We start from the raw sequence: 56,176 nt of genomic DNA, 5'->3' as shown, positions 1-56,176 counted from the left end.
ACTTCCTCGACCTCCCCGCCGGCACCTGGACCCAGGCGCTCGTGCTCAGCCCGCAGGGGCACGTGGAGCACGCCTTCGAGGGGTACGACGACGGCTCGGCGTTCACCGCCCACACCGAGCCGGGCGCCGGCGCGGCGCTCGTGGGGTGGTTGGAGCGGATGAAGTTCATGACCCGCGTCGAGGTGTCGCTGATGACCGACCTCGCCGCGACGTGGCGCTCGTCCTCGACCCGCGGCGGGTACGAGCTCGTCCCGCGCGACCGGCTCGCTGCCTACGCCGCGGCGGCCGGCCCGGCGTGCGGGCTGTGGGCGTTCGAAGCGCTGCGCATCGCCCGCGGCGAGCCCCGGCTCGGCCTGGACACCGACCACCGCACGATCCCCAACGAGGTCGGCTGGATCGGCCCGGCGGTGCACCTGGACAAGGGCTGCTACCGCGGCCAGGAGACCGTCGCGCGGGTCCACACCCTCGGCCGCCCGCCGCGCCGCCTGACCCTGCTGCACCTCGACGGCAGCGAGAACCGGCTCCCCACCCACGGCGCCGAGGTGCTGCTCGGCGAGAAGTCCGTCGGCTTCGTGGGCACCTCCGCGCGCCACCACGAGCTCGGCCCGATCGCCCTGGCGCTGCTGAAGCGGAACGTCGCCACCGACGCCGAGCTCCTCGTCGACGGGATCGCGGCCGCCCAGGAGGTCGTCGTCGACCCCGAGGTCGGCCTGCACGTCCGCCCGTTGCGCTAGCCGCCCCCGCCCCGACGTTTGCCGGGCCGACCTGCGGAAACCGGCTCGACATGTCCCGCCACACGAGCGCCTCCCCCAGCGCAGACCGCAGCTCAGGTCGCAGCACCGATCCCAAGGACCACCCGGCCAAGCCGGACTCTCCCGACGACCTGACCAAGCGGTCGTGGCTCTACGTCGCGCGCAAGACGGCCCGGGAGTTCTCCAAGGACCAGTGCACCGACGTCGCGGCGGCGCTGACGTACTACGCCGTCCTCGCGCTCTTCCCCGCCCTGATCGCGCTCACCTCGATCGTCGGGCTGGTCTCCAACCCGCAGAAGACCGTCGACCAGATCCTCCAGGTGATGCGCGACATCGGTGCCGGCTCCCAGGCCGACACCCTCGAGCCGACGATCAACCAGCTCGCGTCGTCCCAGGGCGCGGGGCTCGCGCTGATCATCGGTCTGCTCACCGCGCTGTGGTCGGCGAGCGGGTACGTCGGGGCGTTCGGCCGGGCGATGAACCGGATCTACGAGATCCGCGAGGGCCGGCCCTTCTGGAAGCTCCGCCCGGTCATGCTGCTGCTCACCCTCGTGCTGGTGGCACTCGTCGCGATCGTGCTGCTCGGGCTCGTGGTCTCCGGCCCCGCCGCGGACGCGGTCGGCAAGCAGCTCGGCCTCGGCTCGACCGTCATCACGGTCTTCAACATCGCCAAGTGGCCGGTCCTGCTGCTGATGGTCGTGATCATCGTGGCGCTGCTCTACTACGTCACCCCGAACATCAAGCAGCCGAAGTTCCGCTGGATCTCCGTCGGCGCCCTGCTCGCGATCGTGGTGTGGGTGCTGGCCTCGGTGGCGTTCGGGTTCTACGTCGCGAACTTCTCCTCCTACTCCAAGACCTACGGCTCGCTGGCCGGCGTCATCGTCTTCCTGCTGTGGCTGTGGATCACCAACCTCGCGCTGCTGTTCGGCGCCGAGCTCGACTCCGAGCTCGAGCGGGGCCGCGAGCTCCAGGCCGGCATGCCGGCCGAGGAGCAGGTCCAGCTCCCGCCGCGCGACGACCGCAACATCAAGAAGGCCGACGAGAAGCACGCCGAGGACGTCGCCAAGGGCCGGGAGATCCGCGAGACCCACGGGCGGTCCGACGACCCGGGGTCCGGCTCGCGCTGACCCGTTGCTGATCCCGCGGCCGACCCGGCTGCGCCGACACCGACACGATCCGTGGTGCACCAATTGTTGGTGCACCACGGAACCGTGCCAGACTGCGCCGCATGGACGCGCCCCTCGAGATCCCGCTCGACGACCGGCTGTGCCTCGCGCTGCACGCTGCGTCGCGAAGCATGGACGCGGTGTACCGCTCGCTGCTCGCCGACGTCGGGCTCACCTACACCCAGTACCTCGCCATGTCGGCGCTCTGGGAGGAGGGGCCGCTCACCGTCGGCGCCCTCGCCAGCCGGCTGCACCTCGACCCCAGCACGGTCTCGCCGCTGGTGCTGCGCCTGCAGTCCCGAGGCCTGCTGAGCCGCGAGCGGGACGCCGACGACGAGCGCCGGGTGACCGTCGTGCTCACCGCCGCCGGCGAGCAGATGCGCGCCGACACCGCCGCCGTGCCGCGGGGCGTCTGCGACGCGATCGGCCTCCCGGTCGACGAGCAGGCGGACCTGGTGGCCCAGCTGAAGGCGCTCGCCACCGCGCTCGGGGCGGAGCGGTGAGACCGGCGCGCGCCTCGGCGCACGCGACGGGGGAGTGAGGTCGCCGTGCCGGTCTTCGAGCTGAACGGCACGCGCCGCGGTCGTGTGCGTGCCTTCTCCCGTGCGCAGCTGCCGCTCGCGGCGGGTGCCTTCTTCGTGACCCTCGAGGGAGTCGTCGCGATGCCCGACGCGGTCGGCTCCACGTCGGCGGTGCTGGGCGCCGCGCTCGTCGGCGTGGCGAGCGTCCTCTTCCTGGCCCTGCCCTGGGAGCGGTGGCCGGTGTGGTGGCTGCTGTCGATCGCCCTGGCCGACGTGGTCGCCGTGGCGTTCCTCCGGCTGGCGTACGTGGAGCAACTGCCGACGGTCGGCCTGCTCGCGATCTTCCCGGTGGTGTGGCTGGCCTACGCGTTCGGCCGGTGGGCCATCCTGCTCGCCGTCGGCTCGGCGTTCCTCATCAGCTCGATGCCCGCCATCGCGGCCGGGGAGCCGCCGACCACGGCGATCGAGGTGGTCCGGATCGTCACGCTGCCGGTGATCGTCACCGGGCTCGCCGTCGCCGTCGGTGAGGCCGCCCGGCAGCTGGCGTCCAGCCAGCAGCGGACCCGCCTGGCCAACCGCGAGCTGCAGGAGTCGCTGCGGCGCGCCGAGGACAGCGCCCACCTCTCCCGCACGATCTTCGACACCGTCCCGGTCGCGCTGGCGTTCTACGACACCGACCAGCGCCTGGTGATGGCCAACTCCCTCGCCGAGCAGGCGGTCACGCTCGCCGGGTTCCGGCTCGACCGCCCGCCGCACGCAGGCGCGGAGGTACGGCGCGCCGACAACCGGACGCTCATCCCGTTCGAGGACCAGATCGTCCCGCGGGCGCTCCGCGGCGACCTGGTCGACCACGAGATGGAGTGGATCGGGCCGGTCGGTCACCAGATCGCGATCGTGGCGACCGCGCAGACCGTGCGTCGTACCGACGGCAGCACGTGGGGGACGCTGATCGCCGCCCACGACGTCACCGACCTGGCCCGGTCGCTGCGGGTCAAGGAGGACTTCATCGCGACCGTCTCCCACGAGCTGCGCACGCCCCTGACCTCGATCATCGGGTACCTCGAGGTGCTCGACGGGGAGGTCGACCGCGGCTCCCCGCTGCTGGTCAAGGCGCTGGACACGATCGCGCGGAACGCCGCGAACCTCGAGGAGCGGATCACCCAGCTCCTCGACACCGCCGACCAGCGGCGCAGCCTGGTGCTGCGGCCGACGGACCTCACCGAGCTGGTGACCCGCAGCGGGGCGCCGTTCCTCGCCCAGGCCGCCGGCGCCGGCCTCGAGCTGCGCGTCGACGCGCCCGAGCCGCAGTGGGCCGCCCTGGACGCCGAGAAGGTGGAGCAGGTGGTCGAGAACCTCTTGTCCAACGCGGTGAAGTACACGCCGCCCGGCGGCCGGATCGACCTCCGGGTCGCCGGCGACGACGACCGCGTCCGCCTCTCCGTGCGGGACAGCGGGATCGGGATGAGCCCCGACGAGGTGGCCCAGGCGTTCGACAAGTTCTGGCGCGCCGACTCCGCCCGCCACGAGGCGGTGCAGGGCATCGGCATCGGTCTCGGCCTGGTGCGCGACATCGTCGGCGCCCACCGCGGCACCATCGACATCGACAGCACCCCCGGCACCGGCACGACGGTCACCGTCACGCTGCCCCGGCACGCCTGAGCACTCAGGGCGATACCGTCGGCGCGTGCCGTCCCGCTTCCTCGCCGTCGTCCTGGCCGGGGTGGTCACGGCGCTCGCCGGATTCTCGGTCGCCGGCGTCGGGCCCTACAGCGGGCCGCAGATCGCCAGCCTGTCCACGAACCACGGCGTGCACCTCGGCGACGTGCCGGTGTTCCTCCTCTGGCTCAGCGGGATCCTGTGCTGCGCCGTGCTTGCGCGCCGGCGCTGAGGCACGGCTGCGAGAACCGCGGAGGTCGTCGTCGGCGTACGTCGGGAGTCGCTCGTTCGTTTCCGGGGCAGTTGTTTCGGGCGGGTTGCGTCGATGGACCCTGCCGCCGCGGGGCGGGCCCGTCTGGTTGTGTAGGTCCGTGCCGGCACCACGTGTAGCGATCGCACATGACTACCTCACCCAACGCGGGGGCGCGGAGCGGGTCGTCCTGGCACTCGCCCGCGCCTTCCCCGGTGCACCGGTCTACACCACGCTGTACGACCCGGACGGCACGTACCCGGAGTTCGGGGAGCTGGACGTCAGACCGTCCCGTCTGAACGCTGTGCGCCTCCTGCGGCGCGAGCACCGGGCGGCCTTGCCCTTCCTCCCCTGGGCGGCCGGGTCACTGCGCATCGATGCAGACGTCGTGATCGCGAGCAGCAGTGGCTGGGCCCACGGCTTCCCCACCCGAGGCAAGAAGCTCGTCTACTGCTACTCACCCGCCAGGTGGTTGTACGAGCCGCGCCGCTACCTCGGCGATGAGCCGAACCCCGGCGTCGCTGCGGCGCTGCGGATGATGACGCCCGGCCTTCGGCGCTGGGATCGCCGAGCAGCGGCGACCGCTGACCGCTACCTCGCCATCTCGTCGGTCACCCAGGACCGCATCCGCCGGACGTACGGCCGCGACGCCTCGATCGTCCCTGCTCCACACAGCGTTGCTGCAGGTACGACCGGCACCACCTCGCGCGGCAGGCTCCCCGAGCCCGGCTACTTCCTGGTGGTCTCCCGGCTCCTGCCCTACAAGAACGTCATGCCGATCATCCAGGCGTTCTCCGGGCGGCCGGACCGGCGGTTGGTGGTCGTCGGCGCCGGGCCCGAGAAGTCGGACCTCGTCGCGGCGGCTCCGCCGAACGTCGCGTTCCTCGAGGGCCTCACCGACGCGGAGATGGCGACGGCCTACGCGGACTGTGCCGCCCTCGTCGCCGCGAGCCACGAGGACTTCGGTCTGACGCCGCTCGAGGCGGCTGCGTACGGAAAGCCGTCAGCTGTGCTCCGGTGGGGCGGGTTTCTCGATACGGTTCTGGAGGGGGAGACGGGCGTGTTCTTCGATGCACCCGAGCCGGTCGCGATCTCGGCAGCGCTGGACCTGGTGACCGCTACGCAGTGGGAGCCGGACCGGTTGTTGCGCCGGGCGGACGAGTTCAGCGAGTCGCGCTTCATCGAACGCATCCGCCACCACGTCGACGACCTGTGGTCAACTGAGAAGGAGTCCCTGTGACGGAGAAGCGCAGAGCACTTATCACTGGAATCACGGGGCAGGACGGCGGCCACCTCACCGAGCTCCTGCACGGCAAGGGCTACGAGGTCTTCGGCCTCATCCGCGGACAGCGGAACGCCCGCAAGGAGGCGTTGGAGCGCGAGTTCCCCTACGTGCACATCATCGAGGCCGACCTCACCGACCAGACCTCGCTGATCAATGCGCTGAGCACGTCGCACCCGCACGAGGTCTACAACCTCGGTGCGATCAGCCACGTCGGCTACTCGTTCCGCAACCCTCAGCTCACGAGCGACATCACGGCCAAGGGTGTGCTCAACCTGCTCGAGGCCATCCGGGTCACCGGACAGCAGGAGACGACACGCTTCTACCAGGCGTCGACCTCGGAGATGTTCGGCGGCCTCGACTACAACCGCCCCGGCACCGGGTACAGCGAGGACTCGTTGTTCCACCCGCGCAGCCCGTACGGCGTCGCCAAGCTCTACGCGCACTGGATCGCACGCAACTACCGCGAGAGCTACGGGATGTTCGTGTCGACGGGAATCCTCTTCAACCACGAGGGCGAGCGCCGGGGGCTGGAGTTCGTCACGAGGAAGATCACCAACGCGGTGGCAGGTATCCACCTCGGGCTGCAGGACCACCTCGTGCTCGGTGACCTCTGGCCCAAGCGCGACTGGGGCTACGCCGGCGACTACGTGCGTGGCATGTGGCAGATGCTGCAGCACGCCGAGCCCGACGACTTCGTGCTGGCCACCGGCGAGACCCACTCGATCGAGGAGTTCCTGACCCGCGCCTTTGCCGAGATCGGCGTGGAGGACTGGCGGCCCTACGTCCGCCAGGACCCCCAGTTCATGCGACCGGCCGAGGTCGACATCCTGCTCGGCGACCCGAGCAAGGCCGAGCGGGTCCTGGGGTGGAAGCGCGAGGTGGACTTTCCTGGCCTCGTGCGGCTCATGGTGGAGCACGACATCGCGCTCCGCTCGGGCGACCTGCCGCCCAGCACCGCCGAGCGGTGACCAGAGCCATGCGCGTCCTGGTCAGCGGGGTGAACGGCTTCGTCGGAGGCCACCTGGTCCGTGAGCTGCGGGACGCGGGTCACGACGTGCTCGGGGTCGGGAACGGGAGCCCCGATGGGGCGACCACGGCGCTGTTGGACGACTACGTCGCAGCGGACCTCACGGTCGGGTGGCCAGCCACCCCGCCGGTCGACGCGATCGTCCATCTCGCCGCGCTGTCGGCCGTCGGGCCGTCCTTCGCCCGACCGCAGGACTACCTCGAGACCAACAGTGCGATGGTCACGCACCTGGGCGAGTCCCTGCTCCGTCGGGACGAGCGTCCCCGTGTCCTGCTGGTGAGCAGCGGTGCGGTCTACGACTCCGGTCAGCCGCTGCCCATCGGCGAGGACGGGCTCCTCGCGTTCAGCTCCCCGTACGCCGTGAGCAAGGTGCTGACCGAGCACCAGGCGGCGTACTACGCCACTCGTGACCTCGACTGGATCGTCGCGAGGCCCTTCAACCACGTCGGACCCGGTCAGGGGACCGGTTTCCTCCTCCCCGACCTGTACGACCAGCTGACCCGTCCCACACCCGGCGCGAGGAAGCTGGTGGTCGGCGACCTGAGCACCGAGCGTGACTACACCGATGTCCGTGACGTCGTGCGTGCCTACCGGCTCCTGCTGGAGGCCGACGACCCGGGTGCCCGGGTCTTCAACGTCTGCTCGGGGGCGGCGGTGTCGGGCAACGAGCTCCTCGCCCACCTCCTGGCGGCGACCGGCACGCATGACGTCCCTACCGAGGTGGATCCGTCCCGGCTCCGGCCGGGCGACCCTCGTCGCATCGTCGGTGACTCAGGACTCCTGCGACGCGCGGTGGGCTGGACGCCCCGCTACGACCTGGCGCAGACGGTCGGCGACTTCGTCGCCTCCCAAGCGGAGCGGAGCCGCTAGGCCCGCCGGTACTGCACGTGCGTGTCGCGGGCGGCGTGCTCGAACCCCAGCCCGCCGTACACCGCGACCGCAGGCGCGTTGTCCGACTCGACGTACAGCAGCACCTCGTCGACGCCCTTGCCGGCGAGGTGGTGCAGGCCGGCGAGGGTGAGCAGCTTGCCGAGCCCCCGGCCCTGGGCGGCGGGGGAGATGCCGACGACGTAGACCTCGCCGAGGGCGGGGGAGTGCTGCTTGGTCCAGTGGAAGCCGAGCAGCTCGCCCGTGGCGTCGTCGACGGCGACCAGCAGGCCGGCCGGGTCGAACCACGGCTCGGCCATCCGCTCGGCCAGGTTCGCGGCGTCCATGGCGCCCTGCTCGGGGTGGGCGGCGAACGCCGCGGCGTTGACGCGCACGACGTCCTCGGCGTCGGTCGCGAGGTAGCCGCGGACCGTGACGCCCTCCCGCACGGGAAGCCCGGGCAGCGGGAGCGACGCCGGCCGGCGCATCACCCACAGCTCACGTGCCCGCTCGAGACCGTGCCGGGCGGCGATCCTGCCGGCGGCCGGGTGGTCGCCGTGCGACCACGCCTCGACCGGGCCGGAGGAAGGGACGGCGTCGGCAGCCAGCGCCGTGCCGACGCCGCGACCACGGGCGGACGGGTGCACGACGAGGGTCAGGTCCGCACCGACCAGCAGGGCGACCCCGTCGTCCCGCGCCCACGACCGCACCGTCTCCGGTCGGTTCCGCAGCGCCAGCCAGGTGGCCTCGTCGAGCGGCGCGGCGCCGTCGGCCTCCTCGGCGGCGTCGGCGATGCGGCGTACCAGCTCCAGGTCGATGCTCACCCCTGGAGTCTGTCAGGCGTCCTGCCGACGCTCCTCGACCGTGCGGGCGTCGTCGGAGGCGGCCTTCTCCTTGGACGGGACCACGAACCGGTAGCCGACGTTGCGGACGGTGCCGATCAGGGTCTCGTTCTCGGGGCCGAGCTTGGCGCGCAGCCGCCGCACGTGCACGTCGACGGTGCGCGTGCCACCGAAGTAGTCGTAGCCCCACACCTCCTGCAGCAGCTGCTGGCGGCTGAAGACGCGGCCGGGGTGCTGGGCGAGGAACTTGAGGAGCTCGAACTCCTTGAACGTCAGGTCGAGCGTGCGGCCGCCGATCTTCGCGGTGTACGTCGCGTCGTCGACGACCACCTCGCCGGAGCGGATCACGTGCGCGTCGGGGTCGGCGGCGTCGCGCTGGGCGTTGAGCCGGCCGATCGCGAGCTTGATCCGTGCCTCGAGCTCGGCCGGTCCGCAGGTGTGGAGCACGACGTCGTCCATGCCCCAGTCGTGGTTGACGACGGCGAGCCCGCCCTCGGTCACGATGAGCAGGACGGGCACGTCGGTGCCGGTCGTGCGGATCAGGCGACACAGGTCGCGGGCGTGCGCGAGGTCCTGGCGGCCGTCGACGAGGAGGAGGTCGGAGTCGGGCGCCTCGAGCAGCGCGCTGCCCTCGGCGGGCAGGATGCGAACCTGGTGACCGAGCAGTGCCAGACCGGGCAGGACCTCGGCTGACGGTTGCAGGGCGCTGGTCAGCAACAACAACGTGCTCACAATGGTCTCCTCCCGAAGGCGGGCGGGGACCGGGACGCAACACTGGGCCTCGGTCGTGAAGTTCCGGGAAGGATAGCGAAACGTGGCGGACACAGTGGATCGATCCAAGGGAAATGAGACCGACACCATCCGGGTGCGCTACTGGGCTGCGGCCAAGGCTGCGGCCGGCACGTCGGAGGACGTGCTGCCGGTCGACGGTCCGTTGACCCTCGCCCAGGTCCGCGACCGCGCCCTCGACCTGCACCCGGGGGCCGACCGCCTCGCCGACATCCTGCGCACCTGCTCGACCCTCGTCGGTGACCGCCCGACCGCCTCCGAGGACCCTGACACCGTGCAGGTCGCGGTCGGCTCGAGCGTGGAGTTCCTCCCGCCGTTCGCCGGGGGCTGACTCTCGTCGGCCACAGGCTCCCCAAAGTGGGGTATGCCGGCTGTCCGCATCGGGTCGAGGATGGACGGATGCTGCTCCTCCGTCGCGTCCAACCGCTCGGTGCGGCGAGATGTGCCGTGTGCGGTCACCAGGTCACGAAGTGGGCGGCGGTCACTGGGCACGTGCGTTGCCGTGCCTGGGTGAGAGACGGCCTCATCGACGAAGACCGCTGCGGGTGCGCAGCTCAGGTGCACGGAAGGAATCGGCGCGGTAGGCCCCGCCGATCCGCATGTTGAGATAGCAGTCCGCTATCTGGACCCTACGGGCGAGGGGCCGACGGGCGTCGCCTACTCTTGCCGTGTGTCCACGACCATGCTCACCCGCCGACGCGCAGTCGACCACTGCCGCGTCCGCTCGTCGCTCTGTCGTACCTCCTGACGTTCCTGCCTGCTCGGCTCCGCCGACCCCGGGAACGGTCCATCCGTCCCGTCAGGTCAGCAGGAGAGACATGTCCGTCAGCACCGAACCCGGCGTGCGCGCGCCGAGCGGCCTCGACCCGCGCGGCCCGCAGTTCACCGCCGCTGTCACCGCGGTCGTGCTCGCAGTGGCGCTGCTCGTCCCGCCGGCTGCGGCGACCCTGATCCTCGGCGTCCAGGCCGTGCTGTTCGCGGTCGGCGCCCTGGGCGGGGTGCAGCGCACGCCGCACGCGTGGGTGTTCCGCCGGGTCGTCCGGCCGCGTCTGTCCCCGCCGAGCGAGCTCGAGGACCCGCGTCCGCCGCAGTTCGCGCAAGGGGTGGGCCTCGCCTTCACCGCGGTCGCGTTCGTCGGCTTCCTGCTCGGCGCGACGGTCGTCGGCCAGGTCGCGGCCGGCCTCGCCCTCGTCGCCGCCCTGCTGAACGCGGTCTTCCGCTTCTGCCTCGGCTGCGAGCTCTACCTCGTCCTGCGCCGCCTGGCGCCAGCCGCTGGTCGAGCAGCGAGCGTCAGCAGAACCGCTGGTTGAGCAGCGAGCGCCAGCGAGCGTCGTCGAAACCCCCGCAAGCCACGTACAGCCCGCACCACCACCCTGACCCGAAGAAGAAAGCAAGGAGCAGCAATGAGCCGCGAGAACTCCCTCGTCTCCACCCAGTGGGTGGAGGACCACCTCGACGACCCGAAGGTCGTCGTCATCGAGGTCGACGAGGACACGACGTCGTACGACAAGGGCCACATCCGTGGTGCCATCAAGCTCGACTGGACGACCGACCTCCAGGACCAGGTCCGCCGCGACTTCGTGAACCGCGACCGCTTCTCCGAACTCCTCTCCGAGCGCGGCGTCTCCAACGACGACACCGTCGTGCTCTACGGCGGCAACAACAACTGGTTCGCGGCGTACGCCTACTGGTACTTCAAGCTCTACGGCCACCAGGACGTCAAGCTCATGGACGGCGGCCGCAAGAAGTGGGAGCTCGACTCCCGCGAGCTCACCGACGAGGTCCCCACCCGCGAGGCGGCGACCTACACCGCGCAGGACCCCGACCTCTCGATCCGTGCGTTCCGCGACGAGACCGTCGACGCGATCGGCGTCAAGAACCTCATCGACGTCCGCAGCCCCGACGAGTACGCCGGCCGCCTCCTCGCCCCGGCCCACCTCCCGCAGGAGCAGGCCCAGCGCGCCGGTCACATCCCGACCTCGCTGAACGTGCCGTGGAGCAAGAACTGCAACGACGACGGCACCTTCAAGTCCGATGAGGACCTCAAGGCGCTCTACGCCGAGGTCGGCATCGACGACTCCAAGGACACCATCGCGCTCTGCCGCATCGGTGAGCGCTCCTCGCTGACCTGGTTCGTCCTCAAGGAGCTGCTCGGCCACCAGAACGTCAAGAACTACGACGGCTCCTGGACCGAGTACGGCTCCCTCGTGGGCGTCCCCGTCGCCCTCGGCGACGAGCCCGGCAACGCCTGAGCGAGCGCCAGCATCCCCGCTGGTCGAGCAGCGAGCGCCGGCACCATCGCTGGTTGAGCAGCGAGCGCCAGCGAGCGTCGTCGAAACCCAGTGACTGAAGGCAGGGCCTGACCCACGACCGGTCAGGCCCTGCCGCCCACACGAACAAACGAACGAAGGAAGTAAGAACATGTGCGGTGCCACCGAGGGCGGTCTCCCGCTCGACGGCGTGAACGTCGCGAAGGAAGCCATCGTCCAGGGCCAGGTGCTCCGCGCCGGCGAGCCGGTCGGCAACGCCTACGTGCGTTTGCTCGACCGGTCGGGCGAGTTCACCGCCGAGGTCCCCACCTCAGCGAGCGGTCACTTCCGCTTCTTCGCGGGCGACGGCGAGTGGACGCTGCGCACGCTTGCTCCGAAGGCAGACCCGGTCGACAAGAAGGTCGTCGCATCGGTCGGCTCCGTCGCCGAGGTCATCGTCGCCATCTGAGGATCCCGCCGGCACCGTCGTTGCGTGGAGCGAGGCGGCCGGCGGCCGCGTGACCGATCGCTACGATGCACCGGACATCGACCGGGTCGTCTGGGGGCTCATTCATGACGCTGCGCGTGCACATGACGGGATCGGAATGGTTCGAGGAACGTGCGGGCGGTCTGAACCGGTACTTCCAGGACCTCTTCGAGGAGTCCCAGCGGGCCGCGCAGTTCGAGGTGACGGCCAGTGCGTTCGGCCGGGCCCCGAGCGGTGGTGACTCGTGGGGTCCGGTGGGTGCGAGCCTTGCGGAACGTGTCCGCAAGTCGCGCGAGTCCGTCGCAGGTCCGCTGGACGTGCTCGATCGGCACTTCGTCCCGTACGGCCCGTCGAGGCGGCGGTCGGGTGCCCACGCGGTCGTCACGCACTTCCAAGGACCGTGGTTCGCCGAGAGTCGGCTGGCGGGTCAGTCGAGGTGGCGTACCGACCTGAAGCGGATCTGGGAGGCTCGGCGCCATCACGAGGCGGATCGGGCGGTCGTCTTGTGCGCCGAGTTCGGCCGCATCCTGTCGCGGGAGCTGGCCTTCCCCGAGGAGAACGTTCGCGTGATTCCTCCAGGGGTCAATCTCGACCGCTTCGCCTATCGGGAGCCAGCGGCTCTCGATCGTCCACTCGTGCTCTGCGTGCGGCGTCTCGAGCGCCGGATGGGCATAGACGTGCTCATCACTGCGTGGGCTGAGGTGCTCGACCGGTTCCCCGATGCTGTGCTCGCGATCGTCGGCGGGGGGAGCGAGGAGGCGGTCCTGCGGGCGCAGGTCGACGGTCTGGGCCTTGGTGGATCGGTGCGGATGCATGGGCGCATCGATGACGAATCGTTGCTCGGTCTGTACCGGGATGCCGCTCTGACGGTCGTCCCGACCCGCGACCTGGAGGGTTTCGGTCTGATAGCCCTCGAGTCCCTCGCCGTTGGTCGGCCCGTGATCGTGACGCGCGTCGGCGGCTTGCCCGACGCCGTCGCAGGACTGGACGAGTCGCTCATCGTCGAGCCGGAGGATCCGTCCGCACTGGCCGAGCGTGTGGCACAGGCGCTGGGCGGCCAGGTGCCGAGTGCTGCCGCCTGCAGGGCCCACGCAGAACGGTTCTCCTGGGCGGCCGCCGTGGGAGCTCATGCGGCGCTCTACCGCGAACTCGTGTCGTGACCCGGGTCTGCTTCCTGACGCACTCGGCTGCGCCCGCAGGTGCGGAGCTCTCCTTGCTGAACCTGCTGGTCGCCCGGCCTGACGGCTATGACGTGTCGGTGATCTTCGCGGAGAGCGGGCCCATGGTGGCCCGGTTCGAGGAGCACGGCATCCCGGTACGGGTCCTTCCCATGGACGAGCTCGCAGTCAGCGCTCGACGCGGCGGGAGTGGCGTCCTCCTCCGCCTCAAGGAGCTGCGGTCCCTCGTGCGCTACGCCGGGCGCCTTCGTGGAGCGCTGTCGGCCGACGAGTGCGACGTGGTGGTCGGGCGCAGCCTCAAGGCGGCGCTGTACGGCTCGCTCGCCTCGCTCGGCCGGCGGAACACGTTCGTGTGGTGCTTGCACGACCGCTTGTCGCAGGAATACCTGGGTCGCACCGCGGTCTTCTGGTCGGTCGTGCTGCCCCGGTTCGTGGATGGGGTCGTCGCCAACAGTCGAAGCACTCTCGAGACAGTCAGGCCCGGTGGCCGACCCCACTTGGTCCTGCCACCCGTCGGGACCCCCGTCTCGCGTTCCGCGACACACGCGGGTGGGCCTCTGCGCGTCCTGAGCCTTGCACGGCTCGCGCCGTGGAAGGGGCAGGACGTCCTGCTGCGCGCCTTCGCCACCCAGCTCAAGGGAGGCAGTGCGAGGCTCACGATCGCTGGAGCCGCACTGTTCGGTGAGCAGGACTTCGAGGCGGCGCTGCGGGTGCTGGCCGCCGAGCTGGGCGTCGAGGACCAGGTGACGTTCGTGGGTCAGGTCGACGACGTGGAGGAACTGCTCGTCACGCACGACGTCGTGGTCCACTCGTCGGTCATCCCGGAGCCCTTCGGTCTCGTGGTGACCGAGGGCATGGCCGCGGGCTGTGTCGTCGTGGCGACCTCCCCGGGCGGCCCTGCTGAGGTGATCACGCATGGTGTGACCGGTCTGCTGGTCCCTGGCGGCGACGTCGACGCCATGGCCGGGGCGTTGCGCCGGGTCGAGGCGATGTCGCCTGCTGAGCGTCAGCAGATGGGACGAGCTGCTCGTGAGGTGGTACGGCGCGCGTACGCTCCCGACGCTCTCGCCGGTCGGTACCTGGCGTGGCTCGCCTCGGTGCCCCGGCTCCGTGCCGGTCGAGGGAGGTCCCGCAGATGCGCGTGACGTGGTTGAGCCTCGAGTGGCCGCGGGAGGGCGAGCATGTCGGCGGCGTTGGTCGCTACGTCCACCGGCTTGCCTCGGCCGTTCGTGACGACGTCGACCTGACGGTGGTCACCTACGGTGACGCGAAGCCGCTGGCAGGTGTGCAGATCGTGCGGCTGCGTGAACCGCGGGGGCGGGTCGATCGGTTCTACGGCCTGCCCTGGGCTGCCAGGCGAGTCGTCTCCGCGACCGAGCCAGACCTCGTCCATTCGCACGGTGACGACTTCCTCCTCGCCGGCGGCGTCCCGCTGATCCGCTCGTTCTACGGATCGGCGCGCGGTGAGGCTCGTTCCTCCTCCGGACTCCGTCGCGCCAACCACCACCTGTTGTCACTGACCGAGCATCTCTCCGCTCGGCGGGCCTCCCTGAAGATCGGGATCGCGCCCGAGTCGATCGAGGCGTTCTCCTGCGACGAGGTCGCGCCGCCGTACTTCAGGCCGTCGGCCGGCCTGCCCACGCGTCGTCCCGCAGCTGAGCCGCTGGTCGTCTTCATCGGGAGTCATCAGGGCCGGAAGAGGGGTCATCTCGTCGAGTCGACGCTGCGCGAGGTTCGCCGAGTCCTGCCCGAGGCACGTCTCAGTGTCGTGGGTCCCGCGTCCGACGCCGGCTCGTGGGAGCCCTGGGTCGAGCACCATGCAGGATTGGCCGACGCGGAGGTCGCTGAGCTGGTCGCTGAGGCATGGTTGCTGGTCGCGCCCTCGTTGTACGAGGGCTTCGGCATCCCGGCCATCGAGGCGCTGGCGTCTGGAGTCCCCGTCCTCGTGTCGCCGAACCCGGGAACGGAGTACCTCGTGTCCCTCGCACGTGACCCGGCGCTCCCGCTCCGGCTGGTGGGCGACGACGGTCTCCCGGCGGAGGTGGAGCAACGCCTGGCGCGTGGGCCGTGGGTGACGGAGGGTGAACGAGCGGCTGCGGACGACCTGGTGCAGAAGGTGGCTCACCTCGGTTCACCCGAGCGCCTCGTCTCGCTCTACCGAGCCGCTCTCGAGAGGTCGCAGAGGTGAGTCGCGTCGGGGGGAGGAACGCCGGGGGCGGTGCGGCGTCCGGAGCTGGTGAAGCCGCTGTCCCCCGAGTCGCTTTCCTGACCCACTCCGGTGCGTCGGCCGGCGCCGAGCTCTCTCTCGTTCGCACTCTCGAGGAGTGGCCGTCGACACCACGACCCGTCGTCATCTTCGCGGAGGACGGACCGGTCGTCGCGATGGCACGGGCCACGGGCGCGCAGGTGCTCGTCCTGAAGATGGATGAGGAGCCGCCCGCGAGCCGACGGAGCCGGCCCGGGTGGGGATCGTGGGAATCCTTGCTGGCCCTGGCGCGCTACTCGCGCCGCCTGAGGCGCACGCTGCAGAGCGTGCAGCCCGAGGTCGTGATCGGTCGAAGCCTGCGAGCAGCGATATACGGACGGCTTGCCTGCGTCGGCCTACGGGTGCCGTTCGTCTGGAGCGTGCACGATCGCCTCACTCGCGAGTACCTGGGCCCCTCGGCTCCGCTCTTCTCGACACTCCTCCCGCGCTTGGTGGACGGGATCATCGCGAACAGCGTGAGCACTGCCACCACGCTTCGCTCACCGCGGAGGCCGCTGCTCGTGCTGCCCCCGAGCGCCAGGCGTTCGGAGGTGGGTCGCCTGCACCGGCCCAGGGACGAACAGGACTCGTCGCCAAGGATCGTCGTGCTCGGTCGCCTCGCGGAGTGGAAGGGCCAGGATCTGGCGGTCCGAGCCTTCGAAGCCGTTGCTGAGCAGTTCGACGCGGTGCTCGACATCGCCGGTGCAGCCTTGTTCGACGAGGGGTCCTTCGAGGAGCGACTGCGCAGGCAGGTCGCCGACTCGACGATGCCGGCTCGGATCCGCCTGCTCGGACACGTCGACGACCCCATGGCGCTGCTCGCAGAGGCCGACGTGCTCCTCCACTGCTCGCGCCTGCCAGAACCGTTCGGGGCCGTCGTGCTGGAGGGCATGAGGGCAGAGGTCGTCGTGGTGGCGACCGAGCCCGGCGGTCCCTCGGAGGTGATCGACCACGGTGTCACGGGTTGGCTGGCGACGGCAGGCGACGTCGGCGCGCTCGAGGACGCGCTGCGGAGCGCGCTCTCGATGCCGCGCGATGACAGGGCGGCCATGGTGGCCGAGGCAGCCGCCCTGGCGGATCGATTCGACTCGAGCGTCCTCACGCCCCGACTCATCGACTGGCTCGGCCTCCTGGTCGAGGGACGTGCCCCTCGGATGACGCACGCCGTCGCTGGGATGAGCGGCGACGGCGACGGCGCCTGACCTCGGCCGAGACCCGGTGGACGACGAAGGGCCCGGCGAGCATCGCTCGCCGGGCCCTTCGTGCGTCACGGCTCAGGAGCCGCTGTTGATCATGCCCGCTCCGACGGTCACGCCGGTCGCCTCGTCGATGAGGATGAACGACCCGGTCGTCCGGTTCTGCGAGTAGGGGTCGCACAGCAGCGGCACCGTGGTGCGCAGCTGGACGCGACCGATCTCGTTGACGCCGAGCTCCTTGGTCTCCTGGTCGCGGTGCAGCGAGTTGACGTCCAGGCGGTACTGGATGTCCTTGACCAGCGCGCGAGCCGTGCGGGTGGTGTGCTTGATGGCCAGCTTCTGCCGCGGCTTGAGCGGGGTGGTGGTCATCCAGCAGACCATTGCGTCGATGTCCTGGCTGGGCTGGGGTGCGTTCTTGACGCGGGCGATCATGTCGCCGCGCGAGACGTCGACGTCGTCCTCGAGGCGGACCGTCACCGACATGGGCGGGAACGCCTCGGTGATCTCCCGGTCGAACAGGTCGATGCCGGCGATCTTGGAGGTCATCCCGCTCGGGAGGACGACGACCTCGTCACCCGGCTTCAGGACGCCGCCGGCCACCATGCCGCCGTACCCGCGGTAGTCGTGGTGCTCGTCGGACTTGGGGCGGATGACGTACTGCACGGGGAAGCGCGCGTCGATGAGGTCCCGGTCGGAGGCGACGTGGACGTTCTCGAGGTGGTGCATGAGCGTGGGACCGGAGTACCAGTCCATGTTCTCGGAGCGGTTGACGACGTTGTCGCCAGCCAGCGCCGAGATCGGGATGACCTCGAGGTCCGGGATGTTGAGCTTGGTCGCGAACGCGGTGAACTCGGCGTGGATCTTGTCGTAGACCTCCTGGGAGAAGTCGACGAGGTCCATCTTGTTCACGGCGAGCACGAGGTGGGGGACCCGCAGAAGCGAGAGGATCACCGCGTGGCGTCGGGACTGCTCGGTGAGGCCCTGGCGGGCGTCGACGAGCACGAGGCCGAGGTCGGCGGTGGAGGCGCCGGTGACCATGTTGCGCGTGTACTGCACGTGGCCCGGGGTGTCCGCGATGATGAACTTGCGGTTCGGCGTCGCGAAGTAGCGGTACGCCACGTCGATGGTGATGCCCTGCTCGCGCTCCGAGCGGAGGCCGTCGGTCAACAGTGCGAGGTCGGTGTAGTCGTACCCCTTGGACTTCGAGGTCGACTCGACGGCCTCGAGCTGGTCGGCGAAGATCGACTTCGAGTCGAGGAGCAGCCGCCCGATGAGGGTGGACTTGCCGTCGTCGACGGAGCCCGCGGTGGCGAAGCGGAGCAGGTCCATCTGGATGCTCTTGACGGTGCTCATCAGAAGTAGCCTTCCTTCTTCCGGTCCTCCATGGCTGCCTCGGAGAACCGGTCGTCGCCACGGGTGGCGCCTCGTTCGGTGAGCGTCGCGATCGAGATCTCGTCGATGATCTCGTCGACGGTGGACGCGGTGGACTCCACGCACCCGGTGAGCGTGATGTCGCCGCAGGTGCGGAACCGCACGGTGCGCTCCTCGACGACCTCGCCGGGCCGCGTGGGGTTGAGCGGGGTCTCGCTCATCAGCATGCCGTCGCGCTCGAAGACGCGGCGCTGGTGGGAGAAGTAGATCTGCGGGATCTCGATGCCCTCGCGGCCGATGTAGTCCCAGATGTCCAGCTCGGTCCAGTTGGAGATCGGGAAGATCCGCATGTGCTCGCCGGCGTGCAGGCGCCCGTTGTAGAGGCTCCAGAGCTCGGGGCGCTGGTTCTTGGGGTCCCACTGGCCGAACTCGTCGCGGTGGGAGTAGACGCGCTCCTTGGCGCGGGCCTTCTCCTCGTCGCGGCGGCCGCCACCGAAGGCGGCGGTGAAGCCGTTCTCCTCGATGGCGTTGAGCAGGGTGCCGATCTGCAGCCGGTTGCGGCTCGTCTTGCCGTCGTCGACGACGACGCCGCTGGCGATCGCGTCGTCGATGCTCGCAACGACGAGGTTCACGCCGAGGCGGTTGACCCAGTTGTCGCGGGTGGCGAGCACCTCGGGGAAGTCCAGACCCGTGTCGACCTGGAGCACGGGGAAGGGGATCTTGGCCGGGTAGAACGCCTTCTCGGCCAGCCGGAGCATGACGATGGAGTCCTTGCCGCCCGAGAACATCAGGACGGGCTTCTCGAACTCCGCAGCCACCTCGCGGAAGATGTGGATCGACTCGGCCTCCAGCTGGTCGAGCTGGCTCAGCCGGTAGTCGGCGTGGGTGTCGGTCATGACGTGCAGGGGACCTCTCGTCGGGACAGCAGCCGTCATCGTAGCCATCGCGAGCGGCAGGGGGCGAAGCCGTGCCGCATGATGGGTGAGGCACGCCATACGGCCGTCGACGCAGCGTCGGCCGCTCGTCGCCTGGCGATCACGCGGCAGCGGCCCGGTGCCCCCTCCGGCCCCCTAGGCTTCGACCGTGAAGATCGCGGTCGTGGGGCTCGGGTACGTCGGACTGTCGAACGCCGTCGTCCTGGCGCAGCGGCACGAGGTCCGTGCCCTCGACCTGAGCGCGACGAGGGTCGCGACGGTCAACCGGGGCCAGTCCCCGGTCGAGGACGCCGAGGTCGAGGAGTACCTGAGGGAGCGGCCCCTCGACCTCGTCGCGACGGTGGACAAGCGCGCGGCCTACGACGGGGTCGAGCTGGTGGTGGTCGCCACGCCGACCGACTACGACGAGCGGACCAACTACTTCAACACGCGCTCGGTCGAGTCCGTCGTGGCGGACGCCCTCGAGGCGGCGCCGGGCGCGACCGTCGTCATCAAGTCCACGGTGCCCGTGGGCTTCACCGCCGGGCTGCGCGAACGGCACCCGGGCGCGGCGATCATCTTCAGCCCGGAGTTCCTCCGGGAGGGGCGGGCCCTGCACGACAACCTGCACCCCTCGCGGATCGTCGTCGGCGACCGCGGCGAGCACGGACGGCTGTTCGCCGGCCTGATGGTCGAGGGGGCCGAGGCCCGCGACGTCCCTGTGCTCCTGACCGGGTCCACCGAGGCGGAGGCGATCAAGCTCTTCGCCAACACCTACCTGGCGTTGCGCGTCGCCTACTTCAACGAGCTGGACACCTACGCGGTGACACGTGGCCTCGACAGCGCACAGATCATCGAAGGAGTGGGCCTCGACCCGCGGATCGGGGACCACTACAACAACCCGAGCTTCGGGTACGGCGGGTACTGCCTGCCCAAGGACACCAAGCAGCTCCAGGCCAACTACAGCGACGTGCCGCAGAACCTCATCAGCGCGATCGTCGAGGCGAACACCACGCGCAAGGACTTCATCGCCGATGACATCCTCCGCCGCAGCCCGCGGACGGTCGGGATCTACCGGCTGATCATGAAGGCGGGGTCGGACAACTTCCGCATGTCGTCGATCCAGGGCGTCATGAAGCGGCTCAAGGCGAAGGGCGTGGAGGTGCTGGTCTACGAGCCCGCGCTCGAGGAGGACCTGTTCTTCAACTCGGAGGTCATCCGGGACCTGGACGAGTTCAAGAAGCGCTCGGACGTGATCGTGGCGAACCGGCGCACCGACGTGCTGGCGGACGTCGCGGACCGGGTCTACACGCGGGACATCTACGGGCGGGACTGAGCCCGGGTGGGTCTCTGAGTGGTCGTCGCCCTGCGTCGGTGCGGGCGTCTCGACGACGGCTCGCCGGCGCTCGCCTGCTCGACGAGCAGTAGGGCGGTGCGGGCGTCTCGACGTCGGCTCGCCGGCGCTCGCCTGCTCGACGGACGGTAGGGCGGTGCGAGCGTCTCGACGACGGCTCGCTGGCGCCCGCCTGCTCGACGAGCAGCGGGGCGTCAGGTGTCCTGCCGCTGCCGCTCGTGGTTCCACGCAGCGGCGTTGTTGTCGAACGCCGGCAGGCCGCGGGTCTGGCGCACGAAGCCCCAGGCGAGCGGGCCGAGGAGCAGCATGCCGGCGCCGATGATGCCGACCGCCTCGGGCGGGACGCCGAGCATCTTCAGGCCGGTCAGGCTGAGCACGATGACGATGCCGCGGCGGATGACGGACTGGCTGACCCAGCTGGCCATCCGGGCGCCGAGGAAGGTGCCGGGGGTGCCGCCCAGGATCAGCGGGATCAGCACCTCCCAGTCCACGCCGCTGGTGACGACGTGGCCGATCGCCGCGGCCAGCACGAGCGGGACCGCCTGCACCAGGTCGGTGCCGACCAGCTTGAGCGCGGAGAGGGTCGGGTAGAGCAGCAGCAGCGCGACCATGATGAGCGAGCCGGAGCCGACCGAGGTGATGCCGACGAGCAGGCCGCCCACGGCCCCGACGAGGAGGGTGGGGATCGGCCGGATGTTCGGCTCGCCGGTCGGCGCCTCGTTGCCGGAGGTGACCAGGCGCAGCTGGAGGTACATCCGCAGCGCGTAGCTCGCGGCGGCGAAGAGCAGGGCGATGCCGATGGCTGTCACGAGGAAGTCCTCGGCGTTCTCGCCCCCGATCTCCTGCACGATGAAGCCGCCGGCCAGCGCGAACGGCACCGAGCCGACGATGAGGTACGTCGCCAGCCGGAGGTTGGGGGAGCCCTTCCGCCAGTGCACCGAGGCGCCGACCGTCTTGTTGACGGAGGCAGCCACGAGGTCGTTGGCGACGGCGGCGGTCGGCGAGATCCCGAGGAAGATCAGCGCCGGCGTCATCAGGGCGCCACCGCCCATGCCGGTCAGGCCGACGACGATGCCGACGCCGAAGCTCACGGCCAGGACGGCGAGGGCAGCAGTGGTGAAGAGGTCGTCCACGGGGTGAAAGCCTAGTGCTGCCATCGTGAAAGGCAGGATTTGTCACCGGGCGCGCCGCGGGACCGTGGAAGACTGCCGGACGTGACGAAGCGGGCGTTGATCACGGGGGTGACGGGCCAGGACGGGTCCTACCTCGCCGAGCTGCTGCTGGCCAAGGGCTACCAGGTCCACGGGCTCGCGCGGCGTACCTCCAGCGTCAACACCTCCCGGGTCGCCCACCTCGTCGAGGACACCCACCACCCGGACTGCCGCTTCTTCCTCCACCGCGGCGACCTCTCCGACGGTGGCCGGCTGCTGGCGCTGATGCAGCAGGTGCAGCCCGACGAGGTCTACAACCTGGCTGCGGAGTCCTACGTCGGGGCCAGCTTCGACGAGCCCGAGCACGCCGGCGAGGCGGCCGGCATCGGCGCGGTGCGGCTGCTCGAGGCGCTGCGCATGTCGGGGGTGGGAGCGCGCTTCTACCAGGCCGGCAGCTCGGAGATGTACGGCGCGGAGCCGCCGCCGCAGCGCGAGGAGACCCCGCTGCGGCCGCGCTCGCCGTACGGCGCGGCGAAGGCGTACGCGCACTGGCTGACCACGACGTACCGCGAGAGCTACGACCTGTACGCCGTCAACGGGATCCTCTTCAACCACGAGTCGCCCCGCCGCGGCGAGGTGTTCGTGACCCGCAAGATCACCCGCGCGGTCGCGCGGATCCAGGCGGGCCTGGACGACTTCGTCTACCTCGGCAACCTCGACGCGGTGCGCGACTGGGGCTACGCCCCGGAGTACGTCGAGGGCATGTGGCGGATGCTGCAGGCCGACGAGCCGGAGGACCTCGTGCTCGCGACGGGGGAGAGCGCGACGGTGCGCGACTTCGTCGAGGCGGCCTTCGACCACGCCGGGCTGGACTGGGAGAAGCACGTGCGCTTCGACGAGCGGTACGTGCGTCCGGTCGAGGTCGACGCGCTGGTCGGCGACGCCAGCCGGGCGGAGCAGCGGATCGGCTGGAAGCCGAGCGTCCGCTTCCCCGAGCTGGTCCGGATCATGGTCGACGCCGACATGGAGGCCCTGCAGCACGAGGGGCGCCATTGGATCGACCGGCCGGCGCTGCCCGCCTGGCAGGGCTGAACCCTCCCGGAGCCGCGAGTCAGACCTGGACGCCGCCGATCGCGACGCGGCCGTGCCCGTCGATGCGGACCGGGCCGTCGGCGTCACCGACGAACACCGTCTGGCCGCGCGAGGCGGTCAGCGTCTCGTGCCCGGTCAGCAGGTCCACCTCGCCGTCGAGCACCACGATCGTCCGCGGGCCCGACGCCGGCGCGGTCACGCCGGGGACGTCGCCGACCGTGAGCGCGAAGTCCGGCACCGGCGGCTCGAGGTGGCAGTGGTGGCTGGCGTTGACCGACGGCAGCCACTGCGGGCCGGGCATCGGCGTGAAGTTGGTGACCGACAGCAGCTCGGGCACGTCCAGGTGCTTCGGCGTCAGCCCCGCCCGCAGCACGTTGTCCGAGGACGCCATGATCTCGACACCGAGCCCGCTGACGTAGGCGTGGATGACGCCGGCGTCGAGGAACATCGCCTCGCCGGGCGCGAGCACCACGTGGTTGAGCAGCAGCGTGACCAGCACACCGGGGTCGGACGGGTACTGCGCGATCAGCTTGCCGACCATCGCGAAGACCCGGGTGGCCTCGCGGTTGATCCGCGCGGGGTCGACCCGCACCGGGTTCGCCCGCATCTCCTCCCGGTGGCCGCGCTCCTCGGCGTGCCGTGCGGCCTCGCGGATGTCCGAGAGCAGCGACTCGAGGTCGGGGCCGGTGTGCGCCAGCATCTCGGTCACGATCGCGCGCAGCGTCTGGAACGCCGGGCCCGACTCCAGCCGGTGCGCGACGTCGTCGGCCCACGGCAGGTCGAGCATCCGCAGGATCTGCGCCGACTTCTCGGTGTCGCGGAAGCCGGCCATGCCTTCGAACCGGGTCAGCGCGTAGATCATCTCCGGCTTGTGCGAGGTGTCCTTGTAGCTGCGGTGCGGGGCGTCGAGCGGCACGCCGGCGGCGTCCTCGCGCGCGAATCCGATCCGCGCGCGCGAGCTGCTCGGGTGCACCTGCAGCGAGAGCGGCTCGGCGACCGCCAGCACCTTCATGAGGTACGGCAGGCGCGCGCCGAAGGTGTCGCACACGGCCTGGCCGAGCAGCTCGTGGGGTGCGGCGGCGATGACGTCGTTGAGCGCGCGGCCGTCCGGGAGGTACGACGGGTCGCCGTCGTGGGCGCCGATCCACAGCTCCGCCTGCGGGTCACCGGTCGGCTCGGTCCCGAGGAAGCGCGGCAGGTGGGTGCTCGATCCCCAGGCGTACTCACGGATCGGGTTTCTCAGGACGAACATCAGTGGTTCCCGGGTGCCCCGGTCAGCCGCGGCACGACCACCCGCAGCAGCTCCTCGATCCCGGCCGCGGCCGTCTCGGCCGCCTCGGGACCGCGACGGTAGGGGTCGGCGACGTCGAGCGCGGGGTCGGCCGTCCCGCGTCGCTGCCCGACGGCCTGCACCAGCTCCCGGCCCTGGAGGCCGCCGCCCGCGGTGCGGACCGCCTCGGCGAACTGCCCCAGCGTGAAGACCTTGCGGAACGCCGCCGGCTGCTCGTCGAGGATGAACGTGCGGTGCGCCGCCTCCGCGGTCAGCACCAGGTCGGCCTCGTCGACCAGCTGACGGGTCACCGCGCGGCTGGCGAAGTCGCCCACCTCGGCGCCACGGGTGGCCAGCGTCCCGCTCATGACCTCGTCCATCGGGTGGTCCTTGAAGCCGTGCGTCCCGGCGCTGGCGAAGGTGACCGTCGCGTCCGGGCCGGCCAGCCGGCGGGCGACGAGCTCCATGAACGGGGACCGGCAGATGTTGGCGGTGCAGACGAAGAGGACGTGCAGGGGGCGCTCGGGGCTCCCGGGTGCCGGGGTCTCGACGACGCCCGCCTGCACCGGCTGGTCGACCAGCGGGTCCTCGACCCCGGACGACAGGTCCAGGTGGCCGGACTCGCGCAGCGCCTCCACGACGTCGCCGAGCGCGTCGTCGATGGTGCGGCCGGTCGTGTCGACCCGGACGTCGGCGTCGGCCGGCTCCTCGTACGGCGAGGAGATGCCGGTGAACTCGGGGATCTCACCGCGGCGCGCCTTGGCGTAGAGGCCCTTGCGGTCGCGGCGCTCGCACTCCTCCAGCGGAGTGGCGACGTGGACGAGGAAGAACGCCCCGCCGGCGTCCTCCACCATCGCGCGGACCTGCTGACGCGTCTCGTCGAACGGCGCGATCGGGCTGCACACCGCGACGCCGCCGTGCCGGGAGATCTCGGCCGCGACCCAGCCGATCCGGCGGATGTTGGTCTCCCGGTCGGCCTTGGAGAAGGTGAGGCCGGCCGACAGGTTCCGGCGGACGACGTCGCCGTCGAGGCTGGTCACCGTGCGGGTGCCCTGCTCGAGCAGCCGGTCCATCAGGGCGCGGGCGAGCGTCGACTTGCCGCTGCCCGAGAGGCCGGTGAAGAACAGGACGAGCCCCTGGTCGGCAGGGTCCGGGCGGTCGAAGGCGACGACCGCCTCAACCGACGGCGGGTACGGGTCGTCGTCGGCCGGCGCCGGGAGGGCGTGGACCGGGTCGCCGGCGGCGTACGTCCGCGCCACCTGGACGCCGAGCTCGTGGTCGACCTCGGGGTCGCCGTGCGAGGCGAGGGGCGCGGCGACGACGGCCGCGTCGGGCAGCAGCGCGGCCGCCGCGAGGCACGCGCGCACCAGCCCGACCGGCGACAGGTCGGGCGTGCCGGCGCCGACGTACGCCAGCAGCACGACCGGTCCGAGCGCGCGGACCTCCTCGAGCTGGGCCTCGGTGAGCGCGTCGGTGACCGGCACGACGGTGCGGCCGGCGTACGCCTCGCGCACCTGGGCGGGGGAGAGGTAGTGGCGGCGGAACGGGCCGTACTGCACGTGGGTCAGCGCCTCGACCGCGCCGTCCGGGACGGAGACGCGCGCGAGCGGCAGGCCCTCGGGGTCGACGAGCTCGACCGCGCCCGCCTCGGCCGCGGCGGTGGAGACGTCGGCCGGCAGCGTGAGCGTCACCGGGCTGCCCGGCTCGTCGAACCGGCTGAGCGGGGCGAGGGCGCCGGTGACCAGCAGCTCAAGGTCGTCGAGCTCGCGCTGGGTGGGGCAGTACTGCGGCGGGTTCGGCACGGCCTCATCCTTGCAAACCGGCGTCGTTAGGGTGCCGGCATGCCGTCTCCCGTGGTCCTGGCCGAGGTCGTCCGCTCCGGTTTCGTCGAGGGTCGCCACCACGGGTCCGTGGTCGCCCTCGCCGCCGACGGGGGTGTCGAGTGGTCCGTGGGGGACGTGACGTCGCCGGTGCTGCCGCGGTCGTGCAACAAGCCGGTGCAGGCGCTGGCCATGGTCCGCAACGGCCTCGACCTGCCGCCGGACCTGCTGGCCCTGGCGTGCGGGTCGCACTCCGGCGAGCAGCTCCACGTCGACGGCGTACGCCGCATCCTCGCGGTCGCGGGCCTCGGCGAGGACGCGCTGCAGACGCCGCTGGACTGGCCGCTCGACGAGGAGACCAAGCTCGCCCACGCCGCCGCGGGCGGCGTGAAGGAGCAGGTCCTGATGAACTGCTCGGGCAAGCACGCCGCGATGCTGCTGACCTGCGTCGTCAACGGCTGGGACACCGCCACCTACCTCGCGCCCGACCACCCGCTGCAGCGGGCGGTCGTCTCGACGTTCGAGGAGCTGACCGGCGAGCCGATCGAGGTGTTCGCGACCGACGGCTGCGGTGCGCCGCTGCTCTCGACGTCGCTGACCGGCCTGGCGCGGGCGTTCCGCACGCTCGCCGTCGCCGCCGACGGGCCGGAGGAGCGCATCGCCGACGCGATCCGCCGGCACCCCGAGATGGTCTCCGGCACCACCCGCGACGAGCGCGACCTCCTCGTCGCGGTCCCCGGCGCGATCGGCAAGATGGGCGCCGAGGCGCTGCACGCGGTGGCCCTGCCGGACGGCCGTGCCTTCGCCCTCAAGATCGAGGACGGCGCCGACCGGGCCCGCCGGGTGGTCATGGCCGAGGTGTTGCGGCGAGCCGGCTTCGAGGACGACGCCGTGCACCGTACAGGCCTGGTCGAGCTGCACGGGGGCGGCCGCGTCGTGGGAGCGGTCCGGGCGACGCTCGACCACCGGGTGTCGTAGGACTGGCGGGAGCGTCCGGAGCCGGATCGGGCGGCGGGCTCTGTGACAGGGTGTCCGTCATGACCGGCGGCGGACCAGAGGGCGATGCGCTCGCGACCTTCCGAGAGCGCATGTATCGCTCGTACACCACCACCCACGCCGGTGTGCAGGACGGGCGTGTCGAGGGGTACGCGGTCCGCAAGCGGATCGTCCCCATGCTGCCGCGGGATCTCGGGGCGCAGATCGTCGACATCGGTTGCGGGCAAGGGAACACCGTGCGTGCGCTGCACGAAGCCGGGTACGCGAACGCCTGCGGCGTCGACATCAGCCCGGAGCAGGTCGCACGTGCGCATGCGATGGGTGTGCGGAACGTGATCTGCCAGGACTTCACGTCCTACCTCGCCGAGCGTGCCGGGCGCCTCGATGCCGTCCTCGCCACCGACGTGCTCGAGCACTGCACGAAGCTCGAGGTGCTCGAGCTGTTCGGCGCTGTGCGCGAGGCCCTCCGCCCCGGGGGTGTGTTCATCGCGCGGATCCCCAACGGAGCGAGCCCGTTCGTCGGGCGGATCCAGTTCGGTGACTTCACGCACGAGACGTCGTTCACCTCGCGCAGCCTGGGGCAGATCAGCAAGGTGACCGGTTTCGCGGAGTCGACGTGCGTCGACACGGGTCCGGTGCCGCACGGGCTCCTCAGCGGGGTGCGCTTCCTCCTGTGGAAGCTGGTGGCTCTCGGCCTGAAGGCGGCCCTCGTGGTCGAGACGGGCGAGCCCCGCGGCCACCTGGTGGGACAGACCGTCATCCTGCGTGCGGTGCGCTGACTCCGGGCCGCTCGCCGGTGCCTGCCGCGACCGAGGCGGGAGTGGGCGGCACCTCTAGGCAGTGACCGTGGACCGTTCAGCTGCTCGGCGGATGGGGACCCACAGGAGCACGCTGGTCAGCACCTGGGTGCCGACCGCTGCGGCAACTGCCCCCCAGACGCCGAGAACACCGATCAGCACGAAGCTGCCGGCGGTCCCGGCGATCCCCGCCCCGATCGAGACGGCCATCAACCAGTTCGTGTTGCCGACCGCGATCGCCGACACGTCGCTACCGAGGTAGTTGAGGCTCTGGAAGAACAGGCCGACGGAGAGGACGGCCGACAGAGCGGCCACGCCCTCGTAGTCAGCGGCCAGTCCCAGCTGCACGAACACAGCGGCGATCCCTGCAACTGCGCCTGCGGCGAGGAGGGAGAAGGCCAGGTGCCGTGGGAGGACGGTCCGCAGGAGCTCGGCCAGGGCGCCCTGGTGGCGACTGATCTGTGGCTGGAGGAACCGCGCCAGCTCGATGGCCACGACGTTCCCGATGGTCACCAGCTGCGCTGCGATGAGGTATCCCGCGGCCGAGGTCGGCGGCACCAAGACGACGATCCAGATCCTGTCGGAGAACCCAGCAGCCCACCTGGCGAACTGGCTGATCGAGACCGGGACGCCGAGCCGCAGGACCCGACGGACCGACGCGGAGGTCGTGTCGGACCTGACCCGGCGCAGCGTCGAGGCCAGGGTGGTCGCCGTGCACGCCAAGAGCGCTGTCGCGCCCAGGAGGTCCGCCGCTGCCCAACCGAGGACGCCGGCATCGAGCGCCACGACGAACAGCACCTTGGCGGCGGCGACCAGCACCGAGTACAGGACGGCCAGGCCGAAGAACGGACCCAGGTGTCCGTCGTTCCTGTAGAGCGCGGCCGGGTACTGCCACGCGATGCAGTAGACAGCCGCGCTGAACAGGGTGACCGTCACCGCCGCGCGCGACGTCCCGCCGAGGTCGAGTCCCGTCACGAGCAGGAGTCCGGTCGTCAAGGCTGCCAGGCCCAGAGGGGCTGCCGTCTGCACCAACGCGGCCGAGGTCACGGTGCGGCGCCCGTCCTGCGGGTCGTTGAGGTACCGGTAGGCGACGAGCTCCTGCCCGAGGCCGAAGGTCATGGACCCGAGGGTCATCGTCGCCGCGAGGACAGCCACGTGCCCGTACTCGGTCGGGGTAAGGACTCGGACGAAGAGCGGGAGGAGGAGGAAGGGGATGCCGCGCTGGACCGCTGCCACGGCGAGGAACGCAGGTCGACCACGGAGCACTCTGCCGACCATGATCGGCAATGGTAGGGGCCTGTCGTCCGTGGGCCCGTGCTCTGCGCCAGCGGTGCGGCCCCGTCCGGACGGCGCCTCGTCCTGGGCTGTCCGGTGGACCCGACGGGCATGCCTCGGGAGCCGTCGCGCCGCGACGCCGGCCATGGTCGTCGCATCAGCTCGCAGACACCCCCGACGCTAGCGGCGCTAGCGCTGCTAGCGGCCGCTTTCGTTGGTTGTGAAGGGTCTCACGTGCTAGCCGCTTGCAAGCGCTAGCGGCAGCAAGCACACTGGAGGCATGAGCAAGGGCAAGGTCGGGACCGCAGTCGGGTCCCTCGGGGACTACCTGCGGGAGCAGCGCACCGCCGCGTCGCTCTCGCTCCGGCAGCTTGCCGAGCAGGCCGGGGTCTCCAACCCCTACCTCAGCCAGATCGAGCGCGGCCTGCGCCGACCCTCGGCCGAGGTGCTGCAGCAGATCGCCAAGGCGCTGCGGATCTCCGCGGAGCAGCTGTACGTGCGCGCCGGGATCGTCAGCCCCGACGACGGCGTCGGCGGCTCCGTCGAGCTCGCGGTCCTCAACGACAGTGCGCTCACCGAGCGCCAGAAGCAGTCCCTGCTCGACATCTACGCCTCGTTCCTGGCCCTCAACGTCGGGCAGCCCGAGGCTCCATCCCAGGACTGACCCACACAGAAGAGGAGACGGACATGGCGAAGACCACGTTCGACATCAAGATCGACAAGCTCGAGCTCCCCGAGGTCGCCAAGCGGCCGCTCTACGCCGGTGTCGGCGCGACCGACCTCGTCGTCGGCTACGTCCGCGGCTACGCCGCCGACGTGCAGAAGCGCCTCACCCAGACCCAGCAGGACGTGCAGAAGCGCGTCGCCGACATCGACCTCGAGCCCAAGGCCCTGCGCGACCAGGCGCTCGTCGCGGTGAACGCCCGCTTCGAGGCGCTGTCCAAGGACGCCAAGGCCCGCCGCGAGGCCGTCGAGTCCCGCGTCGCCGAGCTGCAGGGCGAGGCCCGCGCGCTGCCCACCCGCGTGCAGGCGACCGTGAACGAGAACGTCGTCATCGTGAGCGACACCTACGCCGACCTCGCCAAGCGCGGCGAGCAGCTCGTCGCCCGGATCCGCCGCCAGGAGGAGACCAAGGCGACCGCCGCGGCGGCCCAGACGACCGTCAGCAAGGCGAAGACCACGCAGACCCAGACCACCAAGGCTGCGAAGTCGACCGCTCGCAAGACCACCAACACCGCCAAGCGGACGGTCAAGAAGACCACGGCCGCCCCGAAGAGCAGCGCCAAGGGCACCGCCACCGCCGCCAAGAAGACCGCCACCTCGGCCACCAAGGCGACGACCGCCGCGGCCAAGAAGGTCGGCGACTGAAGAGCACCCGAACAGCTGCGCCTGTTCTGAGCGAGGCCCCCGGACCGTTGCGGTCCGGGGGCCTTCGTCGTCCGCTGGTCGAGCAGGCGAGCCCTGGCGAGCCGTCGTCGAGGCCCGGGGAGCGTGGTTGCGGCCCTGCGCCTGTCACGGGGTTTCGACACGGTCGGCGCTGGGGCGCCTTCCTGCTCAACCAGCGGGGGCCCGGGGGAGCCGTCGTCGAGGCCCGGGGAGCGTGGTTGCGGCCCTGCGCCTGTCACGGGGTTTCGACACGGTCGGCGCTGGGGCGCCTCCCTGCTCAACCAGCGGGGGCCCGGGGGAGCCGTCGTCGAGACCCGGTGAGCGTGGTTGCGGCCCTGTGCCTCTCACGGGGTTTCGACACGGTCGGCGCTGGGGCGCCTCCCTGTTGCTCAACCAGCGGGGGCCAGGGGGAGCCGTCGTCGAGGCCCGGTGAGCGTGGTTGCGGCCCTGCGCGTCTCACGGGGTTTCGACACGGTCGGCGCTGGGGCGCCTCCCTGCTCAACCAGCGGAGGGCTGCTGGTCGAGCAGGCGAGCCCTGGCGAGCCGTCGTCGAGACCCGGTGAGCGTGGTTGCGGCCCTGCGCGTCTCACGGGGTTTCGACACGGTCGGCGCTGGGGCGCCTCCCTGCTCAACCAGCGGGGGGCCTCGCCGGTCGAGCAGGCGAGCGTTGAGGCGGGCGGGGCCCGCCGGTCGAGCAGGCGAGCCCTGGCGAGCCGTCGTCGAGACCCGGTGAGCGTGGTTGCGGCCCTGCCCCTGTCACCGGGTTTCGACACGGTCGGCGCCGGGGCGCCTTCCTGCTCAACCAGCAGGCGAGACCCGGTGACCTCGCCTCCGGCGCCTTCCTGCTCGACCAGCGAGTGTGGGGCTGCGGCAGGCTGGGACCGTGCGAGCCGTCGTCCAGCGCGTCCTGTCCGCCAGCGTCACCGTGGACGGGGAGACGGTCGGGTCGATCGATGGGCCGGGGCTGCTGGTGTACCTCGGAGTGACCCACGGCGACGGCACGGCCGAGATCGGCTGGACCGCCCGCAAGATCTGGGACCTGCGGCTGCTGCGCGAGGAGCGGTCGGCCAGCGACGTCGGCGCCCCGGTGCTGGTGGTCAGCCAGTTCACGCTGTACGGCGACGCGCGGAAGGGTCGGCGCCCCACCTGGCAGGCCGCCGCGCCCGGGCCGGTGAGCGAGCCGGCGTACGAGGCGGTGTGCGCGGAGCTGGAGCGGCTCGGCGCGCACGTCGAACGCGGGCGGTTCGGGGCCGACATGCGGGTCCAGTCGGTCAACGACGGGCCGATCACGCTGATCCTGGACACGGCCGACCGGGGCTGAGGCCCTGCTGCGGTGCGCGGGTCTCGACGACGCTCGGCGCTGGCGCGCCTCGCTGCTCGACCAGCGGTAGGCGCCGGCGCGCCCCCTGCTCGCCGGGCGGCCGATAGGCTGGTGCGGTGACCAACGTCTTCGCCGTCGAGGGCTACCTCATGCTGCTCGTGACGTTCGTGCTGCTCGCGGTGAAGATCTTCGCCTTCGTCAACGCGCTGCTGCACAGCGCCGAGGAGTACGAGGCGGCCGGCAAGCTGACCAAGCCGGCCTGGTGCCTGATCCTCGGCCTCGGCGTGGTGCTCGAGGTGGTGCCCGTCGGGCTCCTCCTGATCAGCATCGCGTTCACGATCGCGGCGTTCGTCTACCTCGCGGACGTGCGGCCGGCCCTGATGAGCCTGCGCCGACGCTGACCGGGCCAGACCACCGCGCGACCTTGAGGGTTGCTTGATCTGCGCTCGCTAGCGTCCCCGCACGCCGGGCGACAGAGCCCGCGATCAGGTGGGGGGAACCGGATGATCGGCGAGCAGGACACGCGTCCCTGGGGGACCTGGCAGGTCCTCGACGAGGGTGACGGGTTCAAGGTCAAGCGCATCACCGTCCGGCCGAAGGCGCGCCTGTCCTACCAGACCCACGAGCACCGGGCGGAGCACTGGGCGGTCGTCTCCGGCAAGGCCACCTGCGTCGTCGACGGCCGCATCCAGCTCGCCGGGCCGGGCGACTCGGTCGACGTCGCCGTCGGCGAGCCCCACCGGATCACCAACATGGAGGACGAGGACCTCGTCCTCATCGAGGTCCAGCTGGGGCGCTACACCGGGGAGGACGACATCTGCCGCCTCGAGGACGACTACGGGCGGGTCCCCGCCTGAGGCTCCTCGAGCGCGGCGGTCACTGGCCCCTCGCGGCGTACGCAGCCTCGGTGGCGGCCTTGTGCGGGCGCCACCAGTCCTCGTGGTCGACGTACCACTCGATCGTCCGGGCGAGCCCGGCCGCGAAGTCGGCGTGCCGCGGCCGCCAGCCGAGCTCGGTGCGCAGCTTGGTCGGGTCGATCGCGTAGCGCACGTCGTGACCGGCGCGGTCGGTGACGTGCTCGACGTCGTCCTCGTCCCGGCCGAAGTGGGCGAGGATCATCCGGGCGACCTCGAGGTTGCTCCGCTCGCCGTCGGCCCCGACCAGGTACGTCTCGCCGATGCGCCCGTCGTTCACGATCGTCCAGACCGCGGAGGAGTGGTCGTCGACGTGGATCCAGTCGCGGACGTTGCGACCGGCGCCGTACACCTTGGGCCGGCCGCCGTCGATGACGGTGGTGACCTGGCGCGGGATGAACTTCTCCACGTGCTGCCAGGGGCCGTAGTTGTTCGAGCAGCCGGAGATGGTGGCGCGCACGCCGAAGCTGCGCACCCACGCGCGCACCAGCAGGTCGGAGCCGGCCTTCGTCGCGCTGTAGGGGCTGCTCGGGTCGTACGCCGTCGCCTCGGTGAACCGCTGGGGGTCGTCGAGCTCGAGGTCGCCGTACACCTCGTCGGTCGACACGTGGTGGAAGCGGGTCCCGCGCCTGCGGACCGCCTCGAGCAGGGTGAAGGTGCCGACGACGTTGGTGTGGACGAACGGCGCCGGGTCCGACAGCGAGTTGTCGTTGTGCGACTCGGCGGCGAAGTGGACCACCACGTCGTGGCTCGCGACGAGCGGATCGACCACGGCCCGGTCGGCGACGTCGCCGACCACGAGCCGCACGCGGTCGGATGGCAACCCGGCGAGGGACTCGCGGCTCGCGGCGTACGTCAGCTTGTCGAGCACGGTGATCGACGCGTCGGTGTGCCCGACGAGGTGGTGGACGAAGTTGCTGCCGACGAAGCCGGCACCACCGGTGACGAGGACGCGCTGCACCCGCTCGAGTCTAGGGTCGGCGCATGCGCGGCATCCTCCTCGCCGGCGGCAGCGGCTCACGCCTGCAGCCGATCACCCGGGCGGTCAGCAAGCAGCTCGTCCCGGTCTACGACAAGCCGATGGTCTGCTACCCGCTGTCGACGCTGCTGCTCGCCGGGATCCGCGACGTCCTTGTCATCACCACGCCGCACGAGCAGGAGCAGTTCGTCCGCCTGCTGGGTGACGGGTCGTCGCTGGGCATCTCGATCACGTACGCCGCGCAGCGCTCGCCGGACGGCCCGGCCCAGGCGTTCCTCCTCGGCGCCGACTTCGTGGCAGGGGAAACCGTGGCACTCGTGCTGGGGGACAACCTCCTCTACGGCCCCGGGCTGGGGAGTCGCCTGCGGCGCTTCTCCGACGTCGACGGGGCGGCGGTCTTCAGCTGTCGGGTCGCCGACCCGACCCCGTACGGCGTGGTCGAGCTCGACGACGCGGGGCGTCCCGTCGCGCTGGGGGAGAAGGCGGAGCCGCCGTCGAGCTGCCATGCCGTGCCGGGTCTCTACTTCTACAGCGACGACGTCGTCGACCACGCCCGCGAGCTGGAGCCGTCGGCGCGCGGCGAGCTCGAGATCACCGACCTCAACCGGCGGTACCTGGACGAGGGGCGGCTGCAGGTCGAGGAGCTGCCGCGCGGCACGGCCTGGCTCGACATCGGCACCGTCGACGCCATGAACGACGCCTCGAACTTCGTCCGCGCCGTCCAGCAACGGCAGGGCATCAAGATCGGCGCTCCCGAGGAGGTGGCCTGGCGGATGGGGTTCATCGACGACGACGCCCTGCGAACGCAGGGCGAGGCACTCCGCGCCAGCGGGTACGGCGACTACCTCCTGGACCTGCTGGGGGCCTGACCTCGCCCCGTGGCATGCGGCCCCGTCGTGAGCAGCGCGCACCCTAGGATGAGCACCGCTGACCACCTGACGAGGAGTATCTGTGGAGCTGCGGGACTACGCCCGGATCCTTCGACGACGGTGGGCGCTGATCCTCGTCGTCACCGCGTTGGTCCTCGGAGGTGCGGCGCTGCTCACCTTCACCGCGACGCCGCAGTACGCCTCGTCGACGAGCCTGTACGTCAACACCTCCGACGCCGAGAACGCATCCGAGTCCTACCAGGGCGGACTGCTGTCCCAGCAGAAGGTGACCTCGTTCGCCGAGCTGGCGAAGAGCCAGCGTCTCGCCGAGGCGGTGGCCGCCGAGCTCGGCGACGTCGACGCGGACGACCTGTCGGAGAAGGTCACGGCCGAGGTCAGCCCGGAGACGGTCATCCTCAAGCTGACCGCGACCGATCCCGACCCGGACGAGGCCCGACGGATCGCCCAGACCTACGCCGAGGCGATGACCGACCTCGTCCGCGAGGTCGAGACCGGCGACGGCAAGGACACGGCCGCGGTGAAGGCCACCATCGTCGACTCCGCGTCCGAGCCCGGCGGCCCGGTGTCTCCGCAGCCCGTGCGCAACCTCGGCCTGGGACTCGTGCTGGGCCTGCTGCTCGGGGTCGGCCTCGCGGTGCTGCGCGAGGTCCTCGACACCAGCATCTCCAGCATCGACGACCTCGGAGCGACGACCGACGCTCCGCTGCTCGGCACCATCGCCTACGACGCCTCGGCGCGGACCCGTCCGCTCATCACCGAGCTCGACTCCCACGCACCGCGGGTGGAGGCCTTCCGCGTGCTGCGCACGAACCTGCAGTTCGTCGACGTCGACCTGCCGAGCAAGGTCTTCGTCGTCACCTCTGCGCTGCCGGGGGAGGGCAAGACCACGACGTCGGTGAACCTCGCGGTCACCCTGGCCCAAGCCGGCACCAAGACGCTGCTGGTCGAGGCCGACCTGCGGCGGCCCAAGGCGTCCGGCGTGCTGGGCATCGACCACGCGGTCGGCGTGACGACCGTGCTCGTCGGCAAGGTCGCGCTCGACGACGTCATCGTCCGCCACGACGAGACCGGGCTCGACGTCCTGCCCAGTGGTGCGATCCCTCCGAACCCTGCTGAGCTGCTCCAGTCCCGAGCGATGGCCGACCTGCTGGGCGAGCTGCGCAACCGGTACGACGTCGTCATCATCGACGCTCCGCCGCTGCTGCCCGTCACCGACGCCGCACTGCTGTCGGCCCAGGCGGACGGAGCGCTGCTCGTCGTGCGGCACGGCAAGACCACGAAGGACCAGCTCACCCAGGCAGCCGAGCGGCTCAGCGCCGTGGACGCCCAGCCGGTGGGTGCCGTGCTGAACATGACGCCCGCGAAGAGCCGCCGCGGCTACGGCTACGGGTACGGCTACGGGTACGGGTACGGCTACGCGCCCGAGGCGCCCGTGCAGCCGAAGAAGAAGCGCGGACGCGGCCCGAAGGGTGAGCAGGACTGAGACCCGCCGGGCGGAACGCCGGCCCCGCCGTCAGTAGGCGCCGCGCGAGCCGAAGACCGCCCGGAGGGTCTTCACCAGGATCGAGATGTCCTGGAGCATCGACCAGTTGTCGACGTAGTAGAGGTCGAGGCGCACCGCCTCGGACCACGAGAGGTCCGACCGCCCCGACACCTGCCACAGGCCGGTCATGCCGGGACGGACGCGGAGCCGGCGAGCGGTGTCGCCCTCGTACCGTGCTACCTCGAGCGGGAGCGGCGGCCGTGGACCGACTAGGCTCATCTCGCCCCGCAGGACGTTGAAGAGCTGGGGCAGCTCGTCGAGCGAGAGGCGCCGGAGCCACCGGCCGGGCCGGGTGACGCGTGGGTCCTCCTTCATCTTGAACAGCCCGTCCTCGTAGCCCTCCTGGGCGTGCAGGTCCTGCAGCCTGGACTCGGCGTCGACCACCATCGTCCGGAACTTCAGGCAGGGGAACTCGCGGCCGTCCTGGCCGACCCGCGTCTGGCGGAAGAGCACCGGCCCCCGGTCGTGCAGCTTGATCTGCACCGCGGCGAGCACGAACAGTGGACCGAAGACGAGGATCAGCCCGCTCGAGCCGATCAGGTCGAAGAGGCGCTTGCCCCACCGCGAGGCGTCCGTCGCGCGAGGCGGGTCGATGTGCATCAGCGGGAGGCCCCCGACCGGTCGGACCCTGATCCGCTCGCTGGAGACGTCGGTGACGCTCGGTGCGACGACGACCTGGACCCGCTCGTGCTCCAGGTCCCACGCCAAGCGCCGCATCTGGGTCGACGAGCCGAGCGCGCCGCCGGCGATGAAGACCACGTCGGCGCCGGAGTCGAGCACGACGGCGGTGATGTCGTCGGAGTTGCCCAGGACCGGGATGCCGGACCTGGTCTCCTCCTCGAGGTAGTGGGCGGGGGTGAGTGCGCCGACGACGCGGTAGCCGAGCCAGCTCTCGCGGCGCAGCACCGCTGCGATCTCGTCCACGTGCGCCGGCGAGCCGGCGATGACGACCCGGTGCAGGAGGTTGCCCCGACGGCGTGCCTGGTGCAGGACCGAGCGCACCACGAACCGCCCGAGCAGCAGGGCGGGGATCCCGATCGCGAACGAGAGGAAGTAGAACCCGCGCGAGAGCGGGTAGTCGGCGAAGAAGCAACCGACGCCGACCAGTCCGGCGGCACCCAACGACCCGTTGAGCACCCGCTTGTACTCCTCGGTGCCGGCTCCGAACGCGCTGGCACCGTACGCCCCGGCGGTCACGAGCATGGCCAGCCATCCAAGGACCACCAACGGGCCGGCCGTGCTCAGGTTCTCCGACACGTCGGCGGGGCTGGGGAAGATGCCGAAGCTCTCCCGGCCCAGAGCCGCGAGGACGACCGCCACGACGATGAGTGCGAGATCCAGCACGAGCGTCGTCAGCGGCAGGTAGCGCAGGGACCGGGAGCGTACGTCGCGTCCGAGCCGCCAGCGGCGTTCAGTAGCGATGGTCATCCGGGGTCCACGCTCGATCTCGAGAGGTTGACGCGCGGCCTGGCCCGCAGCGCCCTTGCCACGGTCAGTCACCACACCCGCACACCCCGGCAGGAGAGCCATTGCTGAACGTGCTCGTCCACTCTAGGCCCCCCGACCCTCGCGCTCCGCCTGAGAGGTTAGGAGAACCCGAGGTCGTCCCGCCGGGGTGGTACGGACCGGCGACGTCGCGCGTCGCTCGAGCGCGGTGGTCAGGTCGCGGTGTCCAGCGTCATCACGGAGCGGTCGAAGGCCCCGAACGCGTCGGGGTGGACGCCCTGCCGCTCGCACCACGACTCGAAGGGTGTCGCCCACTGGTCGTCCAGCAGCTCGCTCGCGGTGTGCATGCCATTCTCCTGCGTCGCGTGCAGACCGGTGCACGGCGTCGCAGGACGCGGTCCTGTGTCCCACCGGATAACCTGCGGCCCATGAAGGTCCTCGTCACCGGCGGCGCCGGCTACATCGGTTCGACCACGTGCAAGGCGCTGGAGCAGGCCGGTCACGTGCCGGTCGTCCTCGACTCGCTGCTCACCGGTCCGCGGGCCTTCGTGGGGGACCGGGCGTTCTACGAGGGCGACATCGCCGACCGCGAGCTGCTGCGGCGCATCGCCCGGGAGCACCCGGACATCGACGCCACCATCCACATGGCGGCGCGGATCATCGTCCCGGAGTCGGTGGAGAAGCCCTACGAGTACTACCGCGACAACGTCGCGAAGTCGCTCGAGCTCTTCGACGAGCTCGACGCGCTCGGCCTGCCGCGGGTGCTGTTCTCCAGCTCCGCGAGCCTCTACGCCACCAAGGACTCCTTCGAGGTGACCGAGGAGGACCCGCTGGCGCCGCAGTCGCCGTACGCCCGGACCAAGCGGATGATGGAGCAGGTCCTCGAGGACATGGCGTCAGCGACCGGCCTGCGCGCGATCATCCTGCGCTACTTCAACCCCATCGGGTCCGACCCGGACCTCGAGACCGGCATCTACGCCCGCGAGCCCTCGCACGTGCTGGGTCAGCTGGTGATGGCGGCGCGCGGCCAGAAGGACAGCTTCACGATCACCGGCGTCGAGCACCCGACGCGCGACGGCACGGGCATCCGCGACTACATCCACGTCTGGGACCTGGCTCGGGCGCACGTGCGGGCGGTGGAGCGGTTCGACGACGTCATCGCGGCCGTCGACGCACCGAGCACCATCATCAACGTCGGCACCGGGTCGGGCGTGACCGTGCGCGAGCTCATCGCGTCGTTCGAGAAGGTCTTCGGCAAGGAGGTACCGACCACGGAGGCGCCGCCGCGCCCCGGCGACGCCGTCGGCGCCTTCGCGAACGTCGACAAGTCGCGGCGGCTGCTGGACTGGTCGACCGAGCTGTCCCTCGACGACGCCATCGCCTCCGCGCTCGCCTGGGGCGAGAAGCGACGCGAGGTCCTCGGCTACGAGTGACGCCGCTCGGGCGTCAGCCGCAGGCGCTGGCGTACGACGCCGCGGAGCGGCTGGGCTGCACCGACGGCGTGGTCCGGACGTCGATGCCCCCGGTCTGGCCCTCGGGGGTGGTCATCCGCCACTCGACGTTGGTGACCTCGCCCGGCTCGAGCTCGGCGATGACCCGGGCGACGGGCCGTCCCTCGTGCTCCGCGGCCTCCGCCCGCACGGGCCGGCCGTTGAACGTGACCTCGTCGACGGAGCCGCCGACCGGGCCGTAGAGGTATGCCACGACCAGCTGCGAGCCCACCGGAGCGCCGAACCGGCCGCCGCCGGTGATGTACACCGGCAGTCCTCCCACCGTCGCCGGGTCGGCGACCGACTCCAGTCGCAGCGTGCCGCTGAGCCGCTGCCGACCGCCACTGCAGGAGGTGGCGGCCGCCCGCACGTCGTGGCGGAGGAAGTACGACATCTTGCCGACGCTCGTGTCGTCGAGGTAGACGCCCACCTGGGGGCGTGACGTGCTCGCCGTCGGCAGCTCCCCGCTCACCGTCGTGCCGGCGAGCGCGGCCTGCTGCTCCGCGTCGAAGGAGTGCACGAGCAGTCTGCCTTCGCGTGCGCCTCGGGTGAGTGCGCGCAGCATCAGCTCCGGGTCCGCCACACCTCCGGAGACACGGTCGAAGACCGCCTTCGCGGCGGCGCGGAAGAACTCGTCCTGTGCTGCCGGGTCGGGGATCCGCACGTACACCCCGTGCAGGAGCTCGTCCACGGCGTTGTCCGCGGTGAGCTCCACTCCCGCGACCTGGACCGGTCCGGTCACCTCGAGGAGGTAGGACAGTGCGACGGGGTCGATCGAGAGCACCCCGGCCGGGTCCTCGGGCTGCGTCTCGGCCCAGCGGGCGCCGATGAGCGCCGCGGCGCGGGGCCAGTCGGGGGTGAGGTTGGCGTCGAGGACGTAGAGGCCCAGGTTGGTGCTGAACAGCTCGCGCTCCTCCGGCGTGAGCGGCAGCACCGGCTGCTCGCGACGACCCAGCGTGCTGGCGGCCACCTGCCGGGTCAGCGAGATCCGGCCCTCCTCGGTGTGGACGACCGAGACGGCTCCCGGCAGGCCGCCGGTCGCCCGGACCTCGGCGTTGTTCTGCATCACGAGCAGGTAGTCGCGGGGCCCGTCGGCACCGAGCATCACCGGCATGACCTGCAGGGCGGTCGCAGCGGCGTCCATCGCCTCCTGGGCCTCGCCCACCTTGTCGGTCAGGTCGCGGAAGCTCACGGCCAACCGGTCGACGAAGTCGTCGCTGTCGGTCCCTCGCAGGCGCTCGTCGGCCGTGGTGAAGGCCCGGTCCGCGGCAGCGACGGGGTCCTGCAGCCGCTGCAGTGCGTCGAGGTCGACCCGGGCGCCACGCGGCACGACGGAGTCGAGGTCGTCGGAGACGGAGATGAGCGGCTCGACGCCGTCGGTGCCCAACCCGGCGACCACGTCGCTGGCCAGGGCGACGCCATCGGCGTCGTCCCCGACGAAGGGCAGGTGCCCGAGCGCCCGCCAGGTCAGGCCCGAGGTCCGCTCGGCGGCGTCGGCGCTGTGGCGCTGCAGGCCGTCGAGGGCCGCGCGGGCGGCAGGGGCGTCACCCGCCTCGACTGCTGCCTGCACGGACTCGGCGTCGTCGACGACGGCGTTGAGGGATCCGTTGACCTGGTAGGCCTGCCAGCCGACCCAGGCACCGAGGGCGACGACGACGAGGGCGACCAGCGCCAGGACGGTGCCGAGACGGCGGGGTCGAGCCATGGCGCGACCCTATCGAGGGCGGCGCGCACGGGTGGGAACCGTCGCGAGGGGCGGTACGAACGACGAAGACCCCGGCCGGCGGCCGGGGTCTTCGAGGTGATCGGGTTGATCGGGCTGGTCAGCCGACCGTGATGTAGTACGTGCGGGTGATCCGCTTCCACGGGGTGTTCTCGTTCGGGATGAACTTGACGGTCACCTTGTACTTGCCGGGAGCCAGGTCGGCCGGACCCTGGATCGTGGCGGCGCCACCCTTGAGCTTCTTGGTCTTGTTCGAGACGACCTTGCCGCCGACCTTCTTCAGGATCATGCGGGCGGTGCCCTTGACCGCGGCGTCGCCGTTCGAGTCGAGCTTCAGCTTGACCTTGGGGCGCTCGCCCGGCTCGACCTGCTTGTCCTTGACGACGGTCGCCTCCGGCTTGACGCACACGCCGTAGCGGTCGCACTGCTCGGCGTTCGCCGCGGTTCCGGAGGTGCCGACCAGGCCGGCAGCCATCAGGACGGACGCCAGGAGTCCGAGAATGAGCTTCTTCATGTGGGTTTCTCCCCATGTGGCGCCCGGGGGGACGCATCGCGAGCAATGACAGATCCGATCTTTACACACCGTGGTGGCCTATATCGCATCCTGGAGAGTTACCAACAAGTAGTTCACACACGTCCTCAATGTTGGGGACTCCGTGGGCGCCCGGTGCGCGCCCCAGTGGGGCGGGCCACGCCTGCCTCAAGACTTCCGCAAGTGGTCTGGCCTACCCGGTCCAGCGGCTGCGTGAGCCGGGGTGCGGAGCGAGTGTGGCGGCCATGTTGAGGGGGATGAAGAAGTGGAGGCGCCGCGTGCGCTGCCGGATGAAGCACGGAGTGGCCTGCCCGCACGTCCGGGGCTACCACTAGGCGGGGCAGCGGCAGCCGGAGTGCTGACCGGTCTGGTCCGCCGGGGCGGCTGTCGTGCCGAGCGGCGAGATCTTACGTCACTGAAACCTTGAGTCCTTAACGTCCACGCCACGCCGCCCGCGCGGTCGGCACGAGGACAAGGACACGCATGACGACGACACCACGCAGCGCGTTGCGCCGAGCGACGGGCTGGACGCTCGGCACGCTCCTGGCGACAGGCGCCCTGACCGCACTCCCGCCGGCCCCGGCAGCCTCGGCAGCCGAGCCGATCGACGGCGCGCACTCCGCCGGCGACTCGCTCTTCCCGCACGTGGGGAACGGGGGGTACGACGCCCAGCACTACGACGTGCAGCTCGCCTGGACACCGGGCGCGACGCTGGCCGCCAGCACTATTCGTGCGACGACCACGATGACGGCGACCGCGGCGGTGCCGCTGCGCAGCTTCTCGATGGACCTCGAGGGACTGACCGTCGAGTCGGTGCAGGTCAACGGTGCGCCGGCGACCTTCACCCGCGACATCGACGCCGCCGCGATCAAGTACAAGCTCGTCGTGACGCCCTCGGCGCCGGTGGAGGGCGGCTTCACCACCACCGTCACCTACTCGGGCGTGCCGACCCGCCACGTCGACGCCGACGGCTCCTTCGAGGGCTGGAACGTCACGTCCGACGGGGCGACGTTCCTGAACCAGCCGATCGGCGCGATGACGGGCTTCCCGCACAACAACACGCCTGCCGACAAGGCGACGTACCGCTTCGCCCTCGACATCCCGAGCACGATCACGAACGCTGCCGGCACCGGCGCCGCTGCTGCCGGCAGCAACGGCGAGCTCGTGTCGAGGACGCCGAGCAGCGACGGATCCCGGACCACGTGGGTCTGGGACCAGAGCGAGCCCATGGCCAGCGAGCTGGCGATGATCACGATCGGCAAGTACGACGTGCTGGAGTCGGACGTGACGGTGAGCGGCGGGCGCGTGCTGCACGAGTGGTCGTTCGTCGACTCCGCGCTCTCGGCCTCGGCCAAGGCGACGATCAACACCCGGCGGGCGTCGCTCGGCGCCATCATCACCGGGCTGGAGTCCATCTACGGGCCCTACCCGGGCAACAGCGTCGGCGTCGTCGTGGACACCGTCCCTCGCGAGATCAGCTACGCGCTCGAGACCCAGGACCGGTCCTTCTTCCCGGGCTCGATCAGCGCCAACACCCTGGTGCACGAGGTCGCGCACCAGTGGTTCGGCAACGCCGTGTCGCCCCGTGACTGGAACGACCTGTTCATCAACGAGGGCATGGCGACCTGGGCGCCGACGTACTACAACAACGTCGTCGCCAAGACGAGTGCGACGACCACCGAGTCGACGTACTTCAGCTCGTGGAACACGAAGGCGGCCAGCAGCGCGGACTGGGCGATCCCGCCCGCCGGCATGACCGACCCGGCGACGCTGTACGAGTACCAGTCCTACACGCGCGGCGCACAGATGTGGGAGGCGCTCAAGACCGCCATCGGCGACCCGGCTTTCTTCCGCTTCGTCCGGACCTGGCAGGACCGCTACACCGGGCAGAGCCGGGGGTTCTCCGCGTTCGAGGCGCTCGCCGAGGAGGTCTCCGGTCGCGACCTGACCGCGTTCTTCCAGGACTGGGTGCTCGACGCCGACAAGCCCGCCTGGCCGGAGAAGGTCGGGCTGGGCCTCACCTCCGCGCCGGCGCCGGCCGAGGTCGACCGCGGTGACGCCATCGACTACACCCTCACCGCGCAGAACACCGGTCGGGTGCCGCTGGCCACGGCGGTGGCCTCGGTGGACCTCGCCGACCTCCTGGACGACGCCACGCTCGACGTCGCCGCGCTGCCGAGCGACCTCGCCCTCTCCGGGACGACCCTGACCTGGACGGTCCCGCCGACCGCGCTGGCCGGGACGGCCACCACCGGGTTCCGCGTCCGGGTCGACGACGACGCGAGCTCGGCGACGCTGACCGCGACGGCTCGCGTCGACACGCTCGGTGGGACCTGCGCCGCGTGCACGACGGCGCACACGATCGGGGTCGAGCCGCTCGCACCGGCCCCGGTGCCGACGGTCGACGGTGCGGCCGTCGTCGGGCAGACCCTCACGGCAGGGACGGCCGGCTGGGCCTCCGGGTCCGGCTTCGCCTACCAGTGGCAGGTCGCAGGCGTCGACGTGCCCGGCGCCACCACGGCGTCGTACGTCGTGCGGCCGAGCGACCTCGGACGGACGATCACCGTCGTGGTCACCGGCAGCAAGGTGGGCTACAGCCCGGTCACGCAGGTCAGCGCACCGACGTCCGCCGTGCAGCCCGGCGTGCTGTCCGCGCCGGTCCCGACGATCAGCGGCACGCCGGCGGTGGGCTCGCCCCTGACGGCGAGCGCCGGCGGGAGCGGCTACCAGTGGTACGTCGGCGGCCGGCCCGTCCCGGGGGCGACGTCCTCGACGTACGTCCCGGTGGCGGGCGACGTCGGCCGGACCGTCTCGGTGCTGCTGCTCGTCGACGTCTCCGGATACCTGGGTGCCGGCGCGCGCAGCGCGGAGACCGCGCCGGTGGCGCTCGGGACGCTCGAGCCCACGCCGCTGCCCACCATCGGCGGCGACGCCGTCGTCGGCGGCACGCTGAGTGCGTCGGCGGGTCCGTGGGCCGACGGCGTCGCCCTGTCCTACCGGTGGTCGGTCGGCGGGGCGGTGGTCGACGGGGCGACCGGTGCGACGTACCGGCCGACCGCCCAGGACCTCGGCAGAGCCGTGACGGTGACCGTCACGGGCACCCGTGCGGGCTACACGTCGGTGACGCGCACGAGCGCTCCCACCGCCACCGTCGCGCGCGGCACGCTGGCCGGCGCAGGCAGGCCTTCGATCGTGGGGGCCCCGAAGGTGCGCCGGACGCTGACCGCCGAGACGGGCGACTGGCCGGCGGGGACCACCGTCGCGTTCCGGTGGTACGTCGGTGGCAAGGCCGTGCGGGGCGCCACCGGACCGACGCTGCAGCTCGTCCGTGCCTTCCGCGGCAAGCGCGTGAAGGTCGAGGTGACCGCGAGCAAGCCGGGCTACACGACGATCGTCGTGCGCAGCCGGGCCACGGCGAGGGTCCGCTGAGCGGGGCCGGCCGGGAGGGCGCGGACGCCCCCCGGCCGGCCCGCACGTCAGGCCGGGCGCGCCCCCGCGCCGGCGAGCACGAAGTCGACGATGCCCGCGACCTGCGCCCGCAGGTCGTCGTCGCCGAGCGCGCGCTCGTCGCCGGAGACCAGGAGCCGGTTCATGGTGACCGCGCCGTAGAGGCACAGCACGAGGGTCCTCGCCGGCAGGTCCGCCGGGACCTCGCCGCGGTCGACGGCCCGTCGCAGGATCGGCAGGACGGCGTCGGTGTGGTGGCGGGCGACCTTCTCGGTGAACGTGCCGAGCGAGGACGGCGCGCCTGCGGCGTCGACCGCCATGCGCACGGTCGCCCAGCCGGCGGGGTCGAGGTAGTGGCGGAAGAGGTTCGTCGCGAGCGCCTCGAGGTCGCCCCGGAGGGTGCCGGTGTCGACGTCCTCGATGCCGGCGGCGCGCACCTCTACCGCGTCGAGCAGCAGGGCGTCCTTGTCGCGCCAGCGCAGGTAGACCGTGGACTTGCCGACGCCCGCTCGTCGCGCGACGGCGTCCATCGTGAAGCCGGCCCAGCCGCGCTCGCCGTACTCCTCCAGCGCGGCCTCCAGGATCCGCGCCTCCGCACCGGGCGTGCGGGGGCGACCGCGGGTGCGGCGCGGCGCGGGCTGGGGGGACGCCATGCGAACGATTCAACCACCCAGCGGCCGACTAGGTTGGCGACATGTCTGTCGGCACCGGTGACCGCGGCGCCGCGTGGTCCGCGCGGAACACGCACCACTGGGACGAGTGGCCGCTCACCGACCTCGTCGCCGCCAAGGGCGACCAGCGGGTCAGCCTCGTCGTGCCCGCCCGGAACGAGGCCGGCACCGTCGGCGACGTCGTCACGCGCGTCCGGGAGGCCCTCGTGGAGACGGTCGCGCTGGTCGACGAGGTCGTGGTGATCGACTCCGACTCGACCGACGCGACGTACGACGTGGCGACCGGTGCCGGTGCGGTCGTGCACCGCTCGGCCGAGGTGCGTCCCGAGCTGGGCTCGCGGCCGGGCAAGGGCGAGGCGATGTGGAAGTCGCTCTTCGTCACCATCGGCGACGTGCTGGTCTTCATGGACGCCGACCTCCTCGACTGGGACACCCACTTCGTCCCCGGCCTCCTCGGGCCGCTGCTGACCCGGCCGGAGGTCGCGCTGGTCAAGGGGTTCTACGAGCGGCCGGGCGCGGAGGGGCCGTACGACGGCGGTCGGGTCACCGAGCTGGTCGCCCGCCCGCTGATCGCGCTCGAGCACCCCGAGCTCGCCGGTCTCGTGCAGCCGCTGGCGGGGGAGTGGGCGGTGCGGCGGTCGCTGTTCGAGGCGCTGTCGGTGCCCACCGGGTACGCCGTGGAGCTCGCGGCGCTCGTCGACACCACCGCGCTGCTCGGCGTCGACGCGATCGCGCAGGTCGACCTCGGGCGGCGGGACCACTCGCACCAGCCGCTGCTCGACCTCGGCGCGATGGCGACGCAGATCCTCGCGGCGATGACGGCGCGCAGGTCGTCCGCCGGGCTCCCGGGCTCGCCGTCCGGCGAGCCCGAGCCGGTCGTGCTGCGGCAGTACCGGCGAGGACCGGACGGCGTCGCACCGCACGACCGCCGGGTGCTCGTCTCCGAGCGGCCGCCGGCGAGGTTCCTGGCATGACCTTGAGGCTCGGTCGGCACGAGTTCGCCGACGACGCGACGATCATGATGGCGATCGTCAACCGCACGCCCGACTCGTTCTACGACAAGGGCGCCACCTGGGCGGAGGACAAGGCGTTCGACCGGGTCGCGCAGGTGGTCGACGAGGGTGCCGAGATGGTCGACATCGGCGGCATCAAGGCCGCGCCCGGCGAGGAGATCGACGAGGTCGAGGAGAAGCGGCGGGTCGTCGACTTCGTCGCGCGGGTCCGCGCGGCGTACCCCTCCCTCGTCATCTCCGTCGACACGTGGCGCGCCTCGGTCGGCGAGGCGGTCTGCGAGGCGGGCGCCGACGTGCTCAACGACGCCTGGGGCGGGGCGGACCCCGCGCTGGTCGACGTCGCGGCCAAGCACGACGTCGCGCTGATCTGCACCCACACCGGCGGCGCGGTGCCGCGGACGCGGCCCTACCGGGTGGAGTACGACGACGTCGTCCGGTCCGCGATCGACGACACCGTGGCGTACGCCGAGCGCGCGCTCGCCGCAGGCGTCGCGCGCGAGTCGCTGGTGATCGACCCGGCGCACGACTTCGGCAAGAACACCTTCCACTCCCTCGAGATCACCCGCCGCCTCGACGAGATGGTCGCGACCGGCTGGCCGGTGCTGGTGTCGCTGTCGAACAAGGACTTCGTGGGCGAGTCGCTCGACCTCCCGGTCGGCGAGCGGCTGACCGGCACGCTCGCGGCGACCGCGGTCTGCGCGCTGGCCGGCGCCCGGATCTACCGCGTGCACGAGGTCGTCGAGACCCGGCAGGTGGTCGACATGGTCGACACGATCGCCGGACGACGGCTCCCGGCGCGGGCGATCCGGGGGCTGCAGTGACGCGCGTCGTGCTGGTGCCGGGCGTCCTCGCGCTGCTGCCCGAGCACGCCTCGCAGGTCGACCCCGTCGCCGACCTGCGGGCCGCCGCGCTCGAGGCGGTGCGGTGGCTGGGCTACGACGTCGAGGTGGTCGCCGACCCGCAGGGGGAGCGGGTCGCCCAGGCGCTCCTGGCAGCAGCGGGTGCTCGGCGGGGCGCAGGGGCGTCGTACCTCGTGGTGGGCAACGGCTCGGCCCGGCGCAGCGAGAAGGCGCCGGGCCACCTGGACGAGCGCTCCTTCGCCTTCGACGACGCGCTCCGGGCTGCGCTGGTGGCCGGCGACCTGGGCGCCTTCGACCGGACCCTCGCCGAGGAGCTGTGGGCGTCGGTCGAGGGGATCCGGCGGGCGGCCGACGTGATCAGCGGTCCGGCGACCGTCGACTACGACGACGACCCGTACGGCGTGCAGTACTGGGTCATGCGGTGGGGCTCGTGAGGGTCCTGCTCGGTCCACGGAGCGGCGACCTCGCCGACCTGTACGCCGTCCCCCGGCGACCGTGGCTGCGGGCCAACATGGTCAGCACCGTCGACGGCTCGGCCACCGGCCCGGACGGTCGGAGCGGGTCGGTCAACAACGCCGCCGACCACCGGGTGTTCCGGACGCTGCGCTCGCTCGCGGACGCGATCGTGGTCGGCGCCGGCACCGCGCGCACCGAGGGGTACGGCCCCACCGACGTGCCGGTCGTGCTCGTCTCGCGGCGGGCCGACGTGCCCGAGGGGTTGCGCGGCCACGAGGCCGGTCGGGTCCTGGTGGCGACCTGCGCGACCGCCGACCGCCTCGACGAGGCGCGTGCCCTGCTCGGCGACGAGCACGTGCTCGTCCTGGGTGACGACGCGGTCGACCTGGCCGCCCTCAAGGAGGCGCTGGTCGCCCGCGGCTCGACCAGTCTGCTCTCGGAGGGCGGGCCGCACCTGCTGCGCGACCTGCTCGCCGCGGGCCTGGTCGACGAGGTCTGCGCGACCGTGGTCCCGCAGCTGGTCGCCTCGGACGGCCCCCGCATCACGGCCGGCCCGCCCGTCGACGTACCGCTGTCCCTCGAGCTGCTGCTCGAGGAGAGCGGGACGCTACTGGGCCGCTGGCTCGTCGACCGGGGCTGAGTGCTTGGGACCGTCGCCGGCGACTCCAGCGAGGTGGTGTCCCGGTGTCGGCAACAGGCGTCGTCACACGTGCCTCGGCCGCGGAGGTCATGGAGCTTGGGCGTCGACCCCAACGGCGGGCAGGTCTGGTTCTCGCTCGCGGTGCAACGATGACCATGAGCGACCCCCCGTCGAACGGCCGGGCCGTCTCCGCGCGCCGTCGTTCTTGCCGCCCGGAGCCAGCAACTGGGCGAGGGCTCGTCGTGGTGACAGACCTCGCGTGCGCGACAAGCGGCCCGCGGGCACGCGTCCTCATCCTTCCCGACGGTAATCGAGCGGCGACGATCGTGGCTTCAGAGGGCCTCGAGACGGTGGCTCCCTGAGGAGCTACGCGCCGAAGCAGGCCGTCACCGTGCAGGGGCGGTCGGGGCTGTACTTCGTGCGAAGGACTGCGTCCCGTGCTGCGTCGAGTTGGGCGGACCGCCCCTGGCAGGAGTCACGCGGGAGCGTCGTCGATCGAATTCTCCGAGTAAGCCCATCACGAGCAGGCCCACGAGCGTGACCTGCAAGCCCTTCCCCAGCCCCTCGAACGACCCCAGGACGGCCCGTTCGAAGAGGAACGGCTGGCTCGTCATCGCGACGCCGAGCAGCATGAGGAACAGCTTCGAGCTCTGCAGCCACCGCGCAACCAGGATCGTCAAGGCGAGCATCACTAACACCTCTACGAGCACTCCGGTGTAACCGCCCAGCACCCACCCTTCTGCGGTCGGGCCCTGAGCGAGGGAGGCGCCCGGGTCTCCCGGGAGGGACAGGGTCCGCACCTCGCGACCCCACGCGTCCCCCGCCAGCGCGGCCTTGTCGCCGAGCACCTGCCGCGGCAGCAGGGACCGAAGCGCCTGCGTGACTGCCTCGCCCGGCGCAAGCCACGAGCCAGGGCCCGCGTAGTAGGAATCCGTGCTGGACTGCAGGGCGTCGAAGCGGGCGAGGATCGCGAAGAAGGGTTGAACTGCCTCCGGGTACCTCTCGCGGACCATGTCGGTGCCCGAGAGCGTGCCGACCCGGACCTTCACCAACGTGATGGCTTGGAACGCGGCGAGCCCCGCCAACGCACCGCCCAGGACGATGCGCAGGTTCAGCCGCCGACCGTCAGCGAAGAGCCGGATGAGTAGCCACAGCAGCAGAGCGAGGATCGGCGTCTTGCTGGCGTCCCAAGCGGACCAGGCGAGCTCACCGACGACGAGGCCGATCACGGGCACGGTTCGCAGTCGCGGGCCGTACAGGAGGTACACGCCTGCGGCGACGGATGCGATCACGGCACCCGTCTCCAGCAGAGTGGTCGCACCGACCGTCTGTTGAACGATGCGGAACGCCCACCCAAGGCCGTACAGCACGAACGCATGACCGGCCCGTACCGTGCCTCTGGAGCTGGCTCGCTCCTGTCCGATCCGATGGCGGCAGAAGAGCCAGGCAGTGATCACGAAGGTGACGATCCCCGTCGCGACGATGGGCAGGATCGCCCCGAGCGCCTCTGCGTAGCCCGCCCGAGCCAGCCGAACGTCGGCTAGGGGGTCGTTCTTCCCGACCGCGGGCTCGACCCACAACAGGACGAGCGGGCGGGCGACGTAACCCAGTGCTAGGTAGGCGGAGAGGACCACGAACAGCGCGCCGAGGACGCCACGCACGCGGAGGCCAATTCGAAGCAAGACCGCCAATGCGAGCACAATGGCGAGCAGCGAGCCCCACGCGGGTCCGGGCAGGGACCACGACCGGACTGCGTCCGACTCGAACAGGATGACGAGGCCTGCACCGAGTGCGAGAGCGACCGGGGCAGCGATGCCCCAGAAGACCACCCCAGCACGAGTCACAGCGCGCAGGCTATCCAACAGCGATCCCTGGCGCGTGTGCACGGCTGTGCGCCTGTTCGGTGCGCCACTCGGTCGCGCGCCCGATCGTCCAACCAGCTAGCAGCAGCCGGGAGTGACGTAGTCCGAGGCGGTGTGAACAGTCGGTGTCGGTCTGAAACGGTCGGGAGGATCCGCGAGGAGCGCTGCCGCGCCGGGAAGCACGGAGCCGGGAAGCAAGACGAGGTGTGTACGACGGACGGGTTGCACGACACGTCGGACTACCGGTCGAGCGCGATGGGAGTGGGCGAATCCGCTCCGCCGCGATGCCGACGACGAACATCGCCGAGAGGACAACCGCTGCGGGAGCAACGAACCCGTCGGCCGGTATCTCGATCTCACTGGCTCCCAGTGAGAGCTGAAGGGCCGCGGCCGCGGCGAAGGGTCAAGGTCCTAGTTCGGCCGAACTCGGGATTCAGCGTGGCCGGGAGGCCGGCGACTCTCTTTCCGGTAGGGGCCCGCGCAACCTCGCAAAGCCATACCGTTGCCGCGTGCGCGGGGGCGAAGCACGGCGAGCGAGCCGTCGACTGGATCAGCAGCAGACCGGTCGCACACTCGATCTGCGCCGGGACCTCCAGGGTGTCCGAGGCTTGGGGATCATCCTCGTCGTCGTCGGACACCTGTGGCGCTGGCCGCCTGGGGTCTACGCCATGCTCGACATGTTCTTCGTCCTGTCCGGCTTCCTGATCACCGCCATCCTCGTCAAGGCTCTCGGCAAGTACGGCCCCCGGTTCCTGCTGGTGTTCGCCCTGAGTCGCGTCCGGCGCCTCATGCCCGCGGCCGTCACCGTCGTGCTCGCCACCGTCGGCGCGACCTACCTGATCTACTCCTCGGCCCGAGGCGACCAGGTCGCAGAGGACGGCATGTGGGCGCTGCTCCTCGTCGTGAACTGGCACTTCGCCCGGAACGGGACCGACTACTTCCAGGACGACCGGACCGGCTCACCACTGGTCCACTACTGGTCGTTGTCGATCGAGGAGCAGTTCTACGCCGTCTGGCCGATCGTGATCCTGTTGCTCCTCCTGGCAGCCGTGCGGGGCAAGCGGCTCGGGACGACCGCGGTGCTCGGACTGGGCATCGGCGCAGTGACTGCCGCAGCCTTCGCCTACTCCTTGTGGCACTCCGTGAACGCGCCGACCGCGGCCTACTTCTCCACCCTGGACCGGGCCTGGGAGTTCGGCATCGGCGGCCTGCTGGCCGTCTTCGCGCCCCACCTAGCACGGTTGCCGCGACCGTCGGCGGTCGCCCTCAGCTGGGGCGGCACGCTGGGCCTGCTGGTCACGCTCTACTTCCTGCCCTACGGCGTGCCGTTCCCGGCGCCCTACGGGCTGTTCCCCTCGCTCCTGACCGGCGCGATCATCGTCGGGGGCCTGGACCGAGACACCAGCTACATCCCCCTGCTCGACAACCGCCTGATGATCTACCTCGGCGACCTGTCGTACTCGATCTACCTCTGCCACCTGCCCGTCAACATCATGCTGGTGCCCTTCTTCGCCGACGGGGCGGCTGCCTACTTCGTCGCCGCGATCGCCGGCACCGCTCTGGCCTCCGGTGTCTGCTACTACCTGGTCGAGCGACCGCTTCGCGAAGCGCGCTGGCTGATGACGAGGCCCGAACGCAGGCGTCAACGCCGAGCCGGGCGGCGCACGAACTGGACCACCGTCAGGTACGGGTGGCTGACCGTGTTCGTGTCCGCTGTGCTCGCCCTCTCGGCGGTGGCGACCCTGCGGCCCTCGGCCGAACCCTCGGGCGCCACCCCGACTGCGACAGTCGAAGACCCTGCGCCGGCTGTCGACACGAGGACGGAGGCCGAACAGGCCCAGGCCTTGGCGGTCGCGCGGGCCGTGGCCAGCGCCGACTTCCCGGCTTTCGACCCGCCCTTGGCAGATCTCACCTTCCCGAGGTGGAGCGACGAGCTCGAATCGGCCAACGTGTGCGTCGACGTCACCGACGCCAACTTCGACGACTGCCACTTCGGCGCGGCGGCGGCACGGCGAGAGGCCGTCCTGATCGGTGACTCCTTCGCCATGGCCTGGATGCCCGGCATCCGCGACGCCCTCGTGTCCGAAGGCTGGGGGCTCCAGCAGATGACCGCGCAGCAGTGTCCGACCTGGACCCTGCGCAACGGCTACGTGACCGCCGAGAACCGCCCGAACCCCAATTGCGCCGCTCAGCACACCCGCGCCGAGCAGTACGTCCGCCGCACCAGACCCGACCTCGTCATCTTGACGAGCGCCCAGTACCAGGTCCGCAACACCGAACGTCGGGACGTGCCCGACGACCCGGTCCGAGTGGCGCAGGACGGGCTCGAAGCGACCTTGCAGGCCTTGAGGCCATACGCGGATCGAGTCGTGGTCCTCGGCCCGCCACCCACCACGGGCGACCTGCTGACCTGCGTCTCGCGGATCGCAGGACCTGAGCGGTGCACCACCGAGGCGGAAGATGCCTGGGACGACCACACGGAGGGCGAGCTCGCCGCGGCCACCGCCTTCGGCGCCAGCTACGTCGGCACAGAGGACTGGTTCTGCGACGAGGACGGCCGGTGCCCGGCCTTCATCGGGGACACGCCCGTGCTCGCAGCTGGTCACCTGACACGGCGCATGTCGGAGAGCCTGGCACCGCTGCTGGCGGAGGTGCTGACCCCGGCACCCGAGGGCGGTACGAGGGCGAACGGGGAACGGTGAGTACGGGGAGCCAGCCGGGCGTTCCCCACACTCGGCCGGAAGCCGCGGACCCGGGCACGAGTTCGCGTGCGATCTCCCCGGCCGCCATGCGGCCGCCCGCCCGCTACGGGGCGGTGGGGTCGTCGAGCGGGACCGACGGGTCGACCACGGCGACGAGGACGGCGTCGGCGTACGACTCGCGCACCTCGGCGAGGTACTCGACCAGCAGGTCACGGGTGAGGTCGGCGGTGCCGACGACCACGAAGGTCTCCGCCTTGTCACCGAGGTCGAGGGTGAGCTCGTAGGCGGTGCCGTCGGCCTTCTCGGGGACCAGCTCGAGGAGCGCCTCCTCGTCCTCGACGACCGCGGGGTCCTCCGGCGCTGCCTCGGTGTCGACCAGGCAGGTCCAGTCGCGGTCGAGGGCGGCGGCGCAGGGGTCCGGCTTCGGCTCGGGCTCCGGCTGCGGGGTCGGGCTCGGCGTGGGAGAGGGCGTCGGGTGGTTCGGCTGCGGCGAGGGCGGGGGGGACGGCTGCGGAGAGGGCTGGTGCTGCGGGGGCGACGGCTCGAAGTCGGACCCCGGGGACGGCACGTGGCCCGCCACCGGGGCGTCCTCGGCCGCCTTGACCGGCTCCCACGCGGCGTCGGGCTCGGGCGAGGCGACGGTCGAGGGGGCGCCGGAGGGCGCGCCGGTGTAGCTGGGCGCCGGGACGTAGGACGTCGTCGGCGGGATGTACGGCGGCGTGTACGACGAGGGGAACACCAGCTGCGGCGGAGCGCCGGCGACCGGGCTCTCACCGACGTCGGCGACGACCGGCGGCGGGTAGAGGCCCATCGACGGCGGCACGACGTCCGCAGGCGTGTCGAAGGTCGGGGCCTCGCCGGTGGCGGGCCACACGATCGTCGACGGGTCGGCGGCGGTGACCGCGGGCGACTGCCCGTCGGCGTACAGCAGGCCTCCACCGGCGCCCAGCGTGAGCGCGAGCGCGACGGCGATCCGAGACCTCATGGACCCACCGTACGTCGGGGCTCGCGAGCCTCGGCAGGGGTTTCCCGAGGGAACACCCAACGTTCATATCCCCAGAACCGGAACAGGGTCGCCAGTGCCACGCCGACCAGGTTCCCCGAGACATTCTCGGCAACCGCCGAGGTCCAGTCGAAGACGTAGGTGCTGACCGCGAGCGGCACCAGGTTGACCACCAGCCCGGCGACGTTGACCAGGAAGAACAGGGTGTACGCCGTGGCGAGCTGCCGCCGCTCGCGCTGGTCGAAGACCCACAACCGGTTGCCGAGGAAGGCGAAGGTCGCCGAGACGACGAACGCCAGCGACTTCGACGTCAGCGGCCCCGTCTCGAGCAGCTGGCGGGCCAGGTTGTAGCAGACGACGTCGATCAGGAACGCGAGCCCACCGACGAGCAGGAACCGCCAGGCCACCCGCCCGGTGACGGCGCCGGCGGCGGGGCGGTCGGAGGTGGTGGTGGGCGGCACAAGGGAGTCGGTACCCCCGACACGCCGCCGTGGAACACACGCGGCCCTCCGAGCGTTCAGCCCCGTCATGGCCCCCGACGACTCCCGCCGCGTGTCCTTGCTGCTCGGGCTGCTCTTCGGGCTCGCCGGGATGGGCTCCTCCTCCGCCGCGGTCGCGCTGCCGCTCCTGGGCAGCGACCTCGGCGTCGAGGTGGGGATCGCGACGTGGTCGATCAGCCTGTACGCCTTGATGCTGGCGGTCACCACGGCGGTCTACGGCCGGATCTCCGACCTCGTCGGCGTGAAGCTCCCGCTGCTCGTCGGCGTCGGGCTGATGACCGCCGGCGCGCTGGTCGCGGCGTTCGCGCCGACGTACGGCGTTCACCTCGGCGGCCGCCTCTTCCAGGGCGCCGGCGCGGCCGCCGTGCCGACCCTGGGGGTCGCGGCGCTGAGCGCGCGGTACGACGGCGAGGTCAAGGGCCTCGCGCTGGGCCGGCTCGCGGGCATGGCCGCCGCGGTCTCTTGCCTCGGCCCGCTCGTGGGCGGTGTCGTCGAGCACGCCTTCGGCTGGCGGGCCGTGATGGCGCTGCCGATCCTGGGCCTGCTGGTCATCCCGTTCCTGTGGCGCGCGCTCACGGGCGAGGGCAGCGGCGCGAGCCTCGACGTCCTCGGCGCGGTGCTGGTGGCGGCGACGGCGGCCGGGCTGGTCCTGCTCGTCCAGTCGCCGTCCACCGGGCTGGTGGTCGCGCTCGTCGGCGTGCTGCTGATGGTGCTCGGCGCCCCGCTCGTCGCCCTGCGCGTGCGGCACCGGCCGCACGGCTTCCTCCCGCTCGCGGTCGTCCGCAACGCGACCGTCGTGCGCAGCGCGGTGGCCGCCGCGGCCGTGCCGGCGGCGTGGTTCGGCCTGCTCGTCTCGGTGCCGGCCGTGCTGGTGCACGACGGCTGGCAGGCCTGGCAGGTCGGGCTGCTGCTGGTGCCGAGCGCGGTGATCGCGCTCTTCGTGCCCCGCGTCGCCGGCCCGCTGCTGACCCGGATCGGCGGCCCCGCCGCGCTCGCCGTGGCCGGCGTCATCGCCTCGGTCGCGCTGGTGCTGGCCGCCGTCGGCACCGCGCTCGTCTCGCCGGTCGTGCTGGCCGTCGCCGTGGTCCTGGTGACGATGGGCTTCGGCCTCGGCCAGCCGGCGCTCACCGCGTCGGTCGGCGACGCCGTCGAGCTGGACGTGCGCGGCGTCGCCCTCGGCGTGGCGACCCTCCTCTTCCTCGTCGGCGGGTCGGTCGGCTCGGCGGTCGTCGGCGGGGTCGGCGACGCGCTCGGCGTGCCGGCGTCGCTCGGCATCCTCGCCGTGCTGCCGCTGCTCGGCCTGGTCGCGCTGGTGCCGGAGCTGCGGCGGTCGCCGGCGCTCGCCGTGGACTGAGCTGCGCGACTGACCTCCGCCGACCGAGCAGGGGTCGAGGCCTTGCGCGGCTCACCGGGTCTCGACGACGGCTCGCTGGCGCTCGCCTGCTCGACCAGCGACGGTGGCTCGCTGGCGCTCGCCTGCTCGACCAGCGACGGTGGCTCGCCGGCGCTCGCCTGCTCGACCGGCACGGGGGCGTCCGCGAGGGCGGCTCTGCCACAGTTGGCCACGTGCAGGTGGGGATGACGCTGCCGGTGATGGAGCCGGACCTGTGGGCGCGCGGTGCCGCGGTGCTCGAGGAGTGGGCGCGCGCGGTCGACGCGGGGCCGTTCTCGACGCTGTGCTTCGGCGAGCGGATCGCCTTCGACAACCCCGAGACGCTGACCCTGCTCGGTGCGGTCGCGGCCTGGACCGGCCGCGTGCGGATCGCGACGACCGTGGTGGTCCCGCAGCTGCACGACCCCGTCCTGCTGGCCAAGTCGCTCGCCACCGCCGACCAGCTCTGCGCCGGCCGGCTGACCGTCGGGCTGGGGGTCGGCGGGCGCGACGAGGACTACCGCGCGGTCGGCGCCGACACCGGCACCCAGACGATGCGCGAGATGGCCGAGCGGGCGGGCGTGCTGCGGGCCGTGTGGAGCGGCGACACGGTCGCTGGAGCCACCCGCCGGGTCGGCCCGCCGCCCGTGCAGCCCGGCGGGCCGGAGCTGCTCGTCGGCACCATGGGCTCGCGGACGATCCGGTCGGCCGCGGCGTGGGCCGACGGCCTCGCCGGCGTGACCCTCGACGTCGACCCCGGCGGCGTACGACGCCTCTTCGACCTGGCGGAGTCCGCGTGGGCCGAGGCCGGCCGGGCGGCGCCGCGGCTGACGACGTCGTTCTGGTTCGCCCTCGACGACGGCGACGGCAGCGCCC

Annotated in this window: 53 protein-coding genes (2 of these 53 cut by a window edge); 36 read left to right on the top strand and 17 right to left on the bottom strand. The window is 71.6% G+C overall.

Annotated features, from left to right (window positions below; genetic code table 11):
- From OSR43_RS18775 to OSR43_RS18740, 8 genes are all read left to right on the top strand, one after another.
- On the top strand, positions 1-734 hold the 3' portion of the coding sequence (locus OSR43_RS18775) for a folate-binding protein YgfZ (protein WP_302268300.1). It extends 211 nt beyond the left edge of the window; the window shows 734 of its 945 coding nt (coding positions 212-945); the start codon falls outside the window, past its left edge; its stop codon occupies positions 732-734.
- 50 nt (positions 735-784) lie between these two features.
- Positions 785-1,879, top strand: a complete 1,095-nt coding sequence (locus OSR43_RS18770; RefSeq protein ID WP_302268299.1) for a YihY/virulence factor BrkB family protein — start codon at positions 785-787, stop codon at positions 1,877-1,879.
- 101 nt (positions 1,880-1,980) lie between these two features.
- Complete coding sequence (locus OSR43_RS18765; RefSeq protein ID WP_302268297.1) at positions 1,981-2,421, top strand: MarR family winged helix-turn-helix transcriptional regulator; 441 nt, start codon at positions 1,981-1,983, stop codon at positions 2,419-2,421.
- Between the two features lie 45 nt (positions 2,422-2,466).
- Positions 2,467-4,098, top strand: a complete 1,632-nt coding sequence (locus OSR43_RS18760; protein ID WP_302268296.1) for a cell wall metabolism sensor histidine kinase WalK — start codon at positions 2,467-2,469, stop codon at positions 4,096-4,098.
- Between the two features lie 25 nt (positions 4,099-4,123).
- Complete coding sequence (locus OSR43_RS18755; protein ID WP_302268295.1) at positions 4,124-4,327, top strand: hypothetical protein; 204 nt, start codon at positions 4,124-4,126, stop codon at positions 4,325-4,327.
- A 139-nt stretch (positions 4,328-4,466) separates the two neighbouring features.
- A complete protein-coding gene (locus OSR43_RS18750) occupies positions 4,467-5,585 on the top strand; it encodes a glycosyltransferase (RefSeq protein WP_302268294.1) in 1,119 nt (372 codons plus the stop codon).
- Positions 5,582-6,598, top strand: a complete 1,017-nt coding sequence (locus OSR43_RS18745) for a GDP-mannose 4,6-dehydratase (RefSeq protein WP_302268293.1) — start codon at positions 5,582-5,584, stop codon at positions 6,596-6,598. Before OSR43_RS18750 ends, OSR43_RS18745 begins: the two co-directional genes overlap by 4 nt.
- Positions 6,595-7,527, top strand: coding sequence for an NAD(P)-dependent oxidoreductase (locus tag OSR43_RS18740; protein ID WP_302268292.1), 933 nt, complete (start codon positions 6,595-6,597; stop codon positions 7,525-7,527). Before OSR43_RS18745 ends, OSR43_RS18740 begins: the two co-directional genes overlap by 4 nt.
- On the opposite strand, the gene mshD is transcribed toward OSR43_RS18740, so the two are convergent.
- Both mshD and OSR43_RS18730 read right to left on the bottom strand, forming a co-directional pair.
- The gene (gene mshD, locus OSR43_RS18735) at positions 7,524-8,348 is read right to left on the bottom strand and encodes a mycothiol synthase (protein WP_302268291.1); all 825 of its coding nucleotides are present in this window, start codon (positions 8,346-8,348) and stop codon (positions 7,524-7,526) included. The two genes, OSR43_RS18740 and mshD, sit on opposite strands and share 4 nt — an antisense overlap.
- A gap of 12 nt (positions 8,349-8,360) precedes the next feature.
- Positions 8,361-9,098, bottom strand: a complete 738-nt coding sequence (locus OSR43_RS18730; protein WP_302268290.1) for a response regulator transcription factor — start codon at positions 9,096-9,098, stop codon at positions 8,361-8,363.
- Between the two features lie 94 nt (positions 9,099-9,192).
- Here OSR43_RS18730 and OSR43_RS18725 point away from each other — a divergent pair, with 94 nt between their 5' ends.
- From OSR43_RS18725 to OSR43_RS18690, 8 genes are all read left to right on the top strand, one after another.
- Positions 9,193-9,486, top strand: a complete 294-nt coding sequence (locus tag OSR43_RS18725) for a MoaD/ThiS family protein (protein ID WP_302268289.1) — start codon at positions 9,193-9,195, stop codon at positions 9,484-9,486.
- Positions 9,487-9,973: 487 nt separating this feature from the next.
- Positions 9,974-10,465, top strand: a complete 492-nt coding sequence (locus OSR43_RS18720; protein WP_302268288.1) for a DUF4395 domain-containing protein — start codon at positions 9,974-9,976, stop codon at positions 10,463-10,465.
- A 93-nt stretch (positions 10,466-10,558) separates the two neighbouring features.
- The gene (locus OSR43_RS18715) at positions 10,559-11,407 is read left to right on the top strand and encodes a sulfurtransferase (RefSeq protein ID WP_302268287.1); all 849 of its coding nucleotides are present in this window, start codon (positions 10,559-10,561) and stop codon (positions 11,405-11,407) included.
- A gap of 169 nt (positions 11,408-11,576) precedes the next feature.
- The gene (locus OSR43_RS18710) at positions 11,577-11,873 is read left to right on the top strand and encodes a DUF1416 domain-containing protein (RefSeq protein ID WP_302268286.1); all 297 of its coding nucleotides are present in this window, start codon (positions 11,577-11,579) and stop codon (positions 11,871-11,873) included.
- 104 nt (positions 11,874-11,977) lie between these two features.
- Positions 11,978-13,051 carry a glycosyltransferase gene (locus OSR43_RS18705; RefSeq protein WP_302268285.1) on the top strand — a complete coding sequence of 358 codons (1,074 nt, stop codon included), beginning with the start codon at positions 11,978-11,980 and terminating at the stop codon, positions 13,049-13,051.
- 53 nt (positions 13,052-13,104) lie between these two features.
- On the top strand, positions 13,105-14,214 hold the full coding sequence (locus tag OSR43_RS18700) for a glycosyltransferase family 4 protein (protein WP_302268284.1): 1,110 nt from the start codon (positions 13,105-13,107) through the stop codon (positions 14,212-14,214).
- Positions 14,205-15,257, top strand: coding sequence for a glycosyltransferase family 4 protein (locus OSR43_RS18695; RefSeq protein WP_302268283.1), 1,053 nt, complete (start codon positions 14,205-14,207; stop codon positions 15,255-15,257). Before OSR43_RS18700 ends, OSR43_RS18695 begins: the two co-directional genes overlap by 10 nt.
- Positions 15,258-15,475: 218 nt before the next feature.
- Complete coding sequence (locus OSR43_RS18690; RefSeq protein WP_367891502.1) at positions 15,476-16,516, top strand: glycosyltransferase family 4 protein; 1,041 nt, start codon at positions 15,476-15,478, stop codon at positions 16,514-16,516.
- A gap of 72 nt (positions 16,517-16,588) precedes the next feature.
- Here the strand turns inward: OSR43_RS18690 and OSR43_RS18685 are convergent, their stop codons facing one another.
- Both OSR43_RS18685 and cysD read right to left on the bottom strand, forming a co-directional pair.
- Complete coding sequence (locus tag OSR43_RS18685; protein ID WP_302268281.1) at positions 16,589-17,863, bottom strand: sulfate adenylyltransferase subunit 1; 1,275 nt, start codon at positions 17,861-17,863, stop codon at positions 16,589-16,591.
- On the bottom strand, positions 17,863-18,777 hold the full coding sequence (cysD, locus tag OSR43_RS18680) for a sulfate adenylyltransferase subunit CysD (protein ID WP_302268280.1): 915 nt from the start codon (positions 18,775-18,777) through the stop codon (positions 17,863-17,865). The genes OSR43_RS18685 and cysD overlap by 1 nt, the downstream gene beginning before the upstream one ends.
- Before the next feature lie 187 nt (positions 18,778-18,964).
- Between cysD and OSR43_RS18675 the strand changes: the two genes are divergently transcribed.
- Complete coding sequence (locus tag OSR43_RS18675; RefSeq protein WP_302268278.1) at positions 18,965-20,131, top strand: nucleotide sugar dehydrogenase; 1,167 nt, start codon at positions 18,965-18,967, stop codon at positions 20,129-20,131.
- Between the two features lie 212 nt (positions 20,132-20,343).
- Here OSR43_RS18675 and OSR43_RS18670 read toward each other — a convergent pair whose 3' ends face one another.
- The gene (locus OSR43_RS18670) at positions 20,344-21,282 is read right to left on the bottom strand and encodes a sulfite exporter TauE/SafE family protein (RefSeq protein ID WP_302268277.1); all 939 of its coding nucleotides are present in this window, start codon (positions 21,280-21,282) and stop codon (positions 20,344-20,346) included.
- Between the two features lie 81 nt (positions 21,283-21,363).
- On the opposite strand from OSR43_RS18670, the gene gmd reads away from it, so the two are divergent.
- Positions 21,364-22,392: a GDP-mannose 4,6-dehydratase gene (gene gmd / locus OSR43_RS18665; RefSeq protein WP_302268276.1), complete on the top strand. Its 1,029-nt coding sequence runs from the start codon at positions 21,364-21,366 to the stop codon at positions 22,390-22,392.
- A 19-nt stretch (positions 22,393-22,411) separates the two neighbouring features.
- Here the strand turns inward: gmd and manA are convergent, their stop codons facing one another.
- On the bottom strand, positions 22,412-23,644 hold the full coding sequence (gene manA / locus OSR43_RS18660; protein ID WP_302268275.1) for a mannose-6-phosphate isomerase, class I: 1,233 nt from the start codon (positions 23,642-23,644) through the stop codon (positions 22,412-22,414).
- The gene (cysC, locus tag OSR43_RS18655; protein ID WP_302268274.1) at positions 23,644-25,464 is read right to left on the bottom strand and encodes an adenylyl-sulfate kinase; all 1,821 of its coding nucleotides are present in this window, start codon (positions 25,462-25,464) and stop codon (positions 23,644-23,646) included. The genes manA and cysC overlap by 1 nt, the downstream gene beginning before the upstream one ends.
- 39 nt (positions 25,465-25,503) lie before the next feature.
- Here cysC and OSR43_RS18650 point away from each other — a divergent pair, with 39 nt between their 5' ends.
- A complete protein-coding gene (locus tag OSR43_RS18650) occupies positions 25,504-26,460 on the top strand; it encodes an asparaginase (RefSeq protein WP_302268273.1) in 957 nt (318 codons plus the stop codon).
- Between the two features lie 59 nt (positions 26,461-26,519).
- Positions 26,520-27,257: a bifunctional 2-polyprenyl-6-hydroxyphenol methylase/3-demethylubiquinol 3-O-methyltransferase UbiG gene (locus OSR43_RS18645; RefSeq protein WP_302268272.1), complete on the top strand. Its 738-nt coding sequence runs from the start codon at positions 26,520-26,522 to the stop codon at positions 27,255-27,257.
- A 54-nt stretch (positions 27,258-27,311) separates the two neighbouring features.
- On the opposite strand, the gene OSR43_RS18640 is transcribed toward OSR43_RS18645, so the two are convergent.
- Entirely contained in the window at positions 27,312-28,553 is a 1,242-nt protein-coding gene (locus OSR43_RS18640) for a lipopolysaccharide biosynthesis protein (protein ID WP_302271719.1), read from the bottom strand.
- A 277-nt stretch (positions 28,554-28,830) separates the two neighbouring features.
- Between OSR43_RS18640 and OSR43_RS18635 the strand changes: the two genes are divergently transcribed.
- From OSR43_RS18635 to OSR43_RS18615, 5 genes are all read left to right on the top strand, one after another.
- Positions 28,831-29,214 (top strand): helix-turn-helix domain-containing protein, encoded by a 384-nt coding sequence (locus OSR43_RS18635; RefSeq protein WP_302268271.1) that lies wholly within the window; start codon positions 28,831-28,833, stop codon positions 29,212-29,214.
- A 23-nt stretch (positions 29,215-29,237) separates the two neighbouring features.
- Positions 29,238-29,918 carry a hypothetical protein gene (locus tag OSR43_RS18630; protein WP_302268270.1) on the top strand — a complete coding sequence of 227 codons (681 nt, stop codon included), beginning with the start codon at positions 29,238-29,240 and terminating at the stop codon, positions 29,916-29,918.
- 901 nt (positions 29,919-30,819) lie between these two features.
- Positions 30,820-31,257: a D-aminoacyl-tRNA deacylase gene (gene dtd, locus OSR43_RS18625; RefSeq protein WP_302268269.1), complete on the top strand. Its 438-nt coding sequence runs from the start codon at positions 30,820-30,822 to the stop codon at positions 31,255-31,257.
- A gap of 116 nt (positions 31,258-31,373) precedes the next feature.
- Positions 31,374-31,658 carry a DUF2516 family protein gene (locus OSR43_RS18620; protein WP_302268268.1) on the top strand — a complete coding sequence of 95 codons (285 nt, stop codon included), beginning with the start codon at positions 31,374-31,376 and terminating at the stop codon, positions 31,656-31,658.
- A 102-nt stretch (positions 31,659-31,760) separates the two neighbouring features.
- Entirely contained in the window at positions 31,761-32,114 is a 354-nt protein-coding gene (locus OSR43_RS18615) for a phosphomannose isomerase type II C-terminal cupin domain (RefSeq protein WP_302268267.1), read from the top strand.
- Positions 32,115-32,133: 19 nt separating this feature from the next.
- On the opposite strand, the gene rfbB is transcribed toward OSR43_RS18615, so the two are convergent.
- Positions 32,134-33,132 carry a dTDP-glucose 4,6-dehydratase gene (rfbB, locus tag OSR43_RS18610; protein ID WP_302268266.1) on the bottom strand — a complete coding sequence of 333 codons (999 nt, stop codon included), beginning with the start codon at positions 33,130-33,132 and terminating at the stop codon, positions 32,134-32,136.
- Positions 33,133-33,155: 23 nt separating this feature from the next.
- Here rfbB and rfbA point away from each other — a divergent pair, with 23 nt between their 5' ends.
- Both rfbA and OSR43_RS18600 read left to right on the top strand, forming a co-directional pair.
- Complete coding sequence (gene rfbA / locus OSR43_RS18605) at positions 33,156-34,019, top strand: glucose-1-phosphate thymidylyltransferase RfbA (protein ID WP_302268265.1); 864 nt, start codon at positions 33,156-33,158, stop codon at positions 34,017-34,019.
- Positions 34,020-34,101: 82 nt separating this feature from the next.
- Positions 34,102-35,523: a polysaccharide biosynthesis tyrosine autokinase gene (locus OSR43_RS18600; RefSeq protein WP_302268264.1), complete on the top strand. Its 1,422-nt coding sequence runs from the start codon at positions 34,102-34,104 to the stop codon at positions 35,521-35,523.
- A 30-nt stretch (positions 35,524-35,553) separates the two neighbouring features.
- Here the strand turns inward: OSR43_RS18600 and OSR43_RS18595 are convergent, their stop codons facing one another.
- Both OSR43_RS18595 and OSR43_RS18590 read right to left on the bottom strand, forming a co-directional pair.
- On the bottom strand, positions 35,554-37,011 hold the full coding sequence (locus OSR43_RS18595) for a sugar transferase (protein ID WP_302268263.1): 1,458 nt from the start codon (positions 37,009-37,011) through the stop codon (positions 35,554-35,556).
- Between the two features lie 230 nt (positions 37,012-37,241).
- Positions 37,242-37,376 carry a hypothetical protein gene (locus OSR43_RS18590; protein ID WP_302268262.1) on the bottom strand — a complete coding sequence of 45 codons (135 nt, stop codon included), beginning with the start codon at positions 37,374-37,376 and terminating at the stop codon, positions 37,242-37,244.
- A gap of 81 nt (positions 37,377-37,457) precedes the next feature.
- Between OSR43_RS18590 and galE the strand changes: the two genes are divergently transcribed.
- Positions 37,458-38,462, top strand: coding sequence for a UDP-glucose 4-epimerase GalE (gene galE, locus OSR43_RS18585; RefSeq protein WP_302268260.1), 1,005 nt, complete (start codon positions 37,458-37,460; stop codon positions 38,460-38,462).
- 13 nt (positions 38,463-38,475) lie between these two features.
- Here galE and OSR43_RS18580 read toward each other — a convergent pair whose 3' ends face one another.
- A complete protein-coding gene (locus tag OSR43_RS18580) occupies positions 38,476-40,224 on the bottom strand; it encodes a DUF4012 domain-containing protein (RefSeq protein WP_302268259.1) in 1,749 nt (582 codons plus the stop codon).
- 118 nt (positions 40,225-40,342) lie between these two features.
- The gene (locus OSR43_RS18575; protein ID WP_302268258.1) at positions 40,343-40,756 is read right to left on the bottom strand and encodes a hypothetical protein; all 414 of its coding nucleotides are present in this window, start codon (positions 40,754-40,756) and stop codon (positions 40,343-40,345) included.
- 501 nt (positions 40,757-41,257) lie between these two features.
- Between OSR43_RS18575 and OSR43_RS18570 the strand changes: the two genes are divergently transcribed.
- Complete coding sequence (locus OSR43_RS18570; protein ID WP_302268257.1) at positions 41,258-44,203, top strand: M1 family aminopeptidase; 2,946 nt, start codon at positions 41,258-41,260, stop codon at positions 44,201-44,203.
- Between the two features lie 47 nt (positions 44,204-44,250).
- Here OSR43_RS18570 and OSR43_RS18565 read toward each other — a convergent pair whose 3' ends face one another.
- Positions 44,251-44,874, bottom strand: a complete 624-nt coding sequence (locus OSR43_RS18565; RefSeq protein ID WP_302268256.1) for a TetR/AcrR family transcriptional regulator — start codon at positions 44,872-44,874, stop codon at positions 44,251-44,253.
- A gap of 41 nt (positions 44,875-44,915) precedes the next feature.
- Between OSR43_RS18565 and OSR43_RS18560 the strand changes: the two genes are divergently transcribed.
- Genes OSR43_RS18560 through OSR43_RS18545 form a run of 4 tightly spaced genes read left to right on the top strand, consistent with a single transcriptional unit; the run spans position 44,916 to position 47,861 of the window.
- A complete protein-coding gene (locus OSR43_RS18560; RefSeq protein ID WP_302268255.1) occupies positions 44,916-45,866 on the top strand; it encodes a glucosyl-3-phosphoglycerate synthase in 951 nt (316 codons plus the stop codon).
- Entirely contained in the window at positions 45,863-46,726 is an 864-nt protein-coding gene (gene folP / locus OSR43_RS18555; protein WP_302268254.1) for a dihydropteroate synthase, read from the top strand. The genes OSR43_RS18560 and folP overlap by 4 nt, the downstream gene beginning before the upstream one ends.
- Positions 46,723-47,199 carry a hypothetical protein gene (locus OSR43_RS18550; protein ID WP_302268253.1) on the top strand — a complete coding sequence of 159 codons (477 nt, stop codon included), beginning with the start codon at positions 46,723-46,725 and terminating at the stop codon, positions 47,197-47,199. Before folP ends, OSR43_RS18550 begins: the two co-directional genes overlap by 4 nt.
- Entirely contained in the window at positions 47,196-47,861 is a 666-nt protein-coding gene (locus OSR43_RS18545; RefSeq protein WP_302268252.1) for a dihydrofolate reductase family protein, read from the top strand. Before OSR43_RS18550 ends, OSR43_RS18545 begins: the two co-directional genes overlap by 4 nt.
- 386 nt (positions 47,862-48,247) lie before the next feature.
- Here the strand turns inward: OSR43_RS18545 and OSR43_RS18540 are convergent, their stop codons facing one another.
- Complete coding sequence (locus OSR43_RS18540) at positions 48,248-49,747, bottom strand: hypothetical protein (RefSeq protein WP_302268251.1); 1,500 nt, start codon at positions 49,745-49,747, stop codon at positions 48,248-48,250.
- Between the two features lie 485 nt (positions 49,748-50,232).
- Here OSR43_RS18540 and OSR43_RS18535 point away from each other — a divergent pair, with 485 nt between their 5' ends.
- Positions 50,233-52,425 (top strand): acyltransferase family protein, encoded by a 2,193-nt coding sequence (locus OSR43_RS18535; RefSeq protein WP_302268250.1) that lies wholly within the window; start codon positions 50,233-50,235, stop codon positions 52,423-52,425.
- A gap of 103 nt (positions 52,426-52,528) precedes the next feature.
- Here the strand turns inward: OSR43_RS18535 and OSR43_RS18530 are convergent, their stop codons facing one another.
- Both OSR43_RS18530 and OSR43_RS18525 read right to left on the bottom strand, forming a co-directional pair.
- Complete coding sequence (locus OSR43_RS18530) at positions 52,529-53,410, bottom strand: hypothetical protein (protein ID WP_302268249.1); 882 nt, start codon at positions 53,408-53,410, stop codon at positions 52,529-52,531.
- On the bottom strand, positions 53,407-53,889 hold the full coding sequence (locus tag OSR43_RS18525) for a GtrA family protein (RefSeq protein WP_302268248.1): 483 nt from the start codon (positions 53,887-53,889) through the stop codon (positions 53,407-53,409). Before OSR43_RS18525 ends, OSR43_RS18530 begins: the two co-directional genes overlap by 4 nt.
- Positions 53,890-53,956: 67 nt before the next feature.
- On the opposite strand from OSR43_RS18525, the gene OSR43_RS18520 reads away from it, so the two are divergent.
- Entirely contained in the window at positions 53,957-55,282 is a 1,326-nt protein-coding gene (locus tag OSR43_RS18520) for an MFS transporter (RefSeq protein ID WP_302268246.1), read from the top strand.
- A 212-nt stretch (positions 55,283-55,494) separates the two neighbouring features.
- Positions 55,495-56,176: the 5' portion of an LLM class flavin-dependent oxidoreductase gene (locus tag OSR43_RS18515; protein WP_302268245.1), read on the top strand. Its footprint extends 215 nt past the window's final position; 682 of the gene's 897 nt are visible here — the first part of the coding sequence; the start codon lies at positions 55,495-55,497; the stop codon falls past the right edge of the window.

It is taken from the genome of Nocardioides sp. Arc9.136 (assembly GCF_030506255.1).
Classification (GTDB): domain Bacteria; phylum Actinomycetota; class Actinomycetes; order Propionibacteriales; family Nocardioidaceae; genus Nocardioides.
The sequence above is the reverse complement of the archived record's forward strand: the minus strand, read 5'-3'. Positions and strand labels throughout refer to the sequence as shown.

What these genes read in the sequence shown, in the direction of transcription:
- OSR43_RS18645 (WP_302268272.1), top strand. Translation starts at nt 26,520, where the DNA reads ATGACCGGCGGCGGACCAGAGGGCGATGCGCTCGCGACCTTCCGAGAG.
- OSR43_RS18575 (WP_302268258.1), bottom strand. Translation starts at nt 40,756, where the DNA reads ATGAAGAAGCTCATTCTCGGACTCCTGGCGTCCGTCCTGATGGCTGCC.
- OSR43_RS18570 (WP_302268257.1), top strand. Translation starts at nt 41,258, where the DNA reads ATGACGACGACACCACGCAGCGCGTTGCGCCGAGCGACGGGCTGGACG.
- OSR43_RS18615 (WP_302268267.1), top strand. Translation starts at nt 31,761, where the DNA reads ATGATCGGCGAGCAGGACACGCGTCCCTGGGGGACCTGGCAGGTCCTC.
- OSR43_RS18590 (WP_302268262.1), bottom strand. Translation starts at nt 37,376, where the DNA reads ATGCACACCGCGAGCGAGCTGCTGGACGACCAGTGGGCGACACCCTTC.
- OSR43_RS18565 (WP_302268256.1), bottom strand. Translation starts at nt 44,874, where the DNA reads ATGGCGTCCCCCCAGCCCGCGCCGCGCCGCACCCGCGGTCGCCCCCGC.
- OSR43_RS18765 (WP_302268297.1), top strand. Translation starts at nt 1,981, where the DNA reads ATGGACGCGCCCCTCGAGATCCCGCTCGACGACCGGCTGTGCCTCGCG.
- OSR43_RS18770 (WP_302268299.1), top strand. Translation starts at nt 785, where the DNA reads ATGTCCCGCCACACGAGCGCCTCCCCCAGCGCAGACCGCAGCTCAGGT.
- OSR43_RS18635 (WP_302268271.1), top strand. Translation starts at nt 28,831, where the DNA reads ATGAGCAAGGGCAAGGTCGGGACCGCAGTCGGGTCCCTCGGGGACTAC.
- OSR43_RS18685 (WP_302268281.1), bottom strand. Translation starts at nt 17,863, where the DNA reads ATGAGCACCGTCAAGAGCATCCAGATGGACCTGCTCCGCTTCGCCACC.
- OSR43_RS18720 (WP_302268288.1), top strand. Translation starts at nt 9,974, where the DNA reads ATGTCCGTCAGCACCGAACCCGGCGTGCGCGCGCCGAGCGGCCTCGAC.
- OSR43_RS18520 (WP_302268246.1), top strand. Translation starts at nt 53,957, where the DNA reads ATGGCCCCCGACGACTCCCGCCGCGTGTCCTTGCTGCTCGGGCTGCTC.
- folP (WP_302268254.1), top strand. Translation starts at nt 45,863, where the DNA reads ATGACCTTGAGGCTCGGTCGGCACGAGTTCGCCGACGACGCGACGATC.
- OSR43_RS18595 (WP_302268263.1), bottom strand. Translation starts at nt 37,011, where the DNA reads ATGACCATCGCTACTGAACGCCGCTGGCGGCTCGGACGCGACGTACGC.
- rfbA (WP_302268265.1), top strand. Translation starts at nt 33,156, where the DNA reads ATGCGCGGCATCCTCCTCGCCGGCGGCAGCGGCTCACGCCTGCAGCCG.
- cysD (WP_302268280.1), bottom strand. Translation starts at nt 18,777, where the DNA reads ATGACCGACACCCACGCCGACTACCGGCTGAGCCAGCTCGACCAGCTG.
- OSR43_RS18560 (WP_302268255.1), top strand. Translation starts at nt 44,916, where the DNA reads ATGTCTGTCGGCACCGGTGACCGCGGCGCCGCGTGGTCCGCGCGGAAC.
- OSR43_RS18530 (WP_302268249.1), bottom strand. Translation starts at nt 53,410, where the DNA reads ATGAGGTCTCGGATCGCCGTCGCGCTCGCGCTCACGCTGGGCGCCGGT.
- OSR43_RS18695 (WP_302268283.1), top strand. Translation starts at nt 14,205, where the DNA reads ATGCGCGTGACGTGGTTGAGCCTCGAGTGGCCGCGGGAGGGCGAGCAT.
- OSR43_RS18580 (WP_302268259.1), bottom strand. Translation starts at nt 40,224, where the DNA reads ATGGCTCGACCCCGCCGTCTCGGCACCGTCCTGGCGCTGGTCGCCCTC.
- manA (WP_302268275.1), bottom strand. Translation starts at nt 23,644, where the DNA reads ATGTTCGTCCTGAGAAACCCGATCCGTGAGTACGCCTGGGGATCGAGC.
- OSR43_RS18715 (WP_302268287.1), top strand. Translation starts at nt 10,559, where the DNA reads ATGAGCCGCGAGAACTCCCTCGTCTCCACCCAGTGGGTGGAGGACCAC.
- OSR43_RS18710 (WP_302268286.1), top strand. Translation starts at nt 11,577, where the DNA reads ATGTGCGGTGCCACCGAGGGCGGTCTCCCGCTCGACGGCGTGAACGTC.
- OSR43_RS18630 (WP_302268270.1), top strand. Translation starts at nt 29,238, where the DNA reads ATGGCGAAGACCACGTTCGACATCAAGATCGACAAGCTCGAGCTCCCC.
- galE (WP_302268260.1), top strand. Translation starts at nt 37,458, where the DNA reads ATGAAGGTCCTCGTCACCGGCGGCGCCGGCTACATCGGTTCGACCACG.
- OSR43_RS18705 (WP_302268285.1), top strand. Translation starts at nt 11,978, where the DNA reads ATGACGCTGCGCGTGCACATGACGGGATCGGAATGGTTCGAGGAACGT.
- OSR43_RS18650 (WP_302268273.1), top strand. Translation starts at nt 25,504, where the DNA reads ATGCCGTCTCCCGTGGTCCTGGCCGAGGTCGTCCGCTCCGGTTTCGTC.
- OSR43_RS18640 (WP_302271719.1), bottom strand. Translation starts at nt 28,553, where the DNA reads ATGGTCGGCAGAGTGCTCCGTGGTCGACCTGCGTTCCTCGCCGTGGCA.